The organism is Mucilaginibacter sp. (assembly GCF_039207105.1).
Lineage (GTDB): Bacteria > Bacteroidota > Bacteroidia > Sphingobacteriales > Sphingobacteriaceae > Mucilaginibacter.
This window is the reverse complement of sequence record NZ_JBCECK010000032.1, coordinates 1-44428: the sequence shown is the minus strand read 5'-3', so window position 1 is coordinate 44428 and position 44428 is coordinate 1. Positions and strand designations below refer to the sequence as shown.

At 40.8% G+C, this 44428-nt stretch carries 34 protein-coding genes; 18 read left to right on the top strand and 16 right to left on the bottom strand.

The window, feature by feature from the left end:
* The 6 genes from AAGC65_RS09260 to AAGC65_RS09235 form a co-directional block, all read left to right on the top strand.
* A partial coding sequence (locus tag AAGC65_RS09260; protein WP_343112160.1) for an amino acid adenylation domain-containing protein occupies positions 1-2672 on the top strand: 2672 nt, incomplete at its 5' end.
* Between the two features lie 16 nt (positions 2673-2688).
* Entirely contained in the window at positions 2689-3465 is a 777-nt protein-coding gene (locus AAGC65_RS09255; RefSeq protein WP_343112159.1) for a 4'-phosphopantetheinyl transferase superfamily protein, read from the top strand.
* A 217-nt stretch (positions 3466-3682) separates the two neighbouring features.
* On the top strand, positions 3683-4681 hold the full coding sequence (locus AAGC65_RS09250; RefSeq protein WP_343112158.1) for an alpha/beta hydrolase-fold protein: 999 nt from the start codon (positions 3683-3685) through the stop codon (positions 4679-4681).
* A 67-nt stretch (positions 4682-4748) separates the two neighbouring features.
* Positions 4749-6389, top strand: a complete 1641-nt coding sequence (locus tag AAGC65_RS09245) for a cyclic peptide export ABC transporter (protein WP_343112157.1) — start codon at positions 4749-4751, stop codon at positions 6387-6389.
* A 98-nt stretch (positions 6390-6487) separates the two neighbouring features.
* Positions 6488-7219, top strand: a complete 732-nt coding sequence (locus tag AAGC65_RS09240; protein ID WP_343112156.1) for a prohibitin family protein — start codon at positions 6488-6490, stop codon at positions 7217-7219.
* 374 nt (positions 7220-7593) lie between these two features.
* The gene (locus tag AAGC65_RS09235) at positions 7594-8133 is read left to right on the top strand and encodes a DUF697 domain-containing protein (RefSeq protein ID WP_343112155.1); all 540 of its coding nucleotides are present in this window, start codon (positions 7594-7596) and stop codon (positions 8131-8133) included.
* Positions 8134-8184: 51 nt separating this feature from the next.
* Here AAGC65_RS09235 and AAGC65_RS09230 read toward each other — a convergent pair whose 3' ends face one another.
* The 6 genes from AAGC65_RS09230 to AAGC65_RS09205 all read right to left on the bottom strand — a co-directional run bounded on the left by AAGC65_RS09230 (position 8185) and on the right by AAGC65_RS09205 (position 18711).
* On the bottom strand, positions 8185-8910 hold the full coding sequence (locus tag AAGC65_RS09230) for an alpha/beta fold hydrolase (protein WP_343112154.1): 726 nt from the start codon (positions 8908-8910) through the stop codon (positions 8185-8187).
* A complete protein-coding gene (locus AAGC65_RS09225; protein ID WP_343112153.1) occupies positions 8911-9693 on the bottom strand; it encodes a MerR family transcriptional regulator in 783 nt (260 codons plus the stop codon).
* A 107-nt stretch (positions 9694-9800) separates the two neighbouring features.
* Entirely contained in the window at positions 9801-10463 is a 663-nt protein-coding gene (locus AAGC65_RS09220) for a head GIN domain-containing protein (protein ID WP_343112152.1), read from the bottom strand.
* Between the two features lie 620 nt (positions 10464-11083).
* Complete coding sequence (locus AAGC65_RS09215; protein ID WP_343112151.1) at positions 11084-16354, bottom strand: OmpL47-type beta-barrel domain-containing protein; 5271 nt, start codon at positions 16352-16354, stop codon at positions 11084-11086.
* Positions 16355-16633: 279 nt separating this feature from the next.
* A complete protein-coding gene (locus AAGC65_RS09210) occupies positions 16634-17395 on the bottom strand; it encodes a helix-turn-helix transcriptional regulator (protein ID WP_343112150.1) in 762 nt (253 codons plus the stop codon).
* A gap of 425 nt (positions 17396-17820) precedes the next feature.
* Positions 17821-18711: a bestrophin family ion channel gene (locus AAGC65_RS09205; protein ID WP_343112149.1), complete on the bottom strand. Its 891-nt coding sequence runs from the start codon at positions 18709-18711 to the stop codon at positions 17821-17823.
* Between the two features lie 210 nt (positions 18712-18921).
* On the opposite strand from AAGC65_RS09205, the gene AAGC65_RS09200 reads away from it, so the two are divergent.
* Positions 18922-20229 carry an alkaline phosphatase family protein gene (locus AAGC65_RS09200; RefSeq protein WP_343112148.1) on the top strand — a complete coding sequence of 436 codons (1308 nt, stop codon included), beginning with the start codon at positions 18922-18924 and terminating at the stop codon, positions 20227-20229.
* Between the two features lie 83 nt (positions 20230-20312).
* Here the strand turns inward: AAGC65_RS09200 and AAGC65_RS09195 are convergent, their stop codons facing one another.
* The 8 genes from AAGC65_RS09195 to AAGC65_RS09160 all read right to left on the bottom strand — a co-directional run bounded on the left by AAGC65_RS09195 (position 20313) and on the right by AAGC65_RS09160 (position 28423).
* Positions 20313-21299: an alpha/beta hydrolase gene (locus tag AAGC65_RS09195; RefSeq protein WP_343112147.1), complete on the bottom strand. Its 987-nt coding sequence runs from the start codon at positions 21297-21299 to the stop codon at positions 20313-20315.
* A gap of 163 nt (positions 21300-21462) precedes the next feature.
* Positions 21463-21615, bottom strand: coding sequence for a hypothetical protein (locus tag AAGC65_RS09190; protein ID WP_343112146.1), 153 nt, complete (start codon positions 21613-21615; stop codon positions 21463-21465).
* 281 nt (positions 21616-21896) lie between these two features.
* A complete protein-coding gene (locus tag AAGC65_RS09185; protein WP_343112145.1) occupies positions 21897-22766 on the bottom strand; it encodes an MBL fold metallo-hydrolase in 870 nt (289 codons plus the stop codon).
* A gap of 57 nt (positions 22767-22823) precedes the next feature.
* Positions 22824-23252, bottom strand: a complete 429-nt coding sequence (locus tag AAGC65_RS09180; protein WP_343112144.1) for a nuclear transport factor 2 family protein — start codon at positions 23250-23252, stop codon at positions 22824-22826.
* Positions 23253-23346: 94 nt separating this feature from the next.
* Positions 23347-24207, bottom strand: a complete 861-nt coding sequence (locus tag AAGC65_RS09175; protein WP_343112143.1) for an AraC family transcriptional regulator — start codon at positions 24205-24207, stop codon at positions 23347-23349.
* Between the two features lie 105 nt (positions 24208-24312).
* Complete coding sequence (locus AAGC65_RS09170) at positions 24313-25902, bottom strand: Na+/H+ antiporter (protein WP_343112142.1); 1590 nt, start codon at positions 25900-25902, stop codon at positions 24313-24315.
* A gap of 133 nt (positions 25903-26035) precedes the next feature.
* Positions 26036-27550 carry a GMC family oxidoreductase N-terminal domain-containing protein gene (locus tag AAGC65_RS09165; RefSeq protein WP_343112141.1) on the bottom strand — a complete coding sequence of 505 codons (1515 nt, stop codon included), beginning with the start codon at positions 27548-27550 and terminating at the stop codon, positions 26036-26038.
* Between the two features lie 36 nt (positions 27551-27586).
* Positions 27587-28423 carry an alpha/beta hydrolase gene (locus AAGC65_RS09160; RefSeq protein WP_343112140.1) on the bottom strand — a complete coding sequence of 279 codons (837 nt, stop codon included), beginning with the start codon at positions 28421-28423 and terminating at the stop codon, positions 27587-27589.
* A 121-nt stretch (positions 28424-28544) separates the two neighbouring features.
* Here AAGC65_RS09160 and AAGC65_RS09155 point away from each other — a divergent pair, with 121 nt between their 5' ends.
* Positions 28545-29144 (top strand): Crp/Fnr family transcriptional regulator, encoded by a 600-nt coding sequence (locus AAGC65_RS09155; protein ID WP_343112139.1) that lies wholly within the window; start codon positions 28545-28547, stop codon positions 29142-29144.
* 147 nt (positions 29145-29291) lie between these two features.
* Here the strand turns inward: AAGC65_RS09155 and AAGC65_RS09150 are convergent, their stop codons facing one another.
* Positions 29292-31652: a GAF domain-containing protein gene (locus AAGC65_RS09150; RefSeq protein ID WP_343112138.1), complete on the bottom strand. Its 2361-nt coding sequence runs from the start codon at positions 31650-31652 to the stop codon at positions 29292-29294.
* Positions 31653-31814: 162 nt separating this feature from the next.
* Positions 31815-32420 (bottom strand): isochorismatase family protein, encoded by a 606-nt coding sequence (locus AAGC65_RS09145; protein ID WP_343112137.1) that lies wholly within the window; start codon positions 32418-32420, stop codon positions 31815-31817.
* Positions 32421-32722: 302 nt separating this feature from the next.
* On the opposite strand from AAGC65_RS09145, the gene AAGC65_RS09140 reads away from it, so the two are divergent.
* From AAGC65_RS09140 to AAGC65_RS09095, 10 genes are all read left to right on the top strand, one after another.
* Complete coding sequence (locus tag AAGC65_RS09140; RefSeq protein ID WP_343112136.1) at positions 32723-34147, top strand: alginate export family protein; 1425 nt, start codon at positions 32723-32725, stop codon at positions 34145-34147.
* A gap of 201 nt (positions 34148-34348) precedes the next feature.
* Positions 34349-34807, top strand: a complete 459-nt coding sequence (locus AAGC65_RS09135) for a DoxX family protein (protein ID WP_343112135.1) — start codon at positions 34349-34351, stop codon at positions 34805-34807.
* Between the two features lie 2 nt (positions 34808-34809).
* Positions 34810-35565, top strand: a complete 756-nt coding sequence (locus tag AAGC65_RS09130; RefSeq protein WP_343112134.1) for a pirin family protein — start codon at positions 34810-34812, stop codon at positions 35563-35565.
* Positions 35566-35796: 231 nt separating this feature from the next.
* On the top strand, positions 35797-36402 hold the full coding sequence (locus AAGC65_RS09125; RefSeq protein WP_343112133.1) for a Crp/Fnr family transcriptional regulator: 606 nt from the start codon (positions 35797-35799) through the stop codon (positions 36400-36402).
* Between the two features lie 117 nt (positions 36403-36519).
* Entirely contained in the window at positions 36520-37143 is a 624-nt protein-coding gene (locus AAGC65_RS09120) for an intradiol ring-cleavage dioxygenase (protein WP_343112132.1), read from the top strand.
* A gap of 104 nt (positions 37144-37247) precedes the next feature.
* Positions 37248-37895 (top strand): SGNH/GDSL hydrolase family protein, encoded by a 648-nt coding sequence (locus AAGC65_RS09115; RefSeq protein WP_343112131.1) that lies wholly within the window; start codon positions 37248-37250, stop codon positions 37893-37895.
* Positions 37896-38099: 204 nt separating this feature from the next.
* Positions 38100-40631: a phosphocholine-specific phospholipase C gene (locus tag AAGC65_RS09110; RefSeq protein WP_343112130.1), complete on the top strand. Its 2532-nt coding sequence runs from the start codon at positions 38100-38102 to the stop codon at positions 40629-40631.
* A 119-nt stretch (positions 40632-40750) separates the two neighbouring features.
* On the top strand, positions 40751-40909 hold the full coding sequence (locus AAGC65_RS09105) for a hypothetical protein (protein WP_343112129.1): 159 nt from the start codon (positions 40751-40753) through the stop codon (positions 40907-40909).
* A 154-nt stretch (positions 40910-41063) separates the two neighbouring features.
* A complete protein-coding gene (locus AAGC65_RS09100; protein WP_343112128.1) occupies positions 41064-42422 on the top strand; it encodes a sugar porter family MFS transporter in 1359 nt (452 codons plus the stop codon).
* A 125-nt stretch (positions 42423-42547) separates the two neighbouring features.
* A partial coding sequence (locus tag AAGC65_RS09095; RefSeq protein WP_343112127.1) for a hypothetical protein occupies positions 42548-44428 on the top strand: 1881 nt, incomplete at its 3' end.

Here is a 44428-nt window from a genome sequence, read left to right as displayed (position 1 = left end):
GTGAGGTGAGCCTTTTGCGGGATGCAGAATACGAGGAACTGGTTTACGGACGAAACGAGACGGGGCGAGCTTATGATACGGGAGCCACGCTGAGCAGGCTGTTTGAGGAACAGGCAGCCCGGACACCGGATGCGGTAGCGGTGGTTTACGAAGGAAAGCGGCTGAGCTACCGGGAGCTGAATGAGAAGAGCAACCAGTTATCGCGATATATCCGTGCGGAATATGCAAGCCGTGTAGGATTGGAGTTTTCGGCAGGGACGCTGGTGGGATTGTATGTAGACCGTGGATTGGAGCTGGTGATCGGGATCCTTGGGGTGTTGAAGGCGGGCGGGGCGTATGTACCGCTGGATATCGGATCTCCGCAGGACAGGCTGGATTATTACCTGGAAGACACGGGCGTGGAATTGTTGCTGACGCAGCGGAAGCTGGTGGAACAAGGTCAGGTACGGCTGCCGGAAGATAAGGTGGTTCTGATAGATCAGGACGCGGAGTTGTATGTTACCGAACAGAAGAGTAACCCGGGAAGTTTGAGTAGCCCGGGCGACCTGGCCTACGTCATTTACACTTCGGGCACAACCGGCAAACCTAAAGGTGTAATGATTGAACATCATAGTGTGGTAAATCTATTGATCAGCTTAACGGAGCAATATGGTATCACGGCTGATGACAGGTTTCTGCTCCTATCAAATTATGTTTTTGATGCGTTTGTTGAGCAAATGGGATTAGCCCTTGTTTCCGGCGGCGTGCTGTTTATAGTGAGTCAGCATGCTTTGACAGATAGTCATAATTTGGAAAATTATATTAAAGATAACGGCATTACCCATATTCATTCAACCCCATCTTATCTGAATACAATTGATCCGCACAAACTCTCATCGGTAAAAAGAGTAGTATTTGGAGGAGAGTATTTATCAAAAGCAACATTTGATAAATATAACCTTGGAGGCTTTACAATTATCAATGAATATGGCCCTACGGAAACTACCATAACCGCATTGTTTTCATTTAATACCAACCATTTAAACGGCCCCAAAATCAATGGTACGAAAGCTTATATATTAAACCAGGCTATGGTTCCGGTGCCGGTGGGTATTATTGGTGAGCTATATCTGGGAGGCGCGGGTGTAGCGCGGGGCTACCTTAACCGGGAAGAACTGACAGCAGAACGTTTTGTGCAGAATCCTTTTGCTACTCCGGAAGACAAAGCAAATGGTTATACACGTCTTTACAAAACCGGCGATATGGTGCGTTGGCTTGCTAATGGCTATATAGAATACCTCGGAAGAAATGATGACCAGGTTAAGATTCGCGGTTATAGAATAGAATTGGGGGAAATAGAAAATGCGATACTGGCGCTCAAGTTTATTAAACAATGCTGTGTATTGGTAAAATCAACAAAAACTCAAACGGATAATATCAAATATCTGGTTGCCTATTATGTACCAAACCAGGGTGAGCTTAATCATGATCAGGATGCAATTGCTGCAGCACTGGCGCTTTCATTGCCTGAGTATATGATACCGGCGGTATTTGTACCCCTTGAAGCTATCCCGTTAACGACGAATGGAAAAGTGGACCGGCACCGTTTGCCGGAACCGGTACTGACGGCACCAAACAATGAATATGTTTCACCTGCAACACCAACAGAGGAAATGCTGGCTGGCATATGGCAGGAGGTATTGGGACTGAAAAAAATAGGCATTACAGACAATTTCTTCAAAATAGGAGGGAATTCCATCCTGGCCATTCAGGTATCGTACCGGATGAGTGAGGCATTAAATGCCAAGGTCAAAGTTTCCGATGTTTTTAAGTATAAGTCGATTGCAGGCATTTTGACTATGCTTCAGGACAAAACTGACGCTTATGAGGATTTGGTAAAAGCTTACAGTCAGCACTATGATTCGGTTTTGCCTGATCTTATTTTGATACATCCGGCAACAGCGGGCTCTGAAGTTTACCAGGGTATGGCAGAGCAGCTGGCAGGTATGTATAATTGCATAGGGATAGATAATTACAATCTGCTCAATACAAATCAAATAGGTAACCTAAATCAACTGGCCAGCCATTATTTGTCAAGCTATGAAAAGGGCTTTTCGTTTAAAGAAACGATCTATTTATTAGGATGGTCTTTAGGCGGGCAAATCGCGCTGGAAATGGCAGCCATACTGGAAATCCGGGGTTATACCCATATTAAGGTTATTCTGTTAGATACTTATCTGAGTTATTTTAACGATGCCGGCGAAAATGATAATTACAATAAGGAAGATCCGGATCATTTATTGCACATGCTTAAAGAGAATAATTATAGTGATGAGCACATTGCCAATGTGATTGCCGCTTTCCAGAGCGATCAGCAATTGGCTTCCTCCCCGATAAGTTGTAACCTGAGCCATACACAAGTAACTTTATTCAAGGCTACTCAAAAGGTAATGCAAAGTGGAGAATCCGGAAATGCTGATTTGACTTTAGGGGCTTTGGGATATACAGAGGCTAATAATGTAGATCTGGCGGCAGAGAATGTGGAGGTGATAGCACTTGATTGCAACCATCTTAATATCCTTTCGACAAAAAACGAGGTGATAAATAGCTACCTGTTATCCGGAAAACTTAACAGAAGGGCTGCTTTATCGACTCTGCAAAGTATAGAATCAGATAGTCTGGAAATAAAGTAATAAACTTAACTTAGATATGCCTGTTGTAGTATGTAAATTTATAGGGCCTGTTATACCAGAGTCGCCATCTTTACTTCCACCACTTACCCGGCAAGCCGTACATGTATGGTCTTTGTGGTTACCGTTAGTTGATAATGAAAAAATAATATCCGTGTTAACTCCGGCAGAAATAGCAAGAGCCGTATCGTATCATCAGGAAGCGGATAGATCACGTTTTATGAAATCAAGGGCATTAGTGAAATTACTAATTGCCGACTATCTTGATCTGGATGTTGCAGATGTGGTCATAACTACAGGAACAACTCAAAAGCCTGACATTGAATCCTGTAGTAAGACTTTGCAATATAATATCTCTCATTCTGGCGATCTGACTTTGGCGGCTATCGCTTATTCAGCTGTAGGCGTAGACGTAGAAAAAGTGGATCCCGACTATCAATATGAAGATGTATTTAATATTTGCTTTAACCGGCGCGAAATAGATTTTATAGGTGATACAGGTTATGTAGGTTTCTATAAATTATGGACGATGAAGGAGGCGATCGTTAAATTTACTGGTAAAGGCATAGATGATAACATGCAGTATGTACCATCATTGGATGGTACATACACTGTTGCAGAAAGTATAACGGAACAGCATGTACAGGTGTACGGATTTGAGCCCCGGAAAAGTTACATTGGTAGTGTATCGTGTACAAACCTCATTAATGAGGTGATGTTTTTTGACGCTCGCAGTTTTCTGAGAGAGTATTACAGCGGGCATCCGGTATGGGACAAATCGTTTACAGCTATTTAGAGAGAGATTAATGAGAACTTTATTTGCATGTTTCTGCTTATTAAATTCCGATTCGAACTAAAATAATTAAAAAAATAGATGTTGATAATATTTATAAGATCATGCTATTATGCGGTCTGGGAACTTATAAAGATATACCTATTATAAAAAATAAACCAGTGAAAGCAATCATTTATTAAAAAATAAGTAAATATTAAGTATTTTTATACAAAAAACCATGACCCTTATCAACTATCACTTAAGAAAGCTCGTACTATGCTTAATTAGCCTGCTATTGGCAAGCTATGCCATAGCTCAAAAAAAAGATCAAGGAAATACATCGACTATCGATAAATATCCGGAGGCAAGAATACCGAACTCTGCGGTAATAGATATGTATTCAAAACTTACCGGCGATACTCTCCGAATATCAATCCTTTTTCCGCAGGGATATAACGCTGATAGTACTAAAAATTATCCGGTAATCTACTTAACAGATGCCAATTTTAGCTTCGCATCACTTACACAGATATTACAGGTATTGCAAATGGGACAGGACAGCCAGAACGGGCAAAATAGCAAAGGTGTACTGCCCGTTAAGCGTCGGGACTTGCTGCTGGGGGTATTGCAAAAAAGCAATGATGTTCAGCCATATATTCCGGATGCCTTTGTGGTTGGTATTGGCTATAAAAGTACCATGCAATGGGCGGTGCAACGGTATTGGGATTTAACTCCTGTTGAGGATCCATCCATCCCTACGAAAACCGGAGGAGCATCTTATTTTCTTCAGTTTATTAATGAGGAACTTAAACCCATGATTAAAAATCGCTTTCATGCCTCTGGCCCTGCAACTTATGTTGGCCTTTCCCTTGGAGGCTTATTTGGCCTTTATGCTCTTTTTAACCAACCTCAATCCTTCCAGAATTATATCATTGGCAGTCCCTCTTTGTATTATGGTAACCGTGTTATCTTTAAATACTTTGATGAATTTAAAGCAAAGCACAATGATTTAAACGCGAGGGTTTTTATGTCGGTAGGAAGTCTTGAACAGCCAAATACGACTGCTGATACCTTTCATATGATTGATAATTGGAAGATATTGTCCAATAAGCTGCTTGATCTGCATTTTACCAACCTACATCTTAACAGTATCATGTTTCCTAACGAAACTCATCTTTCCGTAGGCTCTATAGCCTATTCTACAGGCCTGCGTTTTATTTTCCAGCAAATCGACTAACCAAACCTGGTTTGACCAATGACCAATACTGAAGAACAATAACACATAGGCGGAACAAAAAATATCTATGGATAACCAGATTCTATTAAATTTTATCAAGCGGGAATCAAAAGATGAATCATACAAAACCATTTTGGCAATGACAGCCATATCTGGTTTAGCTAATGCTGCACTTTTAGCCGTTATCAACTACTCCACTTCAAAAATCGTAGAGCATTCTTATAATGTAAAGCTAATACTTGTATTTACAATCGTTTTCCTTATTTACGTTATCACCAAAAGCAGGGCTCAAAAGCTTACTGCTGTTTTTGCCGAGACCGTGGTATTTAACGTCAGGGAACGGATTGTGAAATATATGATCAATACCGAATTACAAGAATTTGAAGAACTTGGAAGGGCTGAGATCTATACCCGGCTGACTAAAGATACTAACGAGATCAGCGGCTCCGCCTCATTGATAGCTAATGGGGTTCAGGCAGCAATACTGGTGTTCTTCGCCATTATATATTTGGGCTTTATCAATTTAACCGCGTTGATCATTACTATTATAATGCTGTCAATAGCCATATCCAACTATTTTGTCAGCAGTAATAGAATACAGGGTGAAATTAGCGAAGCAACCGCATTGGAAACCGTTTACTTTGAAAAGCTGGATGAGGTGACCGGTGGATTTAAAGAGATAAAACTTCACCAGGAAAAAAAGAAAAATCTTTTCGACGGAAGGCTACAATCCGTTTCTCAGGAATTAAAGGACAAAAAGATTGTCACATCGGCAAAATTATCATTCTACTTTGTTTTCGCGCAGGCATTTTTTTATGCCCTATTGGGAGCAATGGTCTTTATAGTTCCGGTAATTGATGGTCATGTATTAAAAGATCTTGCCAAGATAACACCTACCATATTATTTATAATTATACCGTTGGGGGAGGCTGTTGGAACATTTGATATTGTAAACCGGGCGACAGTAGCCGTTTTTAATCTTAACCAGATTGAAGAACGTCTTAAAGAAAATGCCTTTGGCTCTGCGGAAAATAAAGAGGTTAATGGAATATTTGAAGGTTTTGAAACTATCCGGTTAAACCATTTACGCTTTGGTTATTATGATTCACAGGGTAAGGAGCAATTTGGCATTGGCCCAATTAACCTGGAAATAAAGAAAGGAAGTACCATTTTTATTGTAGGGGGGAACGGTAGCGGAAAATCTACACTTGTACGGTTAATGACCGGTTTGTACCAGCCTGATCAAGGGGAAATTTATGTTGATCAACAGATGGTTGGTGAGGTTAATGTTCAGGAATACAGGGAGTTATTTGGTGTTATTTTTGCGGATTTCTTCCTGTTTTCAGAATTATATGGTGTAAAGGATGTAAATGAGAAAAGCGTACTGCAAATGCTCAAGCAAATGCAGCTTTCTGAAAAAACAGGCTATAAAAATGGCTCATTTACTCAACTTAATTTATCAACCGGGCAGCGGAAAAGACTGGCCATGATTGCTGCGATGCTCGAAAATAAGAGTGTGCTTGTATTTGATGAATGGGCGGCTGATCAGGATCCGGAGTTTAGGAAATATTTTTATAATGAGCTCATGGCAGAGTTCAAGGCACAAGGTAAAACCGTTATCGCCATAACACATGATGACCAATACTTTGACAGGGCTGATATAATCTATAAAATGGAGTATGGCCAATTTAATGAATTTACAGTCTGACAATAAATTTTAGTATAGTGAGTCAAAGAAAAATTAATATAATCATCACACTGCTCGTAATATTACTAGTTGTAGTAATTTACTATAATCAGATAGTAATGATCAATGGGCCTGGAAAGGCCTCCATCGTATTTAAACCATTTTATGGTGGAATTGATAAAAAAACAACTTATGGAGAAGGGGTATATTTTATTTGTCCCTGGGATACCAGTTATCAATTCAGTGTAAGGGAGCAGGCCGTTAACGACACGCTTTCAGTGCTGGTAAAGGATGGAGTGAACGTAAGGGTAAGAGTAAATTATAGATATTATCCCATAAAAGACAGTCTTCCTGTTATTTTCAAAAGGTTTGGTGCGGATTATCTGAGCGTTTTTGTAAAGCCGGAAGTATTGTATGCGGTAAGGGAGCGGGTATCGGGTATGAAACCAGAGGAGATTTATTCATCCAGACTTGCGCAGCTGAAAATTGAAGCAAATGAGAATTCACTACGCAGGGTATCACAAGGGCATATAAGAATTTCAGATGTCCTTATCCTGGATATCAAGCTACCTCCTAAAGTTACCGAATCCATTGAAAATAAGCTGCGGGAAGAGCAACTCGCCAAAGAATACGACTTTAAGATCACTATTGCCCAAAAAGAAAAAACAATAAAAACAATAGAGGCACAGGCCATAAAAATATCCGAAGAGACCATCGGTAAAGGTTTATCTGACAGATATCTTCAATTTAAGCAAATTGAAGCTTTGGATAAATTGTCAAGATCGTCTAATGCCAAGACTGTTGTAGTGCCCAACGGCTCAAAAAATCCATTAGTGGTTTCGGGGCAATGATCAGGCATATAATTGGCACAGTTATAATTAATAATAAATAACAAAATAATTAATTCTAAAAAAAGAAAAAATGATCGTTATTTTATCATATCTCATTTTGGCCGCTATATGTGGTTTCCTGGGCAGTAAAACCCGGATTGGATTTTGGGGATGCTTTATCTTAAGCCTTATTATTACACCTTTGTTGATGATTATACTACTTATATTATTTAAAGAACCATTGAATAAACCCAAAGCTGAAGGGTAGAATTATGGGTAAGCCGGATTAGCTATATAAATCATACAGCTCTGTATAATATGGTCAAATACACGCAATTATTCTTGCTACCCTGAAGCGGCAAAGGTAAATTTGATTAAACTTTAAAAATCTTACTATGAGTACAGAAAAAAACAATGTCCTGGATGATGACAAAGAAGTTCTTGGTGAAAAGGTAGCAGACCTGAGAACTGACGGCGCCAGTGAAGAACAAATTAAGGCAGAAGCAGTAGTACAAAATTATATGCTTTGGACAGGTGCTGCAGGTATTATTCCGATGCCGCTGGCAGATATTGCCGCTATTAGCGCGATACAACTGACAATGCTGAAAAAAATTGGCGAGATATACGATTTTAGATTTAGTTCAAACTGGGGAAAATCGGTTATTTCAACCCTTACCGGAGCATACGCTTCAACTGCATTAGGGCACGGTATCGGCAAGGCGCTTTTACGCAGTATCCCTCTGGTAGGCGGTATTACATCTATTCTTGCTCTCCCTGGTTTCGCGGCAGCATCTACCTGGGCATTAGGTAAAATTTTTATTTTACACTTTGAGTCAGGAGGTACATTGCTTGATTTTGATCCCGTAAAATCAAAGGATTATTATACATCACTTGTAAAAACTAAAAGGGCTTCATTAGCAACAAAAACCAAATAGTTTTTAATAAAATAAGAGAAAGACGGGTGATTTATTCCCCGTCTTTTTTATTTAATCATTGTTTATAACGGTAGTAATCAGGCGTGAAAACCGGAAAGGATATTGGCTAATAAAAAGATGATGTCCTTCAAGTTCATAAAAAGAAGTATGCCCCAGGGTTTCTTCCTTCCAGCTTTGAATATGCTGCTGCAAAATTTCGTCACGGTTCCCATTGATAATGACAAGGGGTAGATGTAGCTTTTCCCGATAGTAGCTGTCGGTTGATTCATAGAGCTCCAGGTCGTTTCGTAAAATAGGTAATATATAATCCATCAGGTCCTTTTCTGCAGCTACCTCTTTGGATAAACTCCCAATATTTTGAAAATAATTAATTAAAGCTTCGTCGGATAGTTTTACAAGTGCTTTTTTAGATGTTAACGCTGGTGCCCCATGCCCCGAAAATATGGCTTTGTATGGGTATAATAGTTCTTTTTGGCTAACCGATGTGTGTAGCATGGCAAGCCCTACTACAGCACCAATGCTATGCCCATAGAGCACCACTTTGCCGGGAGACAAATCATTCACCAATGCGCGATACTGATCAATGAGGTTATCCACCAGGACTTGCATGTGATTAACCAGCGACAGATGTCCCAGGTCTCCTCTGCCGGGATACTCTAATGTTTCAAACAAAATATTGGGCGGAAGTAGTGGAGCTAAAAAACTGTAACAATAGCTGTTAGCTCCCGCATACGGTAATGCCAGTAGTAATGTTTTGTCCCGATTTGGTCTATACATTTAAATAACAGTAGCTATCTCGAATTTTATCGTCAGCATCAATCGTAAACAGGCGCTCATAAAGTCATTATACTTACCAAATAATCCTGAATCTATTTGTACACTTTTCTCTTCGCTTAGCTGAAGAATAAGGCCCTGTATGGTATTCTCCCTAAGCTTTATCAGAATTTCGAAAAACATTGGATTTATAATGCCGGTTTCCTGAATAATCTCTATACGGGTTTTGCTGAGATATTTAATGATGATATCAGTAAACGATATCGATACGAAATTATTAAATTCGAGTTGCCCGAAATCGATACCTGACCGTTCTTCTTTTATCAATTGCTCATTATAGATATAAACACCGCCTTCTTTATTACAAAGCAATGCGATGTGGTTTTTATTATGCAATATCTCGGCAAGCAACAGTACTAATCGATCAAGAGTAACACTATTTAAAGAGATTCGGGCTTCACGCCGTTTAACTTCAAAAAGCGTTTGTTCATCGATTTTTTCATTCAGATAATCTTTAAGCTTTTTTATTTTGATAAGTGGGAATCCCAATTGCCGTAGTTCATAAACAATATTGAGCCAAACAAAGTCTACAAAGGAGAATTTATGCCAATTGCGGCTATTTGAACGCTCTCTGAGCATGAGTCCGCTCGTTTCCCAACTGTTAATGGTTCGGTAAGAAATACACAGATCATTTACGGTAAGTACAGGATTAAATATTTTATCGCAAATGCCAAAAACCTTGAAGATGTTCTCCACATTGTTTTTTAGGAATGATGCTCCAAACATGTTGGTAATTCAGGGTTTAATTTTGATCATGAATGTTATTAATGCAAATGCTTCAGGTAGTTGGTGTAAGCCAATTACCCGAAGCATTTCCTTTGACAAAACAGAATTTATTTAACGTGAATTACTTTACCCGAACCGGTTATTTTGGAGGTTACGGTAGGGGTGCCGCTGTAATATACATCGCCGGAACCCGAAATTTTAATATTGAGAGTATTGGTAACATTTACCTTAATATCACCTGATGCTGATATTTTTAAGGTGGCATCTTGTGAACTCAGATTAGACAGAAGCATATCACCTGAGCCGCTTACGGTTAGGTCATCTGATGATACAGAACCACCATTTATAGCGATATCACCACTGCTATTTATTTTTGCTTCTAAAGTCTGACCTGTATAACTGGCCAGTGATATATCCCCGGAGCCACTTTGCATCAAATTAAGATCGTTAGATTCAATAGCCTGGCTTGAACTAAAATTACCTGAGCTGAATACTGAAATCCCGTTTATCTCGGGTGCAGAAATTGCTATGCTTACTGGCAAATGAGGCGGGGCTGGGCGAGAATAACTGATGACCAATTGGGAATCAGTTACCTGTACAATAATGATGTCAAGTATAAACTGTTGTGCTGATACAACAATACTAAAGGGGCTTTCTTGTTTAAAGTCAATGTCGCCATCAATTTTATTAGCAATTGATGTAAAGCCAGACTCCGGATAACTTTTTGAAATAATAGGCTCCGTAGAAGGAGCGATTTGTGATGTTGTCATATGATAGTGGTTTAAGGTTATTATTATATAAAGGTAAGCTTGTTTATGATAAATATCAATAGTAAATAATATTTAATGGATAGATTTTTAATCGAGTCCATTTGCAACGCATAGGATGATGGTCTGGAAGTGCTGATAGACTACGTTAATATCATTTCGTTAAACAAAAAAAACATTATTGTGTGCGAAAACCGGAAGAGGATATATTTAGTGTAACGCAATATCGATCTGTTCACATTGGGAACAGATCGATATGGTCCAATAATATGATTTCCTTTATTAATTATCTATTTCAGATAGTTAATTTTAGCTTAACATAACGCTGAAAGTTGGTAGGCTAAAGCAATTGAATCAATATCGCCCAGCATCTTAAAATAAGCATCCCATTCTGGTCGCTATTTCCAAGTTGAATGTTTGTGTTGGGTATTACGCAAATAATCAGGCTTCAGTAGGTTGTTAACATTTGTCGGTATTTTGATGGCGCGGCCATTGGTCAAAATTCTCCGGGCACTACTTTTAGGGCCTACAAGAGCTTATTGAAAAAGGCATAATAGAAAGCAAAACAGGAACTCTGATTTGATTATTAATATCTATAATAATGGTGGTTTTTATCAGCCAAGTTACTGAACCAAAAATTTCGTATCCGTAGTTCCCGATGAAGAATGAGTGTTTATGATATAAATTCCTTTACCTAAAGTATTATTTAATGCTATTGAAACTACTGCGGAACCATTGCTATCGGTCATGATTTTTTGCGTTTGCTGTAGTCTGCCCATCATGCTGGTAACCGTCAGTGTTACGTTATCATTTTTGCTAAAACCATCTATTTTAACCGAAAAATTGCTTCCTAAATTCGGATTCGGGTATACAGTTATTTTTTTCGGCGTATTTGCCCCTTGTTGGTCAAGGAGGCGATTTTGCTGCGTTACTGCTAACGTTGGCTGCCCGGTATTCGTCTGGAATATTTCGATACCACAGATACCAACCCGGTTAGCCGTCGGGTCGAATTTAATATCCAATGATCCATCGGTAACTGTAGTTTTAAAGTCCTTAACTATGGCACTTCTGTATCCCACTTCGCCAAAGATGTCAAAATTGGTTAAGACCGGCTGGTTTTCCATGTTGATGCTAAACACGCGCTGTCCGGCAGATGTCCAATAGTTTTCAGTAAAGTGCATCCGTACCATATAATCGCCATTCGGCATGGGAATCGCATATCGTGTCTCGGCCAGGTCTGCTGCTGCCGATAAATAAGTTTGGTATAATGAATCAATATCTGTTGCTAAAATAGGTGAAGGAACTGTCTGCTGATCTAATTTAATAGAACCCTGCCGGTACGGTTTATCAGCCTCGTAAACTTTGCCCGCTATGGTCATAGCAACATCAGCGCCGCCCTTTATCCTTTTTACTAATCCAACAGTTGATAATGCATTATTTCCTATGCCATACAATGGAATGCGGAGTGGAGAAGCGGCACTATTATAATTAACTAATAACACCGCGTTTTTAATGCCCACAGTGCTTGGTACAAACTTAACATTTAACGGGGTGCTGGCTTGTATGGCCAGGTTATTCGTTTTTAGTGTACCCATAGCAAACTCAGCAGCGTCAGGTCCTGATATTTGTACGCTTTTGATGGTAATCGGCGAATCAGTTGTCGAATCAGGATAGGTTATTCCCATGTTCTTTAACGTTATCGGAACGGTAGTAGTAGTCCCAGTCATGGCAGCGCCAAAGTTTATGTCGGAGGTTGGCAATGCCGCCAGGTCTGAATAATGAAGCGAACCAGATTCTGGTTTTATATTTTCTACATAGTATATGTTATCCTGATAATCATAATTGGTAAATGGTGTACCCAGATAATCGCAATCCAGGAAGTATGCGTTTGGTATAATATTCCCGTTAGCATCCATCGCTTTCAGGAAGCGTATACCTATCAGCCCCTGAAAGTTTTTTGTCCGGTCTGATGACGATGATCCGATCTGTATTCCGAATGAACCTGTTGGTGTAAAAGAACCTTGCGCAAGTGCAGTTGTTGATCCCTGCAGCCGCGGCAAGACAGATTGTCCATCCAAAGGATTATGCGTGAACAAGGTAGTTAGTTTGGTAGATCCCTTCACGAAATATTTAAATGATTCCGTGGCAGCGCAGCAGCCATGATAGGCAACCATTTGCCTAACTGTTACCGGCTTACTCGGATCGGCAATAACAAAATAAGACTGGATTACCTCACTCGAACTCGGTACCCTTGTAGTTCCGCGATTACCATTATCATCATGCCCATATCCCACTACACTTGTAAAACCAAAAGCAGTAATTACCTGCTGGGCATAAGGTTCGTTCGTACTTTCACCCGCTATTTGCCATAGCCCCACAAGCTTTATTTTCTTTACAGGCGCTATACTATCAGAACTTAATACAGTTAGTGTATCATTCAGGATAGCCAATCTTGATCCGGCATCTTTGGCTTTAAATTGAATGGTGATGTCTACAAAATTTTCCGGAAATATTCTTACAGGCAAAGTCGCCGTGGTATCCGTTCCTATTGATACGATCTTCCACGATGCTGTGTTTGATAAGGTTAACCCTGATATTTTCAATTTCCCTATCCCCTTGTTATTTATCCGGAGTTTTACCCTATCATGGTTGGCGTTATAAGGTGTAGTATCCGGGTCTGTACGACGCCAGGGTTGCTGTATCAACGAAAATAAAAGCCTGTCATTTGCCGGAAACCCGTCCATGTTTTGAACATACATGTATGAGCCTTTCAAATTTTCGGGCGCAACTACAAAGGCTGTGGGGTTTATAGTGGTTTGATTGTTATTAGCGTCAACAGCTTTTACAACCATACTATAATTTCCGGGTGTTGTAATGGTGAAAGGCGTTGTATAATTTACAAATGCCGCGTTGTTTAAGGAGTACTGCAATGTGGTAAGACCCGTTCCGGCATCATTAGCGTTGAGAAAAACCTGTGCCTGTGTGTCGTATGCTCCTGTAGAGGTAAGTACGCCTGCTAATCGCATACCTGCTGTTGGCGATGTGGTATCCTTAACCGAGTCGGCCGCTGCAATAGTTATGTAGTTTAATTTAGTATTTGTACCACCTGTTGGATCGATAGTTAACTTACCGTCGGTAACCTGTACTACGGCCACACCAGTCAGATGTTTCTTCGCGCTTGATGGCACAAAGTCCGACACTACAGGGAAGCCTTCCGCATTTAGCTGGTGATCGCTGTCGTAGTAGTTGTCATCGCCAGTGCCGATAGTTACCCTGTATTTGCCGTTTGGCAACGCATACTCCCAATTGCCTGGTGATTGTCCTTTGGTAGTTGCTTGTAACGAAGCAACGCCAAGCAGCTTTTTGTCGGTACTTAAAGTCCGTATGGCCATGTTAAGGGTCATGTCCTTAGGTGCCTTGGTAGTAGGGTCAATCCATCCATAACCCTTAGTGACATCATAAGCCAGCCCGTTATCAGCTGTAAAACCGGTTGGAACGGCTGCTGTAGAAGGGATAAAAGCGATATTGACTGTTTTAAACCCGGCCGGTGCTATAGTAAAATTGGTAGCGCTGGTTATTAGTTGGTTATTATTGGCATCCACAGCTTTAACGGTAACGCTATAATTACCGGGTGTGGTTATATTAAATGGAGCAAGGTAATTGGTATAGGTGCCGTTATTGATAGCATACTGTAATGAAGTAAGACCAGATCCGGCATCATTTGCACTCAGTATTACCTGGGCTTGACCATCATATGCACCAGAAATTTTTTGCGTTCCCGCTAATCTTACACTGGCGGTAGGCGCTACCGCGTCAGCTATTGGATCGGCAGCTGCAATGGTTATGTAGTTTAATTTAGTATTGGTACCACCTGTCGGATCGATGGTCAATTTGCCATCAGTTACCTGCACAACGGCCACGCCGGTCAGGTGTTTCTTTGAGCTCGATGGTACATAATCTGACACTACCGGAAAGCCTTCTGCATTAAGCTGGTGATCGCTGTCGTAATAGTTATCATCACCTGAGCCTACAGTTACCCGGTAGGTTCCATTAGGTAGTGCATATTCCCAGTTACCCGGCGATTGGCCTTTGGTAGTCGCTTGTAACGAAGCTACACCAAGCAATTTTTTGTCGGCACTTAAAGTTCTTACAGCCATGTTAAGCGTCATATCCTTAGGCGCTTTGGTAGTTGGATCTATCCAGCCATAACCTTTAGTGGTATCATAAGCCTTACCATTATCGGCTGTAAAGCCAGTTGGAACGGCTGCTGTAGAAGGGATAAAGGCAATATTGACTGTTTTAAACCCAGCCGGCACTATGGTAAAACTGGTGGGGCTGGTTACCAACTGGTTATTATTGGCATCAACAGCTTTTACGGTTACACTATAATCGCCTGGTGTGGTGATATTAAACGGAACCAGGTAGTTGGTGTAAGCGCCATTGTTTATAGAATACTGTAATGAGGTAAGCCCCGATCCGGCATCATTGGCGCTAACTATTAACTGGGCCTGGCCATCATATGCGCCTGAAGCTTTAATCGTTCCAACTAACCGTAAACTGGCAGTTGGTGCTACAGCGTCAGCTATCGGATCTGCGGCGGCGATAGTAATGTAGTTTAATTTAGTATTTGTACCACCAGTTGGATCAATAGTTAATTTACCATCGGTTACCTGTACAACAGCTACGCCGGTCAGGTGCTTTTTTGAGCTTGATGGTACATAATCTGACACTACCGGAAAGCCTTCTGCATTAAGCTGGTGATCGCTGTCGTAATAGTTATCATCACCCGAGCCTACAGTTACCCGGTAAGTTCCATTAGGCAAAGCATATTCCCAGTTACCCGGCGATTGGCCCTTGGTAGTGGCTTGTAATGAGGCTACGCCAAGCAGTTTTTTGTCGGCACTTAAAGTTCTTACAGCCATGTTGAGCGTCATATCTTTAGGTGCTTTGGTTGTTGGATCTATCCAGCCGTAACCTTTAGTGGCATCGTAAGCCTTACCATTATCGGCTGTAAAGCCAGTTGGAACAGCTGCTGTAGAAGGTATAAAAGCAATATTGACTGTTTTAAACCCGGCTGGTGCTATTGTAAAACTGGTAGTGCTGGTTTCTATAGAATTATTATTGGCATCGGTAGCTTTTGCTTTTATATTGTAATTACCGGGTGTATTGATGACAAACGGAGGCTGGTAATTGGTATACGCCCCATCGTTTATAGAATACTGTAATGAGGTAAGCCCCGATGCAGCATCAAAACTGCTAAGTATTATCTGTGCCTGGCCGTCATATGCACCAGACAGTTTAACAGTTCCCGCTAATCTTAAGCCCACAGTAGGTGCTACCGCATCGGCTATGGGATCGGCAGCGGTGATAGTAATAAAGTCTATTTTGCTATTAGTACCACCGGTAGCGTCAATAGTAAGTTTGCCATCTGTTACCTGTATCACGGCTACGCCAATGAGATGTTTTTTACTACTCAATGAGATGAAATCTGATATCACCGGCATACCTTCAGCATTTATCTGGTGGTCGCTATCTATATAATTATCATCGCCAACACCAACTGTTACCCGGTAGGTGCCATTTGGTAGTGCATATTCCCAATTTCCGGGAGTCATGCCCTTGGTGGTGGCCTGCATTTGTGCTAAACCTCGAAGGCGTTGATCGGCACTCAGTGTTCTGATAGCCATATTGAGGGTCATATCCTTTGGCGCCTTTGTGGTTGGATCTATCCACCCAAAGCCTCTGGAGGAATTATAAGCCAAACCGTTATCGGGGGTATAGCCAGCCGGTGCTGTAGCGGTTGAAGGTAAAAAAGCTATAGATACAGGAGTAAAGGGATCAGTTTTTTCTGCTTTGTTAAGTCCGGCCAGTGCAACGCCAGGACAGGTTAGCATAAGTAATGCAAATACTATTTGCAATTTAATTAACCGCTTAAAAATCAGGGACATTTTGTTATTGCTATGTGATAAAGTTCATTAAAACTAACAAAATGAATTGGCTCTGAATTATAGCATAAAAAACTGTACCGAAATTGTATAACAGTGTGAATAATAGTTCACTAAAAATAAATTCTATAGCTTAAAGGTTAATATGCAGAGGCTTGCAGACCTGCATTATTAAGGTTCTGTGATGGGGTATAAGGATCATCCCACAAGCATTAGATCATTAATGAATCAGATCATTTTACTGTCAATAGCGTAATGAAGCGCTTCCGCCATATTACTAACCTGTAACCTTTCAAATATTCGTCTTCGATAGTATTTAACTGTATCAGGAACAACAAAAAGCATTTCCGCAATTTCATTTATAGAAAATCCACGGGCGTGCAAATGCAATATTTCTAACTCTCTTTTACTAAGTTGAGGTTTTAGTGATTTGCGCCAAAAACCATTTGTTATATCCAGTTCCCACCTGTCCGGGCTACCTTGTTTATAGATATAAACATTACCGGCCTTTTTTTGATGTGATATGGATACGATACACATGGCCTTCCATACTTTTTTATCTGCGTTAAGAAATAGCGGTGTAAGTTTGTGATTAATAAGTAGTTGTTTGCCGTCTTTACGGGTCAGGTGGAAATCGTAGGTGATGCCATACAGCATCCGGTCGCCCGGCGGCAGTTTGTCGTAAAAATCAAATCCGGCGTTATTGATAATGGTCAGCAATTGCAGATCAATTTCAGGAACATTTTTGAAATAGAACTCGTAACCCATCGTCAATACTTCTTCAGCTGAATACCCGCATAAAAACAGGGGATTTTCTGAAACGTATTCAAACCCCATTTTTTCATAATCGATAACATAAACGCTTTCGTAAGTCAACCGCGAAAAGGATCTGATCACTTCCAGATAATTATCTAATTGTGCATGTTCAGTAGCCGAAGTTGGTTTGATCTTGCTCCTGGTGAGCAGGCTCGAAAAATCTTTAGTATCCATAATGTGGTTAAGCACTAAAATACAAATCTACACGCAAGTGTAGGAGCGATAATTCATTTAATCCGGAGTTTCGTAAAGGTATAGGCTTAGATTGATCAATTAAAGTAGACGAAACATCCTTTGAATAATAATAAAACAACAAAAGATATGGAAAGAAACAAGGCGATAATATTCACTTTTAGTGTTATTGCAATAATTTTAGGTGTAACATTGTTCAAGCAATTTGACTTTGAAAATTTAAAGTTTGAGAAAACAGGATTAGCAATTGTTTATATAATAGTTTTCATCTTCGCGATTTTTATCCTGGTAAAGAACTTAATAAACAAAAAGCAACAACCAACATCCCGGAATTAACCATTGAACGACATCTAAAAAAGCAGCCGGAGCTACCGGCTGCTTTTTTAGGTTACCACCTTGATTAAATCTTACATAAGATAATAAGATTCTGGTTGTGCCGGCGTAGGTGGCACAACAGTTCCATTCGTCATTTCCCGTAAGTTGCTTTCAATGGTCCTGCTCAAGGTTGTTGTTGGCGTATCAGTTGGTTTGTTCTCAAAGGGATCCTGCATCAATATTGCTGTGCGCTCAATACAAATAAACAATACCGGAATAACAAAGGTGAGCGCGACTTCTACAAACTTTGAATTATCCTCCAGGCCAAATGGTAAAATGGTCATCAGCACATAGATAATAAAATGAAGCATTACACTATAAGAGCGGGGAAACACTGTATTCTTAATGCGCTCGCATCTACCCATTGAATCACAAAGCTTTGTGATAGTGGCATCAATTTGTACCTGTCTGTTAGGATCAATGTTAAACTCCTCCGTGGCTTTAGCCAACAGCTGGGTATGGCGGCTGAGCAAATAATTCGGGAGGTTTAATGTATTTATATCATTTTGCTGAACATATTCTGCAACAACACCGGAAAAAGGCAGTTTGCGCAGGCTTTGCGATAAGGCATGGCACCATATTATTTGCTGATTAGTGAACACACGGATATAGGTTTGGCCTGATTCATTATTCGGAAGAAACTGCTGCACCTGCCTGATCAACGTCCGGCTATCGTTTACAATAGCGCCCCATACTGTTCTGGCTTCCCACCAGCGTTCATAAGATTGAGAAGTACGAAAGGCAAGCAGGAGCGCGAGCAGCGTACCAACAAACGAAGATACAGCCAAAGGAATGCTCACCGATTTTAAAATCCAAAAATGATCAAATGTTCCGGCTAATACAGCATAAATAGCAATGGCAATTACATCCAACTTGATTTGGTTGATGAAGTAAAATATAGATAGTCTTTTATTAAGCAGCATGTTTGAAATTATTAATTTTTATTGAATATCTGTAGTTATTATTATGTTGAATGAGGTTTTATTAGAAGATTTGAAGCCAATTCGTAAATCGGAATAATTACGTTAACTATAATATCATAAAAAGTTAACATAATTACGGACAACTTTGCCCGGCTCATTATTCCTGATCACAGATCAACATAAACCCCGCGAGAGCGGATGACAATAACTATGAAAAAACAATTATCAATTGCACTCCTGGCCTTGTTTTTAACAACAGGGCAGCTAATGGCGCAGACGGCCAAGCACGTTATCTTTATTACCATTGATGGGTTTCGCCCGGATTTTTACCTTGACAGCGAGTGGAAAACGCCTAACCTGCATGCCTTGATGAATGACGGGGCTTATGCTAAAGGTGTAAACAGCGTATTCCCTTCCATGACCTATCCATCACATACCACCATTGTTACCGGTGTGCAACCTGTAAAGCATGGCATATTTTTTAATAACATATTTACTCCCGATGGAGCACCGCAACAGCCTTACTGGCAGGATAGTTCTATTCATGCACCAACCATCTGGAAAGCGGCTAAAGCAAAAGGCATGACTGTAGCTTCGCTTTACTGGCCTGTATCTGCCGGTGCCCCGGTAGATTATAACATTCCAGATATTGGCGGCCTTGGTGATGGGGTTCGCGAGCAATCTTCTTTACCACAGGGTTTTTATGCTGAAGTGAAAAAAGAAGTGTTTGGCGGCGTTGACAAGATAGATGCAGGAAAAAACCAAAATATAGCCAAGATTGCAGCTTATGTAATAAAGAAAAGCAAACCCGAACTAATGACCATTCACGTGTTTTCTGTTGATGGTGCTGAGCATGCTTCGGGTCGTACCGGAACACGTGTACAGGAAGCAGTGGCTGACGCGGATGCCGCTGTAGGTATTATAGTTGATGCCCTGAAAGCAGCAGGCATATGGGAAAATACGGTATTATTGGTAGGGGGCGATCATGGGTTTTATGATGTTAAGGAATCTATCTCGCCTAATGTATGGCTGAAAGAAGCCGGATTGATCACCGATTTGAAAACGGGCGACTGGAAAGCGCAATTTAACGCGGTTGGCGGCTCTGCTTACCTGTATCTGAAAGATCCTGCTGATAAAGCCAGCGCCAATAAAGTAAAAGCGATACTGGAAGCACAGCCCGACAGCGTGAAACAATATTACCGCATCATTAGCAAAGAACAATTGAGTAAAGGCGGTTATAATCCAAATGTTGCTTTTGCTATTACGGCGGAGCATGATGCTTCATTCGGTAATGCCAATATGGGTGTTGCGGTAAAGCCTGGTAAGGGTGGTACGCACGGGCATTTCCCTGATACAAAAAATATCCGCACCGGCCTCATAGCTCATGGCCCGGGTATTCGCAAAGGTGCTGTAATAGAAGAAATGAACTTGCGCGATATGACGCCGATAATGGTGAAACTTCTGGGTATTCCGTTCCCGAAAGTAGATGGAAAAATACCGGCAGGATTATTACAATAATTGAAGATGCGTTCTGACGCTTTTAAAATAAAACAGGCCAACAGTTATTGCTGTTGGCCTGTTTTATTATTGCAGGAATTGTATTATTTCAAGCTGTTCTTGATAACTAAAGCTGCTTGTTGTATAGCTACTTTAATTGATGGTATTTCAGCAATAGGATTTAACATTCCGTAATCATGTATTAGGCTGCCATAGCGTGTAAGTGTAACGGGTACGCCGGCTTCATCAAGCTTGCGTGCATAAGCTTCACCTTCATCTCTTAATACATCGTTTTCGGCTGTTTGAATCAGAGCAGGGGGTAAACCTTTTAACTGATCAATAGTAGCCTGTAAAGGAGAGGCATAGATCTCTTTTCTCTTAGCTGCATCGGGCAGGTAATTGTCCCAAAACCATTTCATCAGGTTTTTTGATAAAAAGCGGCCATTAGCGAAAAGGGCATATGATTCTGTATCAAAACTGGCATCGGTTACCGGCCATAACATTACTTGTAACTTAATGTGCGGGCCTTTTTTATCTTTAGCCATTAATGCTGTAACAGCTGTCATGTTACCGCCAACGCTATTACCAACTACCGCCAGGTTTTTCCCGTCAACACCTATTTCTGCACCGTGGTCTGCTACCCACTGTGTAGCTGCATATATCTCATTGATTGCTGTAGGGTATTGGGTTTCTGGTGATAGGGTGTAATCCGGGAATACTGCAACAGCGCCGCTTTCAACCACCAGGTCTCTAACCAACCTTCTGTGAGTAGGGTAGTCACCAAGAACCCAGCCACCTCCGTGAATAAAGATGAATACCGGAGCATTTTCTTTTACACCTTTAGGTTTGGCGATGTAGATTTTTACATCATATCCGTTTTGCGAAATGGTACGCTCTGTTTCGTCAATGTCTGAATAGTCAAAACTTACGGATGCTTGTGCGCCAATTAATACCTGACGGGCATCAGCGGGGCTAAGTTCTTCAAGTGGCTTACCACCTGATGTGTTCAATGCTTTTAAAAATGGTCTGATTCCGGTAGCTATCCAAGGATCGTCTTGACCCTGATATGGTCTTTCCTGTGTTTGTGCCATAGTAGTATTAGTTTTATATAAATAGTGTTACCAAAAATAGTAACTGATATTTATATCTGTGCTAAAGTTGTTGTCGTAGTTGTTGTTTTTTAAACGAATATTAAGAAATTTTACTTTCAAAAGATTTAAATGATTGTCTTCTGAAAATATTTTAAGTTTAAAGCTAATTTATGGAAGGCGTATCATACCCCCCCAGCCATTCATCTGATAGTTGTTCGGAACACGAAAACATGCCAATGGCAAAAGCAATTTGGGGTATCAGCGGAATTACCACCTTGGGGTTGACTGCTGCTATTTTTGCAAATAATGTATTCATAGCTGTTTTGTTTCTTCAAAATTATTACGGAAAAGTCAGGAGGTTCTTAATAAATATTAAGAAATAGATTTCTTAATGTAATTTTTAATAACCGATTGATTATTAATTGTTTAATATGTTGTTTTAATAGCTATTATATACTGTAAACAATTAAAAAGACTAACCCAAAACCTACTTAACCTTTAATGAAGAAATGGCGAAGCGCTAAAGGTTCAGAGTACGTTAAAAAAGAAACAGCTTCCAATTTGGAAGCTGTTTCTTTTTTAAAATGGCAATGGTTATTAAAGTTTTACAGTCTCACCTGTTTTTGGGATATGCAGACTATCGCGAAACTTGGTAGTAGACAGAGTTAGTTTTAAAACAGATATTGGTTCTACATACATAGAAAAAGTAGAGTGATGCACCGGAATAATTTTACCAGGGTTCACTACATTGGCAATGTGTAAACAATCAACTGAGTTTAATCCTCTGCGACCCAGGTTTCCGTCTGAACCCACAGCGCCCATATCCGGTATCAGCAAATCAATTTTTCCGTATCTGGTGTAGCCATCCAACTCATTAAACCATACGGTATCACCAGTCCAGTAAATACGGTAAAGCTCCTGGCCGTTACGGTACTCAATGATATAGCCATTACCTTTTCCTAAAGCAGTACGTAAGGGGTCATTAGCTGCGTGAACAGCTTTTACCGCGATGATCTTCAGGCTTTCATTTCCTTTTTTCATTGTGGTGCTGTCACCCCAGTTCAAACCATTAATGTCTTTAAAGCCCCATCCCTCAAAGGCAGCGTGATTCGCTTCCGGGCCAACCAGATGTATGCCTTTATCCAGTTTCTCGATAGCTTGCTTATCGATATGATCCTGGTGGGGATGGCTGATCAGTAACATATCTATATTAGCCATATCAAAAGGTGCCGGGGCAATCAATCTGGTAATAGGTGCACCCATAACCCCGGTGGTAGGGTGTTGTTTAATTATAAAAGCAGAATCGCCTTTAGGGCTCAGCATAGGATCTGTGAGTATTTTAAAGCTACCCAGATGTAATACGTAAGTTGGTCCGCCTATCCATTGCATTGTTTTACGGCTTTGAGCATATGAAATCTGGAAAACTAAAACTAGTAGAAGAGCCAAAAGGCTTTTAATATTTTTCATTTTGAAAGGTTTTAAGGTAAGAGATTATAAAGTATAATTGTTGTTAAATAGGTTAGATTAATCAATGATGCCTGGGATGAAGAAATTGTTGATACCTTCAACATCAGAAAGGTATGTAACCATTGAAATGATCTTACCATCATTAATTTCACATACAATGGCCACTTGTTCGTCCAGTATAAGTTCGCCTCTGCTTGAGGTATTATGAAGTGATAGTGTAACACCACTCCTGCCATATAAAATATGTTTTAATTGAAACATAACGCCAAAGGCCTTTAGACCCTGGGCACGGCGGATGATAGCATCAACTCCATCGGCCAGACCTGAAAGCGTACTTGTGCCGGGTAATGTCCATGTAGCTTCTGGTGCTATTATTGACCGTATGGTATCCCAATCATTACTTTTTAATGCAGTAAGAAATGTATTGGCAATGTTTAATTTTACTTCTTCGGTAGGGAAACTGTTGCTTTGATTTGATGAGTTCATGGTAGTTATTTTTAAAAATTGTTATAGCTGTTTGTATTGTTTTGTTGAATCAAAAGTACAGTGACAGGCTATCTCCAAACATGGACGATCTGGGCTATTGCTTGGACAAATCTGCCATGACAGACATATCGGTTTTAGCCCGAAAGGCTTGCGGCGATATTTTGGTTATCTTTTTAAAAAAGCGGCTGAAATAAAATTCATCTTCAAATTTCAAAGCGTAAGCTATTTCTTTGATACTTTGACGGGTTAAATGAAGTTGTTTTTTTGCCTCGAGAACTATCCTTTCATGTATAAGCTGAGTAGGTGTTTTTTTGAAATACCGGCTGCTGCGTTTGGAAAAATTATTGGGCGACATAGACAGGAGCTGTGCATAATCATTCGGTTTGTGCAGCGTAAGGTAGTGTTCATCTAAAAGCTGCCTGAAGTGTTCCATCTGATCATCCTTCTCCTTTGGCTTATCAGCATCGTCAATTGATTTTGCCCTGATACTGCTTGATTTAGCCAGAAAAAGCTCCAGATACGCCCCGAGTACTATTTCAGAAGGGATTTCTTGTTTAAATTCCTCGGCAATGTCGTTCAACAGATGCTCAAATCCTTGCACATCCTTTTCGGTTAAATTTATAAATGGCTGATTATGAATATTGCTAAACAGTGAACCATTACAAGCCACCTCGGTTCTGTGGTATTCAATACAATAAAAATCGGTATGAAACTGTAACATAGATACCGGTGTTGGCTTGCTTTGCTCAATATAAATAAGCTGCAAAGGCGTCGAAAATAGAATAACCGGCCCTTTGAAATTAAAGCTACCAAAGTCGGCGTGGTATATACCCTCACCTTCGGGTATGAATAAAATGGTGTATTCAGGAAACTGTATCGGGATGCTTAACAGATCGGTGTTTGTTTTTTTCAACCCGAGTAAATATTCCCCGGCTATTGAAAGTAGTTCTTTCATTAGTTGTGTGTATTTTACTTAAAAGTTTGGGTTGTAGTTTACAGGCCTTGCCATTGGAGTATGGCAAGTAAAGCGTGATAATTATTTCCGGAGTTGGCTTTTAATTTATGACTTTCTGACGCTGGCTTCTTCCAGGTCAAGTTCGTGCTCTTTAGCGCGAATCAGTTCGTCGGTAAATTCCTGGTGACGCTGCATGTGTTTCAGCTCAGTTCGCCTTACTTCAATAATTTCCAGCAGCATTTCCTGGTTTGTTTTTGAAAATTCAGGTATGGGTTCAAGGCTGTTGGTGAGTTCTTTATCGGCAATTTCTGAGATACGCTCAAATTTTTCTTTAACCCTGCGGAATACGGGGTTATCAATAAGCTCCTGCTGGCAATTTGTTTGCAAATAATCAACTACAGTATTGGCCAGCCGGTAGGTGATCTGGTTTTCCTGCTCACTATCGTCATCTGCAACCTGAAGCTTCATCACTTTCAGGATAAAAGGCAAGCTAAGCCCTTGTAGTATCAACGTAAACAAGATCACTACAAACGTAATGAACAATATCAGACTGCGATGCGGGAAAGCGTTTCCATTTGCCAGAGTTAACGGCACAGCCAGCGCCGAGGCCAGCGACATAACGCCCCGCATACCGCTCCAGGCCACTACAAATACAGTTTTCCAGCTTACAGCTTCCTTTGGTTTTGAAGTTTTTCGGCTAAGCAACAGTGGTAGGTAAGCGGCGGGAAATACCCATATGATACGGATCACGATGGTAAGCAGGCTTATAGCAACAGCAAAAAAGATACAATTTATAATGGAGTAGCTACCAATACCCCTGATAACATCAGGCAACTGTAAACCGATCATAATAAATACTACGCCGTTTAGCAGGAAAACCAAGACGTCCCAAACCGTGTTGCCCTGTAACCGTGAGCTATAGGAAAAAATATCAGAAGATCGAAAGGATAAAAAAAGACCACCGCTTACTACCGCGAGTACACCTGAAGAATGGAAATGTTCGGCCGTTAAATACATCAGGTAAGGTGATATGAGGGTTAATGCGGTATCAATACCTGGCGTAGTAGGCAAAAAACGATGAATGGCATAAACAATATGCGCGATAACCAAACCGATAAGTACCCCAAAAAAAACTACAGAGAAGAAGCTGGTAATAGCATCTGCAAATACAAACTGCCCGGTAAACATAGCTGCCAATGCAAACCTGAATACAATTAAACTGGAAGCATCGTTAATGAGACTTTCGCCCTCCAAGATCGAAACAACTTGTTTAGGTACTTTCAGATTTTGGAAAACAGAAGACGCGGCTACAGCATCAGGTGGCGAGATGATACCGCCCAGCAAAAAGCCAAGGGCCAATGAAAAACCAGGAATAAGCCAATGCGAAAAAAAGGCCACCGCGGTAGCGGTGAAAATAACCAGGCCAAAGGCCAATAGCCCGATAGGGCGCTTAAGTCGCCAAAACTCTGCCCAGGAGGTATACCATGCGGCCGAATAAAGTAAAGGTGGCATAAAAACCATGAAGATAATCTCCGGATCCATTTTAATTACCGGTATGCCGGGTATAAAACTGATTAGTAAGCCTGCGATCACCAGCAATATAGGATAAGAGATCCTGGCCCGTTCGCTTAGCAACGCCAGCATAGATGTTACAAACAGTAATGACAATATGATAAGCAGGTGATCTTGAAGCATGTTTTTAATTTTTAAAATTGACCTTTATTCAATCTTCAAAGTTTTAAAAACCAGACTGTTTTGTTATATGACAGCCTGGTTTTTAACATGTGATATTATTTATTGTTTTTCGGTATAGATATATAAATACCGATTAGTAATCGTTCCGATAGATATGCTCGGCTATCATAACAGTAGATACATTTGGCGGCGAAGAAACTATGTAGGGCATAATAGAAGCATCCACAACGCGTAAACCCTGAATACCCCAAACCTTGCCCCAGCGGCATACCACCGCTTCAGGGTCAGTTTCCAGGCCCATTGGTACGGTAGATGTAGGGTGCTGATAAACGTCGATCTGTTCTAATATGGCTTTGGTTAGTTCCACATCGTCCTCCACGGCATCCCCCGGAAACATCTCCCGTTGTTTTACGGGCTCAAATGCCGCATCAAGGCCAATGCGCCTGGAGATCTTAACCGCTTCAATCATCCGGTGCAGATCATCAGGTTCTTTTAGCAGGTTAAATTCAATAATAGGTGCTGCAAGCGGATCAGCGCTTTGCAGTTTTACAGAGCCCTTTGACTGTGGGGTAGTTACCGCGCATGCCAGTACAATGGCGCCTCCGGTTTCGGTAAGCGATGGGTCAAAAAAGTGCGTTGCCGATACGTGCAGGTCTAACTCACCCTCAGGTGCAATGCTGCTGCCTGTCCATAAAATAGCTCCGGCTCCCGGGCTCATGGCATTGGCTTCCTTTTTCAATTCGTAAATATTATAGTAAAACGGGTGTTCGTATAGCTTTTTGCCAACTGGCGCGTCTTTGATCACATCAATGCCTAAAGCCTCAAGATCCTCTTTTGGCCCAATGCCCGAACGCATCAAAATAGCAGGGCTGCCGTAAGCGCCGGCACTTAGGATAACCTCTTTACCCTGATATTCTTTGCCATCGGCAGTAATTACACCATAGGCTTTGTTGTTTTCAATTAGCACGCGATCTACGGTTTGTTCACCAATAATGGTCAGGTTAGGGCGTTTGCGCACTTCGGCATTCAGATAGGTCATTCCTGTATTTTCACGTACACTGTGTAATACATTTAACGGATAGGGGCTTACACCATCCTGCTCATAGCCGTTAAAATCGGCCACACGATTAAAGCCTGTATTGGCAGTGGCATTTACAAAAGCTCTCAGTCCCGGTGTCAGGTCATCCATAGGAACCTGTCTGATCGGGAACAAGCCATTGCGTCCGCGTATAGCGTCATCACCGTCATTAGTATGTTCCAGGTGTTTAAATGTTTCCAGCACATTTTCCCAGGCCCAGTCTTTTAAACCTAATTTTACCCATTTATCAAAATCGGGTTTACGGCCTCGCATGGCTACTGCCGCGTTAACACCCGAGCTGCCGCCCAGTACCTTACCACGAAAAGCGTGAATTTTACGGTCTGCGATGCCTGTATTTGCAAAATAGCCCCAATCATGGTCTTTATCACCGGTTACGTGATCGGCTATGGCAATCACTTCAGGATAAGCGTCCGGTGCATAAGCTTTACCGCCTTCTAATAAAAGAACCTTTCTTGAGCTATCCTCAGATAAACGACTGGCCATTGCCGCTCCGGCAGAGCCTCCTCCTACGATAAGTACATCGTATAATAATGCTGATTTGTTTTCCATAAAATTTAAGGGGGTTTATAAATAGATATAAGTAGATTAATTTTTCACTGTACTGTGCTTGGCCGCAAAATCAGCCATTTTACTCAGTGCTTTGCGCGATGCTTCGGTATGGATATCCATAAAAGGCCATACGTGCAATTGACCTTCAAATGATTCCAGCTCGGCCTCAACACCGCTTTCAACTAAGCGTTTGTGCAGATTAATAGAATCGTCTTGCAGTATTTCATAGGTACCACTTAATATCAGTACAGGTGCAAAGCCATCAAATTTGGCATTAACAGGAGACAAAACAGGAGTTGACAGGTTTTGGCTCGGGGCATACATACCCGCCGCCTCCACTAAATATGCTGTAGTTAAAACGGTATCCACTTTTTTGTTGCGCTCATGGCTTTCACTTTTACATTCCAGGTCCGTCCACGGTGAAATTACGATGGTGTACTGCGCGGCCGGGCCTTTGGTATCTCTTAGCACCAACTGGGTTGTCATGGTCAAATTACCACCTGCGCTATCACCGATAATGCCAAAAGTAATATCAGGATTTTCCTCGCAAAAAGCGTTAATAACAACTGTGCAATCAACAATACCAGCAGGGAAAGGGTGTTCGGGTGCTAAGCGATAATTTATCATGAGCACTTTGCGGTTTAGTTCACGTGCTATGTAACTCACCATTGGGGCATGCGAATTGGTGGAACCAAAAATAAAGGCTCCACCATGAATATAGATCACAATGTTGTCTTCTTCTGCATCAGCGGGTGTAAACCAGGTGCAGGGCACACCTGCAATGATCACCTCTTCGCGAATAATGTTATCGGCCACTGGGTAAGTGTTGCCAATAGTCTGGAAATCACTTCGTCCTTCAATTAAATTTATCATTGGTATCAAGTTTAATACCACAAAACTCCTGGATAACCGGCTAAAAAAACTTAAGATATCTTACTTTTTATCTGCAGCGAAGCGACAAAATTTGTAAGTTGTAAATTGAAAACCAGTTAATATGTTATACGATAATATTTTACAGAACATCAGGCGTTATGTTACGCTTACGCCGCAGCAGGAAGAAGATTTCTGCGCTCTGTTAACCATTAAACAAATTAAGAAAAAGGAATTTCTTTTAAGGGAGGGGGATGTATGTACTGATGAGTACTATGTTAATAAGGGCTGCCTAAGGGAATACTTTGTTGATAAAAAAGGCCTGGAGCACAACTTGTATTTCGCGATAGAGGATTGGTGGATATCTGATCTATACAGTCGTATACGAATGGCACCTACCTATTGTGATATTGTAGCACTTGAAGATTCAGAATTGGTACAGATAAACCACCAGGCATTGGAAAAATTTATGGAAGAGGTACCCGCGTTGGAGCGATTTTTCCGGATATCTTATGAGCAGTCGCTTGTTAACCAGCATTTGAAAAACCTGCAATTGTTGTATATGACCGCTGAAGAACGATATATCAATTTCAGGGAAAGATATCCGAAATTTGTAAACCGAATACCACAAAAGCATATGGCCACTTTTTTAGGGTTAACTCCCGAGTTTTTCAATACTATACATGCCAAAGTGATGCGCTCCAAACGAAAACAAAATACTTAGTAAAAAGGATGATATGAGCTTATTTTACCATTCGAAAGTTTGTACACATTTGTTGCTTGTGTAAACTAACTCATAAAAATAACAACAACGATGATTGCATATATGCAATCATCGTTGTTGTTTTAGGGGAACATGTTCTGAAGTTTCTTATAATTCCGCAGTCGGGAAATAAGTTGATGAATGTTGCTGCATCATATCGTTATAGCTGCAAAATTTATGCAATGGCCAACTTACGTCATAGCGTACACTTACACGGAGAGCCTTTAAGCCTGATACGCCTTGCAGGTCTTCTACCTCCAGCAATTCTATCTCCTCTGCAAATAATTTATTGGCCTGCAGGAAACTGATATAGCCCATGTACTCCACCTCTTCATCCTGGTTTGAATATATAATGGCAATTTTGCCCACCTGGGTTAAGCGCTCGGTTGTATTTTTAATACATGCTTTATCAATTCGTTTCTTGATGATCTCGAAGCGGGCGTTATAACTGCCATCTACATCAAAACGCTTTTCATCCAAACGAAACCTGACAGACATCTGGTTATTATAAGCTAATATGAGCGATGTTACATCGGGTTGGTAAGGTAAAGTGTTTTTCAAAATATGATATTCCTGCTCCATTTGGCACATTACCTGTAGCTGCCATAAGCGCAGATTGTACAGTTTTGTTATATCATAAGCCAGGGTTGGCGCAATAGATGCCCCAATGTACAGGTTGTGCTCTACGCCATCAGTTTTATAACGCTCATAATAATGCGGATAAGCCGATTGCGCCTCAACCTGTGCCTGGTCAAGTAATGAAGCCATTTTTTGATTAATCAGGGTTAACGTATCATCATACTTGCGGCGGTTAAGGTGATAGTCGCCCGTTTTTTCAGTCTGTAAAAAATAATTGTCTATAGCTGGTGCCATCAACGGTTCAATTATAGTAGCAGCTTTGAGCATAGGATGTATATATGCTTCAAGATAGTTTTGTACGTATTGCTCTGTATCGGCTCTTAAAGCGATTTGTATATTAGTTATCAACGCCTCCAGCTCCTGTATTTCCTTTAGGGTATCATCATTATAAACTTTTTTAAGCAGCGGTACCACCGCGTTCAATTGAGCGAGCAGATCAAGCTGAACGCAGTTGTTACGCATATTTGACGATCCTTTAATATCTATTTGCCCGTAAAGTGGGGTTACATCCTTAAAGGTAACCGCTTTAAGGGTATATTCTTTTTTCTCGGAGCGGGCTTTTAATGCTTTTTGAGCCTCTTTCCTGAATTTCCAGCAAACGCTTGGATGAATGGTGGTATACTCATTTTGAATAAGTGCCTCTACCTGATTCTGCATAAAACTGTTCTGCCTGTCAAGAGTGTCTGTAATGTAAGGCATCACGGTTTCCAGTTGGTTGGCATTGATGCTGTTCAGTTCACCGGTTTTTGATGATACCAGTTCGATGATACCCAGCTGATGGCCATTTTTTACTACCGGAGCAAGGATAACACTACGCACATTTTGATCCAGCAAGCGGCGGGCAAGTACATTCTCGGGGTTTTGCTTCAGAAGTTGCTCTACGTCTGATATCGTAAAATATTTTTGCTGCTGCACCAATCGTAGTAATACACTACATTCCTCTTCTGTTTTATCTTTTAAAATGTAGCTTTTAAGTTTAGAATTAAAGGTAGACAGGCTGAATTTGTTCTCGGCCGCGTGAAATGAGGTAAAGCCTACATCAAGATCTGGTATCCGGAAAATAGACCGGAACACATCTAAGATCTTGTCATTAATATCATCGCCGTAACCGCCGCCCAGGAGTGTGCCTTTGAGTACCGATACAGCGCTTTCTACGGTTGCGTCAAACAGGCTTACAATGGCAAAACCTTTAAATGACCAGCTTTCTTTCGGGAAATATTTTTTCCAGAGTTCAAGATCGTCAAAGTTATCGCGAAGCAGTTCTATATCTTCCGGGTTAATATCCACCGCTTTATCAGTAGGTGTCAGCTCCATAAAGTCGGTATTGTATAATATACGGTAATGTTTCATGATGCCCTGCGCATTCGGGATATCATAAAACAACGACCGGTTGAAGTTAAAGTTAGTGCCGTAGCGGGCATTCAGAATAAGGCAGCAGCTATTTACATAAAACTGATGATCGGTAAAACCACGGATAGCTATGTCAAATGAGGGGCCGGCTTCTGTTAGCACTTTTTGTAAGCGTTTGGTAGGGTTCAGCAAAACATTTTGAAACGGAACGGTTACCGCCTTCATCTCGTTTCCGGTTAGCACAGCAGGGAAAAGATCGGCCAGGAGCTCGGTAATAATTTCTGCATACTGTAATAACTGGGCAGGGTCGGTAGTACCAGTCCGCAATTCAGAATAAGGTTCTATATAATTTAAAAGTAGCTGTGCCGGTTGAGCACTGAAGCCAGTACCGTTAACAGCTACGCTTTCCAGATGTTTGATCAGCAAATGGAAGGAGATGCTTGTTTGCACCGGGCTGTCTTCATATCGTTTGAGATCCATAGTATTAGAGGGTTAAATACTGTTGGCGGGGTAACTCATGATCATTAAAAGATGTAAAAACCGCCTCATAAAATCATTATGAGACGGTTTTGAGTTATATACCTCGTATAGAAGTAAGGATCATTAGCACGTTGATTAACGAGCTATTTACCCGTGCGAAGCTTATTTATTATACTCTGCCAGGAAAACCGGTAATCCCCAGCTTGCACTTAATGCACCATAAACACCGGCAGCTTCCGGACGTGAATTATCTGCAAGCATCTCCATTAATACCGCGGTAAAGCTTACCGGAATAGCACCTGCCTGCACTAATCTTGATTCTGCCCAATCAGCAATCTGGTCGCTTTGGCTGCCAGAAATATCCATTACGGTATATACCTGGTAACCTGCCTCGCGTAATGAAAGTGACGGGAACATAGCGCAAACTTCTAAAGTGATACCACCCAAAACGATGTGGGTTTTACCAGAGTCTTCGATCATTTTGCGGATGCGTGGCTCATGCCATACGTCAATAATAGTTCTGTCAACATGTTCAACATCTGGTAACGCGTCGGCCAGGTCTTTTGTGATGGGGCCGAAACCTCCAAGACTTTGCTTAGTCACGATGGTAGGAACATTAAGTGCTTTCAAAGCATTAGCGAAAGCAACCACATTGTTTTTAATAGTTAAAGGCTCAATGTTTTTGCAGTTCATTAAAAGGCCTGGTTGGTGATCGATCAGGATTACCAATGAATTGTCTGCGGTCAGTTTTGAAGGTTGTGTGTTCATAATAGATTTTTTTAGTTTTTGTTTTTTGATTTTGATATCACAAAATTCAGGCTTCGGGCGATCAAAAAAATTAAGAAATCTTTAGTTTTTAAATCCGAAGCCAAAAAATTTCAAATGGGTGCTCACGTATCGTTCTGCTGAGCTATTTGGCTGTAGTACAAATCTTCATTGCAGTCCGCTTTTTTTAAAACTTAAGAAATCTTAATTCCTGGCTTAAGGCAAAAGCTGAGTTTTGTTCCGTGAGCTGGCTATCTGATATAGCCCGAAAGCTCCCGGCATTTTTGACTTATATACAACCCCATATGAAAAATAAGATTTACTCATCCGGCATTAAAAAAGCATTGTTAATACTAATGCTTGGTTTTCTTGACCCCCGGCACTATGCGTATTCACAATCAAAAGACTCGCTTAAAACAGGCTATTTGCCCGATGCAGCCGAAGAGTATTGGCCCGCTCTGAAAAGTACCGATGGCCCGCAGGATTTTTTTTCACATATAGGCCATTTACCTATACGCGATGGGAAGGGCTTTGTAAGCATAGGAGGATCGCTACGTGAACAATATGACCGTTTCAGCAACTACCTGTGGGGAATTGGCCCGCAGGATAACAATGGCTATTTTCTGCATCGTGTGTTATTACATGCGGATTTTCGGTACAATAGTCATTTCAGAGTATTTGGCGAACTGGAATCAAGTTCCTTGAGTGGTAGAAATGGTGGGCCAAGGCCGATACAGGATTTGAATAAACTGGCCTTAACAGAATTGTTTGCAGAGTATGCTACAAAAACACCTGATAAAACCATACTTAAACTGCGTGTGGGCGAACAGGCGCTTCATTATGGTGTAGGGAGTTTGCTGGATATCCGGGATGCCAACGTGCACCGCTCATTTGCCGGTGCCAAGTTTATTATAGAAAAGGGAGATAGTAAACTGGATGTTTTTGCTATGGAGCTCATGAAAACCAACCCGGGTTTCTTTGATGATCAGATAGATGCATCTCAAAAGATAGCTGGTGCCTGGTTTACGCAGCATTATAAAAACAACTGGTTAAGTAAAGTAGATCTTTTTTACATCTACACGGATAGGAAAGGAGCCATCTTTACACAAGGTATAGGTACCGATAAAAGGCATACTATAGGTACCGGACTTACCTTTGATAAAAATGGTTGGTCGGCTTACACTGAGGGCGATCTGCAATTGGGTACTTTCGGCGGCGGTAACATTCTGGCCTGGAAGCTTACACAAACCATAACCTATCAGTTTCCGGACGGGGGGCTTAAACCAAATATCTCCCTGCAATCGGCTATGTCAAGCGGAGACAAAGATGCTAAAGATCCATCGCTTCAAACATTTAACCCTATCTATCCCAAAGCTATATACTACGGCTTTATTGATAATGCCGGAGCTTCAAACCTGTTTCTGGTTCATCTTAAAACGGGCATAGAGCCCTGCGCCAAAATTCATCTGACTGGTGGCTACTACAGGTTATGGCGGCAGTCTGTTGGTGATGGAATTTATAACCCAGGAGGTATTCCATTTATTCCACCCTCCAACAACAAACGATCAATTGGGCAGATGTTTGATCTGGTTGCCGCCTATCAGCATAGTGTACGGTTCAGCTTAACAGGTATAGCTACTTATTACAAAAGAGGTGAGTTCCTGAAAGCCGTGCCTGCGGCAGGTCATGATATATGGTATACCGGTTTAAGCGCAAACTTACATTTTTAAAACCATGAAGAATTTAACAGCATTCAAAGAAGGGTTAATCAAGCTTGTTATACTTGTTTTTGAAAGCCAGGTATTGATTACCAGGGTAATAGCTGATATGATTTAAGGAAAATCAGCCTTGTTATTTCTTAAGAATTATTAAGAATCCATAAAAATTCACACTATAGTTTTGCTTGTAAATAAATTAAATATTATAAACATATGAAACCTTCACTCACAGACCTCGAAAGGACCGATTCAACAAAAATGGTCCCTCTTATTCTCAGAATCGCTTTCTTCATTGTTATGTTCCCACACGGGGCGCAATTACTGGCCGGATGGTTCGGCGGTTATGGCTACACGGCATCTATGGGCTTCTTTTCATCAATAGGGATACCATATGTTGTTGGAATCATGGTTATCATTCTTGAATTTTTTGGCAGTATTGGTATCCTCCTCGGATTATTTACACGGTTTATAGCTATAGCTTCGCTTTGCCTGGTTTTAGGAATGATCCTGATAGTTCACATCCACGTGGGCTTTTTTATGAATTGGAATGGAAATATCAAAGGCGAAGGATTTGAGTACCATATTTTAATGATCAGTATGCTGTTATCACTGGCAATTGCCGGTGGCGGAAAAGACAGCTTAGACGCTTTACTATTTAATAAAAACAAATAACTATGATTATGACATCTGAATTGAAACAATCAAGGATTGTTAAATTGGCCCAAACAGGTAATGCCTCATTTTCGGCATTCAGGGCAAACAGAAATGATTATGGCGGTCTTTTTAGCCCTATTATGGGCTTTGATGATTTCCGTTTAAGTACCGATGTTTTCGGGCCTCACCAGCACAGGCACATGTCGGCATTAAGTTACCTTTTTGATGATTCGGCGCCTTATCATAACCAGGATTCAATGGGAAATGATTTAACTATCACTACGGGTAGTCTGTTATGGACCTGGGCCGGCAGCGGTGTAACCCACCATGAGTTTCCGGAAGTGGACGGTACTAAAATACACGGCCTGCAGCTTTTTTTAGAAATCCCGACAGCTACCCGCAACTTACCGCCTAAAAGTATTTTGATCCCGGTAGAAGAGATGCCGGTAAGGAAAGAAGATGGCGTAAAGATTAAAGTGGTTATGGGATCAACAGCAGATCTGGTGAATAGAGTTAAAACACCTGAAAATATTACTTTTCTGGACATTAATATGGAGGAAGGTAAAAGCTTTCAACATACGATGCCTGCACATTGGAACGGCACAATTTATTTGCTGACAGGTACCCTTGATGTAGAGATCCCGATTGGTGAACCTGTGCTAAGTTCAAATGATACCCTTGCTATAGGATGTTCGGATGTGGATACGCAGATTACATTTAAGGCTCAGGCAAATAGTCATTTGCTGTTTATAAGCGGTTCGCCTATAAGGGCTTAAAAAGCCTGTTGTCGGCTATTTAAAGCGGTTTTCTAAACGGGAGACCGCTTTATTTTTGTTTTATTTGCACCAATTGCATGCCAAATTTTATTGCCTGCATGAATGGGCATGGCTAAAGATTTGATAAGCTGGTGATTTCAAGATCATCTTAATCTGAAAAACTTAAGATGTCTTAAGTTTTTTCTTACATAAAGTCCCGAATTTTATAGCACCTCTTATTAAAACGACTTTATGGACTTTACACGTTTTTTATCAACCATACGCCGTCATACTCAGCTCACGGAGCAGGAAGAACAAAAGCTTTGCTCATTTTTAAGCATAAAAAAGGTTAAACGCAGAGAGTTTTTAGTTCGCGCCGGTGAAGATGCACGTCATGAATACTTTGTTAACAAAGGTTGTTTAAGAACCTATTACCTGGATAAGAAAGGAGTGGAGCATAATACTTACTTCGCGATTGAAGGTTTTTGGGTGTCTGATATTTATAGCCGAACTTTTAATACGCCGGCGTTATGTAACATCATCGCGTTAGAGGATTGCGAACTGGTACATATATCAAACATTTCATTAGAAGCCTTTTTAAAAGAAGTGCCGGCACTTGAACACTTCTTCCGGGTATCGTACCAGAATTCGCTGGCAACAATTCATTTAAAGCAAATACAGCTTTTATCCTTAAGCGGCTGCGAACGCTATAATTATTTCAGAAACAAATATCCGGAGCTGGATAGACGCGTTCCGCAAAAACATATTGCCAGTTATCTCGGGTTTACACCTGAATTTTTCAACACGGTTCGTGCCAAAACAATAAGAAGCAAGATGGATAGTGCCCTGTCTCTTTAATTAATATAAACTTGCAGTTTTTCTGAAGAAAATTGCGTAAATTTCATATACTGTTCTATAATACAATATATTACAGGTGTAGATCTTTATTGCAGTATTCAAATCATATAAATGATCATGAAAACGCAGGCATTTATTTTATTGATGCTTTTTGGTGTAACCGCTTGTTTGGCTCAGGATAAAAAAGTTGGCGGCGATTGCGAAGGCTGTGAAGCCATATTTGAAAGTGGGGTGCCATTTGAAAATTTGAAATCTGTTACCCTGCTGCCAGATGCAACCTGGAATAATAATAAGCCGTTAGGTATTAATGGTACTGTATTTAAGGCTGATGGGAAATCACCTGCTCCGGGTGTTGTGTTATACCTTTACCATGCCGATCAAAAAGGTCACTATCCTAAAAAGGGCAATGAAAAAGGCCTGGCTAAAAAACATGGTTACATTAGGGGATGGGTACGTACCGATGAAAAAGGCGAATATAAATTTGTAACACTGCGACCGGCCGCTTATCCGGATAGTACAGAACCTGCCCATATTCATGTCATCGTAAAGGAACCTGGTTTTAGTCCTTATTATATCGATAATTTTCTTTTTGATGATGATCCTTTACTTACAGATGATAAACGAGCGCATCTTCCAAACAGGGGCGGTAATGGCATTATTAAACTGATAGATGTAGGCAATATGTACAAAGCCTCACGTAATATTTATCTTGGAAAAAATATTCCCGATTATCCGTTTTGATGATAAATTAATTGTACATACATATCGTAAGGTTAGCCGGTATTTTGTATTTTGCCGACCTTATGAAACCTTATTTTTTTCGGATAATTACCCTATTTCTTTTAATGGGATTGTTTTCTATAACATCTTTTGCCCAAACACAATTAATTAAAAATCTACAGGCAGGTAAGCACCAAACGCTGGTAGTTTACGGCACAAGCTTAACAGCCGCCGCAGGAGGGCAGGCCTGGGTTGGCGCGGTTGCTGCTGAGTTAAACGGCAAGTACAATAACAATTTAACGGTTTATAATTCGGCTAAAAGTTCCATGTGGTCTACCTGGGGTGTACAGCACCTGGAAGATAGCGTGATCAATAAAAAACCGGATGCTGTTTTAATGGAGTTTAGCATGAATGATGCTTTTTTGGATTATAAAACCAATGTTGAGCTGGCAAAGCTTAACCTGAATTATATTATCGACAGAATAAAACTGTACAATCCTGATTGTGAAATTATCCTGCAAACCATGAACATCCCAATTCATGGGCATGCGACCCAGAGGCCCAATCTTGATAAGTACTATGAGCTTTACAGAGAGGTGGCAAAAAAGAGAAAGCTTTTGTTGATCGATAATTATCCGCATTGGAAAGCCATTCTGGATCAGGGAGAAACAACATATTTAAAATACGTTCCTGATGGTATTCACCCGGATGCGGATGGTGCACGTAAAATTATAGCTCCCTTTGTGTTAGAAAAACTGTTGGCAGGGAAGTAGATGCTTGATTAGTCCATTACAACAATTTATTGTTGAAAAATGAATGTAACAATCACCTTGAAAGGTTCGTGTTAATTAATAATTAACATAAATTTAAAACTGGTAATAGATATTTGCCGCGAAGCATGGTAGCAGCTTTCACGCGAATATTAACTCCACTTTAATATTAACTCAAAACCTATATAAAACAATCAGCAATTACAAATGGATTCACGCAGAGATTTTCTAAAAAAAGCCGCGCTATTATCGGGCGGTGCAGCAATGATGAATATGTTACCCCCTGCAATACAAAGGGCAATGGCTATAAACCCGGCAGCGGGCAGTACTTACCTTGATGCAGAACATATTGTTATCCTGATGCAGGAAAATCGCTCTTTTGATCATTGTTTTGGAACTTTGCAGGGTGTAAGAGGATATAATGATCCCCGGGCCATCCGTTTGCCTGATCAAAAGCCTGTTTGGTTGCAAACAGATGCTGCCGGTAATACTTATGCCCCGTTCAGGTTAGATATAAAAGATACTAAGGTAACCTGGATGGGATCACTGCCTCACTCGCGGGCCAGCCAGGTTGACGCCAATAATTTAGGTAAGTATGATAAATGGCTTACATCTAAACAATCCGGAAACAGGAATTACGCTACCATGCCCTTAACGCTGGGGCACTATACCCGCGAGGATTTGCCGTTTAATTACGGAATGGCGGATGCCTTTACCGTTTGCGATCAGAATTTTTGTTCGGCCATGACCAGTACTACGCCTAACAGATCGTTTTTCTGGACAGGTAAGATCACCCATCAGCAAGATGGTATCCCTAAAGCCAACATCAGAAATACCGATTATACCTATGGAGATATGCCCTGGCAAACTTTCCCGGAGTTGTTAGAGCAAAACGGCATTTCCTGGAGTTTTTATCAGAATGAATTAAGCTGCGGCGGCGGTTTTGAGAAAGAAGAAAGAGCATGGCTGGCTAACTTTGGCTGTAACCTGCTGGAGTTTTTTAAAGCTTATAATGTTAAATTTTCTGAGCGTTACGTTAAAAACCTACAAAAACAGGTACAGGATCTGCCCGATCAGATAACCAAGTTACAGGAGCGTACACCGGCCGATGAGGATACCGCAACCAAGGTACGTGAAAGTATCCGTAAAAAACAGGAAGTTCTGGATAATGCACGTGCTGAGTTGTCAAAATGGAATAAAGAGAGTTATGAGAAACTCTCTGACAAGGAAAAGAGCCTTTATCAAAGAGCTTTCGTAATTAACTCGGCCGATGAGAATTTCAGGAGTATAGCCGAGCTTACTTACCAGGATAATGCTCAGGAGCGCAAGGTAACCGTGCCTAAAGGCGATCTGCTGCACCAGTTCAGGCAGGATGTAAACACCGGTAAGCTTCCAACTGTTTCATGGCTGGCCAGCCCCGAAAATTTTTCAGATCACCCAACAGCCCCCTGGTATGGTGCCTGGTATGTTTCTGAGGTTTTAGATATCCTAACCAAAAATCCTGACGTATGGAACACGACCATCTTGATAGTTCCCTCTGTTGAAAACGACGGCTATTTTGATCACATCCCACCGTTTTCAATACCCGATAACAACATACCAGGAACAGGCAAATGTACAGCCGGTATAGAAACCGAAATAGAGCATGTACGCTTAGAAAATGAACTGAAACAAGGCATACCTAAAAATCAGGCCCGTGAGGGTGCCATCGGTTTAGGTTTCAGGGTGCCAATGATCATTGCATCACCCTGGAGCAGGGGAGGCAAGGTGTGCTCTGAACTTTTTGACCATACATCAACTTTACAGTTTTTAGAAGGCTTTGTAAATAAAAAGTATAACAAAAACATTAAGATAGATAACATCAGCCAATGGCGCCGGACTATCTGTGGTGATTTGAGTTCGGCCTTTAGCCCATACAATGGCAATCAGTTAGAAAAAATACCTTTCCTGGACAGGAATAAAAATGTAGAAACCATTTATAACGCCAGGTTTAAAGGCGAGCCGAATACATTCAAAAAGCTATCGGCAGATGAGATAGCGAAGATCAGTGCCGATCCATCGATAATTGCCCTGCAGGAAAAAGGGGTACGCCCATCCTGTGCCCTGCCTTATGAGCTTTATACTCATGGTAGTTTAAGTGCCGATAAAAAGAGTTTTGAAATTAAGCTGGCTGCCGGAAACGAGGTGTTTGGTAAAAACGCGGCTGGTTCGCCGTTTACGGTTTATGCTCCGGTAAAATATAACGACGAAACAAGTAAGGATGAGATTTCAAGAAATTGGCATTTTGCAGTTGGCGCAGGTGATCACTTAACCTATAACTGGCCGGTTAAATCATTTGAAAATGATAAATATCATTTGCGTGTGCATGGCCCTAATGGCTTTTACCGTGAGTTTATAGGTAACAGCAATAACCCTGATTTAAAGATTACCTGTGCTTACGAAAAAAATAAACTTAACGCTGCTAAGCTAACAGGTAATATTATTGTAAGCATTGTTAATAACGATGCTAAAGCACACAACATAATTATAAGCGACAATGGCTATAAAACCAGCAACATCAATAAAATAGTTGCAGCAAAAAGCCACCTAAACGTTGTGCTTAACCTTTCAAAAAACTTTAACTGGTATGATTTTAGTGTGAAGTTGAAAGATCAGCAGGTGTTTGAGGAACGTTTTGCAGGTCGTGTAGAAACAGGTTTAGCTACCAAGACCGACCCTGTAATGGGTGGAATTGTATAAATTATAATTAGTGTATACTAAAAGCATACTGCTTTTAGTATACACTTTAGTAGAGCGCTGGCTGGCAGCATGCCGAAGGTTCGATCCCTTCCTCTACATCAACCAAATCCGATTCAATTATGAATTATCCATTAATAGCCCTGGTTGTTTTAATTGCGATAGCAATTGTGGTTTTTCTGGCCTGGAAAGATCAGCAGGATAAGAAAAAGATTGAAAAGGAAATGAACCAAACCGATATTAAACCCGAGAAACACAAAGACCATAAATCGGATATTTGATATATACCGTTATACCTCATGCAGGTGTTTCAAATCTGAACTCATTTTATATATTTGTAAAACAGCGAATTTATAGCTGTTATTGCCAATTATAAACCAATTTGGGCAGGGAAACTTGCTATTACATCTCGTATTAACCATTTTATCACTTTTTATGAAAAGTTATACCGTTTTAATATCTATTGTTGCCGCTTTAGGTGGTTTGTTATTTGGTTTTGATACAGCTGTAATAGCGGGAACATTACATTATTTAAAAGCGGTTTTTCTGCTTAATGATGCCGAAATAGGGTTAGTTGTAGGCGCTGCATCCATTGGCTGTATACCAGGTGCTTTGTTTGCCGGGGGGCTGGCCGACAGATTTGGCCGTAAAAAGTTAATGATCGTAACGGCGCTATTGTACATTATTGCGGCCATAGGTAGTGGTATAGCAGCCAACTTTATTCAACTGGTAAGTTACCGTCTGGTAGGCGGTATTGCCATAGGTATGGCCTCAACATTGGCACCTATTTATATATCTGAGGTTGCCCCGCCCGCGTTTAGGGGCAGGTTGGGCATGTTGCAGCAATTGGCTATTGTAAGCGGTATATTGCTATCATTTATATCTAATTATCTCATCGCAAATGATAAGTCGCTGTCTTTTTTAAATGAGAGTAATCATTGGCGTTATATGCTTGCAGCGGCTGTAATACCTTCAGTGATATTTTTTATACTGCTGTTATTAGTTCCTGAAAGCCCGAGATGGTTGGTATCTAAAAATAAAATTAGCGATGCCCAAAATGTATTCGGGAGTATTTATTCTGACGGAGAGAGTCAGGAGCAGGTTAAACTGGTAACGGATGATATAGCATCGGAAAGTAAACCAACTTTAGGAGATGTATTTAGTCCACGTTTCCGGAGAGTTGTTATTATAGGTCTGGTATTTGCCTCTATTGCGCAGCTAACGGGCATTAATATCGTGTTTTATTATGCACCACTGATATTTGAAAAAATTCATGTAGGTGGCAGTGTATTGTTTCAAACCATACTTACAGGTGTAGTTAACCTGATATTTACCATACTGGCATTCCCGCTGATAGACCGCCTTGGCCGCAAAAAATTATTATTAATTGGGTCAACTATCATGGGGTTGTGCATGTTTGCCCTGGCAGCCCTGTTCCACTTTAACATGCTGCAAAACTATTTTGTACTGCTAACCATATTTGTGTACATAGGTGGTTTTGCCTGTACATGGGGCGTTGTATTATGGGTATACGTGGCCGAGATATTTCCAAACAAAATTCGTGGTACGGCTACGTCAATAGCAGTATTTGGTAACTGGGTTGCCAACTCTATTGTATCACTTACATTCCCGGTAATGCTTTCTCAATTGGGGCCTGTGGCAACATTTGGTGTTTACGCCATTGTAAACTTTAGCATGATACTGTTTGTAAGTCGTTATGTTTTTGAAACCAAAGGTGTGCCGCTTGAAAGGATTGAAGAGCTATATACCCAAACTAAAACGGCTAAGTTTTAAGTTATAGAGGGTTTGCAATTTTACCGTTGATGATGATTGTTTATCTCGTTCATATAGCGAAATCAAGCGTTGAACAAGCATGCTTTATCTATCTTTTTTCTGTAAATTAGGGAAATAGCATGATTATGTTTCGGCGTTTACAGTTTTGGATCAATCGTCAGTTTCAGCCCCTTTTTTCGTTATTGCTTACCGCTTTGCTGGTTGTTGGCAGCATGACCCTGAAAGATAATTATCTGATTGTAACAAAATATACGCCATCAGGTATAATCAATTGGGAAATTAACACCAGCAACGCCCGCCGCGATTCTATCTTGAAAGAATGGCAGGCAGGTTTTAAAAAAAATGAGGTTTATACCAGTAAATCAACTTATCCTAAAACCATAACCGGTATTGAGGCCGTAACATTTCAAAATAATGTTAGCTATGGCTTTATTGCAGCCTACGTATGTATACTGCTTATTCTGATTGTCCGGATAGGCAGTCAAAAAGCAAACCCGCGCAGGCGGGTTATTTCTCAGCGCACGGTTTTGCGCTTTTGCATATTGGTACTGTTGACCGGGCTATTAGATGTATTTGAAAATGTAGCCACCAGCAAAATGCTGCAACAATTTAAGCTTGGGGAAAACTTAGCCGACTCATGGGTTATCGCTGTGGCCGCATATATCAAATACCTGCTGCTAACTATTGTGCTGATAAAGCTGATGTATGAGGCATTTAAGTTGGGCAAACCCCGGTTTTGGCTCGACTATGTATCGGCCTGGTTGTGGAGATTACTCAGGTACTCATGGCGGTTTCGTATCATATTGTTTACGCTGTGTATTTTTATGATGGCGCTTTTTATCAGCGGCCAGGTGCAGGATATGTTATTGTCAATCAATACATCACCTTGGGCCAGTTTTTATTTTCTGGTAGTAGTTAGTTTGCTGGCAATTATGTGTTGGCATTTGCCCAAGGCAATTGATAATGCCATAAAAGTGAGCTATGCAGGTTTTTTTGTAGGTCCTGTTGATTTTGATAATGTTCGTTTGCCGGCAGGGGCAAGGCCATCTCTAAAAGTTGATACCGGGCGGCTGTTTGGTGCCGCCGGTTTTTTGATCCCTGCGGCGGGTATCCTGCATACCATGAATACTTATCATATTGATTATCTGTTAAACGGAATTTCGCCGCTGGCTCTCTTAACTGCCACCCTCATCTTTTATAAAATGACATTGCATTATCGGTGGATTGATAAGTTATATAAATCCGGAGACAAGGTTATTCAATGGCGTTTCTGGCTAAGTATGGCCCTGTTGTTGCTCCCCATGATCATTTGGGGCAGCAGCCCGGGTAAACAAAACCGCGAGCCTTATTTTTTGGCTTATTTATCGCTTGATCTGTTTTTTTTGTCGGCCATGTTTATGATCATCGCAACATTGCGTACTTCTTTTGCAGCAATTGCTAAGTGGCGTATTGCACCCTGGGTTGCTTTGGGCGGGGTAGCTGCCACATTGTTTTTTGTGCTATGCAATTTTCCACCGGTTTTAAATATGGTTACCAGTAACAACCGCTTTTATACCATGCCGGTAATACTGTGCGCGGTTATAGGCTATTTGTTATTCTTTTCCTTTTTATTATTTGCAGGTAAAAAAACGGGTGTCAGCATCATTACCTTTTTATTGTTATTTACACTTTACAGGTCGGTAAGTACTATTACCGCTTATCATGAAGTACATATTGAGAAGCAGGACAACTACCATAAATCGCTTGATTCATTAAATAATTATACAGAGCAGTGGCTCAACAATCGTAAACAGGACATCACGGCTTTTGTTGAACGGAATCCAGGTAAACCATACCCTGTATTTTTTGTGAACGCGTATGGTGGTGGTTTGCGGTCCACGGTATGGACAACTATGGTTATAGGCGCGCTGGATAGCCTCATAAAAAGCAGTTATAAAGGCGGCGCAACGATTAAGGATTTTCAGCATAATGTATTTTCTTATTCAGGAGCTTCCGGTGGTACCATA

What these genes read in the sequence shown, in the direction of transcription:
- AAGC65_RS09190 (WP_343112146.1), bottom strand. Translation starts at nt 21,615, where the DNA reads ATGAATACATTATTTGCAAAAATAGCAGCAGTCAACCCCAAGGTGGTA.
- AAGC65_RS09235 (WP_343112155.1), top strand. Translation starts at nt 7,594, where the DNA reads ATGAGTACAGAAAAAAACAATGTCCTGGATGATGACAAAGAAGTTCTT.
- AAGC65_RS09125 (WP_343112133.1), top strand. Translation starts at nt 35,797, where the DNA reads ATGGACTTTACACGTTTTTTATCAACCATACGCCGTCATACTCAGCTC.
- AAGC65_RS09155 (WP_343112139.1), top strand. Translation starts at nt 28,545, where the DNA reads ATGTTATACGATAATATTTTACAGAACATCAGGCGTTATGTTACGCTT.
- AAGC65_RS09230 (WP_343112154.1), bottom strand. Translation starts at nt 8,910, where the DNA reads ATGTATAGACCAAATCGGGACAAAACATTACTACTGGCATTACCGTAT.
- AAGC65_RS09130 (WP_343112134.1), top strand. Translation starts at nt 34,810, where the DNA reads ATGATTATGACATCTGAATTGAAACAATCAAGGATTGTTAAATTGGCC.
- AAGC65_RS09165 (WP_343112141.1), bottom strand. Translation starts at nt 27,550, where the DNA reads ATGGAAAACAAATCAGCATTATTATACGATGTACTTATCGTAGGAGGA.
- AAGC65_RS09225 (WP_343112153.1), bottom strand. Translation starts at nt 9,693, where the DNA reads ATGTTTGGAGCATCATTCCTAAAAAACAATGTGGAGAACATCTTCAAG.
- AAGC65_RS09255 (WP_343112159.1), top strand. Translation starts at nt 2,689, where the DNA reads ATGCCTGTTGTAGTATGTAAATTTATAGGGCCTGTTATACCAGAGTCG.
- AAGC65_RS09150 (WP_343112138.1), bottom strand. Translation starts at nt 31,652, where the DNA reads ATGGATCTCAAACGATATGAAGACAGCCCGGTGCAAACAAGCATCTCC.
- AAGC65_RS09105 (WP_343112129.1), top strand. Translation starts at nt 40,751, where the DNA reads ATGAATTATCCATTAATAGCCCTGGTTGTTTTAATTGCGATAGCAATT.
- AAGC65_RS09160 (WP_343112140.1), bottom strand. Translation starts at nt 28,423, where the DNA reads ATGATAAATTTAATTGAAGGACGAAGTGATTTCCAGACTATTGGCAAC.
- AAGC65_RS09120 (WP_343112132.1), top strand. Translation starts at nt 36,520, where the DNA reads ATGAAAACGCAGGCATTTATTTTATTGATGCTTTTTGGTGTAACCGCT.
- AAGC65_RS09115 (WP_343112131.1), top strand. Translation starts at nt 37,248, where the DNA reads ATGGGATTGTTTTCTATAACATCTTTTGCCCAAACACAATTAATTAAA.
- AAGC65_RS09135 (WP_343112135.1), top strand. Translation starts at nt 34,349, where the DNA reads ATGAAACCTTCACTCACAGACCTCGAAAGGACCGATTCAACAAAAATG.
- AAGC65_RS09145 (WP_343112137.1), bottom strand. Translation starts at nt 32,420, where the DNA reads ATGAACACACAACCTTCAAAACTGACCGCAGACAATTCATTGGTAATC.
- AAGC65_RS09245 (WP_343112157.1), top strand. Translation starts at nt 4,749, where the DNA reads ATGGATAACCAGATTCTATTAAATTTTATCAAGCGGGAATCAAAAGAT.
- AAGC65_RS09175 (WP_343112143.1), bottom strand. Translation starts at nt 24,207, where the DNA reads ATGAAAGAACTACTTTCAATAGCCGGGGAATATTTACTCGGGTTGAAA.
- AAGC65_RS09220 (WP_343112152.1), bottom strand. Translation starts at nt 10,463, where the DNA reads ATGACAACATCACAAATCGCTCCTTCTACGGAGCCTATTATTTCAAAA.
- AAGC65_RS09110 (WP_343112130.1), top strand. Translation starts at nt 38,100, where the DNA reads ATGGATTCACGCAGAGATTTTCTAAAAAAAGCCGCGCTATTATCGGGC.
- AAGC65_RS09195 (WP_343112147.1), bottom strand. Translation starts at nt 21,299, where the DNA reads ATGGCACAAACACAGGAAAGACCATATCAGGGTCAAGACGATCCTTGG.
- AAGC65_RS09240 (WP_343112156.1), top strand. Translation starts at nt 6,488, where the DNA reads ATGATCAATGGGCCTGGAAAGGCCTCCATCGTATTTAAACCATTTTAT.
- AAGC65_RS09100 (WP_343112128.1), top strand. Translation starts at nt 41,064, where the DNA reads ATGAAAAGTTATACCGTTTTAATATCTATTGTTGCCGCTTTAGGTGGT.
- AAGC65_RS09170 (WP_343112142.1), bottom strand. Translation starts at nt 25,902, where the DNA reads ATGCTTCAAGATCACCTGCTTATCATATTGTCATTACTGTTTGTAACA.
- AAGC65_RS09210 (WP_343112150.1), bottom strand. Translation starts at nt 17,395, where the DNA reads ATGGATACTAAAGATTTTTCGAGCCTGCTCACCAGGAGCAAGATCAAA.
- AAGC65_RS09200 (WP_343112148.1), top strand. Translation starts at nt 18,922, where the DNA reads ATGAAAAAACAATTATCAATTGCACTCCTGGCCTTGTTTTTAACAACA.
- AAGC65_RS09185 (WP_343112145.1), bottom strand. Translation starts at nt 22,766, where the DNA reads ATGAAAAATATTAAAAGCCTTTTGGCTCTTCTACTAGTTTTAGTTTTC.
- AAGC65_RS09215 (WP_343112151.1), bottom strand. Translation starts at nt 16,354, where the DNA reads ATGCTAACCTGTCCTGGCGTTGCACTGGCCGGACTTAACAAAGCAGAA.
- AAGC65_RS09140 (WP_343112136.1), top strand. Translation starts at nt 32,723, where the DNA reads ATGAAAAATAAGATTTACTCATCCGGCATTAAAAAAGCATTGTTAATA.
- AAGC65_RS09250 (WP_343112158.1), top strand. Translation starts at nt 3,683, where the DNA reads ATGACCCTTATCAACTATCACTTAAGAAAGCTCGTACTATGCTTAATT.
- AAGC65_RS09205 (WP_343112149.1), bottom strand. Translation starts at nt 18,711, where the DNA reads ATGCTGCTTAATAAAAGACTATCTATATTTTACTTCATCAACCAAATC.
- AAGC65_RS09180 (WP_343112144.1), bottom strand. Translation starts at nt 23,252, where the DNA reads ATGAACTCATCAAATCAAAGCAACAGTTTCCCTACCGAAGAAGTAAAA.